The sequence below is a fragment of the Salinicola sp. MIT1003 genome, assembly GCF_001858555.1.
GTDB lineage: Bacteria > Pseudomonadota > Gammaproteobacteria > Pseudomonadales > Halomonadaceae > Salinicola > Salinicola salarius.
Genome location: NZ_MCAP01000010.1, coordinates 55456 through 96818 on the forward strand (window position 1 = coordinate 55456; position 41363 = coordinate 96818).

37 protein-coding genes and 1 tRNA gene (1 of these 38 running past the window's edge) are annotated in these 41363 nt (G+C 63.7%); 25 read left to right on the forward strand and 13 right to left on the reverse strand.

Annotation, left to right across the window (positions count from 1 at the left end; genetic code table 11):
* The 9 genes from crtB to ispB all read right to left on the reverse strand — a co-directional run.
* A protein-coding gene (gene crtB, locus BC443_RS04990; protein ID WP_071230746.1) for a 15-cis-phytoene synthase CrtB crosses the window boundary here: on the reverse strand, window positions 1-530 show its 5' portion. Its footprint begins 397 nt before the window's first position; 530 of the gene's 927 nt are visible here — the first part of the coding sequence; its start codon is at window positions 528-530; its stop codon lies beyond the left edge, outside the window.
* On the reverse strand, window positions 527-2023 hold the full coding sequence (locus BC443_RS04995) for a phytoene desaturase (protein WP_071230780.1): 1497 nt from the start codon (window positions 2021-2023) through the stop codon (window positions 527-529). Before BC443_RS04995 ends, crtB begins: the two co-directional genes overlap by 4 nt.
* Before the next feature lie 19 nt (window positions 2024-2042).
* Window positions 2043-3212, reverse strand: coding sequence for a lycopene beta-cyclase CrtY (crtY, locus tag BC443_RS05000; RefSeq protein WP_071230747.1), 1170 nt, complete (start codon window positions 3210-3212; stop codon window positions 2043-2045).
* The gene (locus tag BC443_RS05005; protein WP_071230748.1) at window positions 3209-4501 is read right to left on the reverse strand and encodes a glycosyltransferase; all 1293 of its coding nucleotides are present in this window, start codon (window positions 4499-4501) and stop codon (window positions 3209-3211) included. Before BC443_RS05005 ends, crtY begins: the two co-directional genes overlap by 4 nt.
* Window positions 4498-5541 (reverse strand): type 2 isopentenyl-diphosphate Delta-isomerase, encoded by a 1044-nt coding sequence (gene fni / locus BC443_RS05010; protein WP_071230749.1) that lies wholly within the window; start codon window positions 5539-5541, stop codon window positions 4498-4500. Before fni ends, BC443_RS05005 begins: the two co-directional genes overlap by 4 nt.
* Before the next feature lie 84 nt (window positions 5542-5625).
* Window positions 5626-6534, reverse strand: coding sequence for a polyprenyl synthetase family protein (locus BC443_RS05015; RefSeq protein ID WP_071230750.1), 909 nt, complete (start codon window positions 6532-6534; stop codon window positions 5626-5628).
* 281 nt (window positions 6535-6815) lie between these two features.
* The gene (locus BC443_RS05020) at window positions 6816-7163 is read right to left on the reverse strand and encodes a hypothetical protein (protein WP_071230751.1); all 348 of its coding nucleotides are present in this window, start codon (window positions 7161-7163) and stop codon (window positions 6816-6818) included.
* Window positions 7164-7438: 275 nt separating this feature from the next.
* Window positions 7439-7515: transfer RNA gene (locus BC443_RS05025), tRNA-Pro, on the reverse strand.
* 93 nt (window positions 7516-7608) lie between these two features.
* Entirely contained in the window at window positions 7609-8601 is a 993-nt protein-coding gene (ispB, locus tag BC443_RS05030) for an octaprenyl diphosphate synthase (RefSeq protein WP_071230752.1), read from the reverse strand.
* Window positions 8602-8896: 295 nt separating this feature from the next.
* Here ispB and rplU point away from each other — a divergent pair, with 295 nt between their 5' ends.
* From rplU to BC443_RS05110, 16 genes are all read left to right on the forward strand, one after another.
* A complete protein-coding gene (gene rplU / locus BC443_RS05035; protein ID WP_071230753.1) occupies window positions 8897-9208 on the forward strand; it encodes a 50S ribosomal protein L21 in 312 nt (103 codons plus the stop codon).
* Window positions 9209-9240: 32 nt separating this feature from the next.
* On the forward strand, window positions 9241-9498 hold the full coding sequence (gene rpmA / locus BC443_RS05040; protein WP_071230754.1) for a 50S ribosomal protein L27: 258 nt from the start codon (window positions 9241-9243) through the stop codon (window positions 9496-9498).
* Window positions 9499-9607: 109 nt separating this feature from the next.
* Complete coding sequence (gene obgE / locus BC443_RS05045) at window positions 9608-10801, forward strand: GTPase ObgE (RefSeq protein ID WP_071230755.1); 1194 nt, start codon at window positions 9608-9610, stop codon at window positions 10799-10801.
* 51 nt (window positions 10802-10852) lie between these two features.
* Window positions 10853-11989 carry a glutamate 5-kinase gene (proB, locus tag BC443_RS05050; protein WP_071230756.1) on the forward strand — a complete coding sequence of 379 codons (1137 nt, stop codon included), beginning with the start codon at window positions 10853-10855 and terminating at the stop codon, window positions 11987-11989.
* 246 nt (window positions 11990-12235) lie between these two features.
* Window positions 12236-12502: a 30S ribosomal protein S20 gene (gene rpsT, locus BC443_RS05055; RefSeq protein WP_071230757.1), complete on the forward strand. Its 267-nt coding sequence runs from the start codon at window positions 12236-12238 to the stop codon at window positions 12500-12502.
* Window positions 12503-12656: 154 nt separating this feature from the next.
* Window positions 12657-14279, forward strand: a complete 1623-nt coding sequence (gene murJ / locus BC443_RS05060) for a murein biosynthesis integral membrane protein MurJ (protein WP_083387223.1) — start codon at window positions 12657-12659, stop codon at window positions 14277-14279.
* 98 nt (window positions 14280-14377) lie between these two features.
* Complete coding sequence (ribF, locus tag BC443_RS05065; protein WP_071230758.1) at window positions 14378-15499, forward strand: bifunctional riboflavin kinase/FAD synthetase; 1122 nt, start codon at window positions 14378-14380, stop codon at window positions 15497-15499.
* Between the two features lie 129 nt (window positions 15500-15628).
* Window positions 15629-18478 carry an isoleucine--tRNA ligase gene (ileS, locus tag BC443_RS05070; protein WP_071230759.1) on the forward strand — a complete coding sequence of 950 codons (2850 nt, stop codon included), beginning with the start codon at window positions 15629-15631 and terminating at the stop codon, window positions 18476-18478.
* A gap of 34 nt (window positions 18479-18512) precedes the next feature.
* Window positions 18513-19076, forward strand: a complete 564-nt coding sequence (gene lspA / locus BC443_RS05075) for a signal peptidase II (RefSeq protein ID WP_083387224.1) — start codon at window positions 18513-18515, stop codon at window positions 19074-19076.
* Window positions 19073-19540 carry an FKBP-type peptidyl-prolyl cis-trans isomerase gene (gene fkpB / locus BC443_RS05080; RefSeq protein ID WP_071230760.1) on the forward strand — a complete coding sequence of 156 codons (468 nt, stop codon included), beginning with the start codon at window positions 19073-19075 and terminating at the stop codon, window positions 19538-19540. Before lspA ends, fkpB begins: the two co-directional genes overlap by 4 nt.
* A gap of 51 nt (window positions 19541-19591) precedes the next feature.
* Window positions 19592-20560: a 4-hydroxy-3-methylbut-2-enyl diphosphate reductase gene (gene ispH, locus BC443_RS05085; protein ID WP_071230761.1), complete on the forward strand. Its 969-nt coding sequence runs from the start codon at window positions 19592-19594 to the stop codon at window positions 20558-20560.
* Between the two features lie 117 nt (window positions 20561-20677).
* Window positions 20678-21133, forward strand: a complete 456-nt coding sequence (locus tag BC443_RS05090) for a type IV pilin protein (RefSeq protein WP_071230762.1) — start codon at window positions 20678-20680, stop codon at window positions 21131-21133.
* Window positions 21123-21584, forward strand: a complete 462-nt coding sequence (locus BC443_RS05095; protein ID WP_071230763.1) for a GspH/FimT family pseudopilin — start codon at window positions 21123-21125, stop codon at window positions 21582-21584. The genes BC443_RS05090 and BC443_RS05095 overlap by 11 nt, the downstream gene beginning before the upstream one ends.
* Complete coding sequence (locus tag BC443_RS05100; RefSeq protein WP_247643226.1) at window positions 21565-22047, forward strand: prepilin-type N-terminal cleavage/methylation domain-containing protein; 483 nt, start codon at window positions 21565-21567, stop codon at window positions 22045-22047. Before BC443_RS05095 ends, BC443_RS05100 begins: the two co-directional genes overlap by 20 nt.
* A gap of 2 nt (window positions 22048-22049) precedes the next feature.
* Entirely contained in the window at window positions 22050-22565 is a 516-nt protein-coding gene (locus BC443_RS05105; RefSeq protein ID WP_170835845.1) for a prepilin-type N-terminal cleavage/methylation domain-containing protein, read from the forward strand.
* 29 nt (window positions 22566-22594) lie between these two features.
* Window positions 22595-24301, forward strand: a complete 1707-nt coding sequence (locus BC443_RS05110) for a PilX N-terminal domain-containing pilus assembly protein (protein WP_170835846.1) — start codon at window positions 22595-22597, stop codon at window positions 24299-24301.
* 108 nt (window positions 24302-24409) lie between these two features.
* On the opposite strand, the gene BC443_RS05115 is transcribed toward BC443_RS05110, so the two are convergent.
* Window positions 24410-24964, reverse strand: a complete 555-nt coding sequence (locus tag BC443_RS05115; protein WP_071230767.1) for a GspH/FimT family pseudopilin — start codon at window positions 24962-24964, stop codon at window positions 24410-24412.
* A 59-nt stretch (window positions 24965-25023) separates the two neighbouring features.
* Between BC443_RS05115 and thiO the strand changes: the two genes are divergently transcribed.
* Both thiO and BC443_RS05125 read left to right on the forward strand, forming a co-directional pair.
* Window positions 25024-26139 carry a glycine oxidase ThiO gene (gene thiO, locus BC443_RS05120; protein WP_071230768.1) on the forward strand — a complete coding sequence of 372 codons (1116 nt, stop codon included), beginning with the start codon at window positions 25024-25026 and terminating at the stop codon, window positions 26137-26139.
* A gap of 182 nt (window positions 26140-26321) precedes the next feature.
* Window positions 26322-27962 (forward strand): NAD+ synthase, encoded by a 1641-nt coding sequence (locus tag BC443_RS05125; protein WP_071230769.1) that lies wholly within the window; start codon window positions 26322-26324, stop codon window positions 27960-27962.
* A gap of 116 nt (window positions 27963-28078) precedes the next feature.
* Here the strand turns inward: BC443_RS05125 and BC443_RS05130 are convergent, their stop codons facing one another.
* On the reverse strand, window positions 28079-28891 hold the full coding sequence (locus tag BC443_RS05130) for an outer membrane protein assembly factor BamD (protein ID WP_071230782.1): 813 nt from the start codon (window positions 28889-28891) through the stop codon (window positions 28079-28081).
* 146 nt (window positions 28892-29037) lie between these two features.
* On the opposite strand from BC443_RS05130, the gene rluD reads away from it, so the two are divergent.
* The 3 genes from rluD (at window position 29038) to clpB (ending at window position 33715) form a co-directional block, all read left to right on the forward strand.
* Complete coding sequence (gene rluD / locus BC443_RS05135) at window positions 29038-29994, forward strand: 23S rRNA pseudouridine(1911/1915/1917) synthase RluD (protein WP_071230770.1); 957 nt, start codon at window positions 29038-29040, stop codon at window positions 29992-29994.
* Window positions 29994-30800 carry a peptidoglycan editing factor PgeF gene (gene pgeF / locus BC443_RS05140; RefSeq protein ID WP_071230771.1) on the forward strand — a complete coding sequence of 269 codons (807 nt, stop codon included), beginning with the start codon at window positions 29994-29996 and terminating at the stop codon, window positions 30798-30800. Before rluD ends, pgeF begins: the two co-directional genes overlap by 1 nt.
* Before the next feature lie 329 nt (window positions 30801-31129).
* On the forward strand, window positions 31130-33715 hold the full coding sequence (gene clpB, locus BC443_RS05145; RefSeq protein WP_071230772.1) for an ATP-dependent chaperone ClpB: 2586 nt from the start codon (window positions 31130-31132) through the stop codon (window positions 33713-33715).
* Window positions 33716-33858: 143 nt separating this feature from the next.
* On the opposite strand, the gene BC443_RS05150 is transcribed toward clpB, so the two are convergent.
* Window positions 33859-35202 carry a sugar porter family MFS transporter gene (locus BC443_RS05150; RefSeq protein ID WP_071230773.1) on the reverse strand — a complete coding sequence of 448 codons (1344 nt, stop codon included), beginning with the start codon at window positions 35200-35202 and terminating at the stop codon, window positions 33859-33861.
* 623 nt (window positions 35203-35825) lie between these two features.
* On the opposite strand from BC443_RS05150, the gene BC443_RS05155 reads away from it, so the two are divergent.
* On the forward strand, window positions 35826-37550 hold the full coding sequence (locus BC443_RS05155; protein ID WP_071230774.1) for an acetolactate synthase 3 large subunit: 1725 nt from the start codon (window positions 35826-35828) through the stop codon (window positions 37548-37550).
* On the forward strand, window positions 37550-38041 hold the full coding sequence (ilvN, locus tag BC443_RS05160) for an acetolactate synthase small subunit (RefSeq protein WP_071230775.1): 492 nt from the start codon (window positions 37550-37552) through the stop codon (window positions 38039-38041). Before BC443_RS05155 ends, ilvN begins: the two co-directional genes overlap by 1 nt.
* A gap of 84 nt (window positions 38042-38125) precedes the next feature.
* Here the strand turns inward: ilvN and ilvY are convergent, their stop codons facing one another.
* Window positions 38126-39010 (reverse strand): HTH-type transcriptional activator IlvY, encoded by an 885-nt coding sequence (gene ilvY / locus BC443_RS05165; protein WP_071230776.1) that lies wholly within the window; start codon window positions 39008-39010, stop codon window positions 38126-38128.
* A gap of 194 nt (window positions 39011-39204) precedes the next feature.
* Between ilvY and ilvC the strand changes: the two genes are divergently transcribed.
* Complete coding sequence (gene ilvC / locus BC443_RS05170; RefSeq protein ID WP_071230777.1) at window positions 39205-40221, forward strand: ketol-acid reductoisomerase; 1017 nt, start codon at window positions 39205-39207, stop codon at window positions 40219-40221.
* 175 nt (window positions 40222-40396) lie between these two features.
* Complete coding sequence (gene pssA / locus BC443_RS05175; RefSeq protein WP_071230778.1) at window positions 40397-41269, forward strand: CDP-diacylglycerol--serine O-phosphatidyltransferase; 873 nt, start codon at window positions 40397-40399, stop codon at window positions 41267-41269.
* The last annotated feature ends 94 nt before the right edge of the window (window positions 41270-41363 follow it).

A 41363-nucleotide genomic window follows, 5' to 3' on the forward strand; every position in this document is an offset into this window, starting at 1 on the left:
ACGATATCCCTGGCGATGTTGGTGAGCTGGAAGGCGAGGCCCAGGTCGCAGGCACGATCCAGCACGGCTTCGTCTCGCACGCCCATGACACGCGCCATCATCAGCCCCACCACGCCCGCGACGTGATAGCAGTAGCGCAGCGTGTCCGACAGATGCGGATAGGTCTCGCCGCGTACGTCCATGGCGTAGCCTTCCAGATGATCGAACGCCTGCGACTGGGGAATCTGGTGGGTCAGCGCGACTTCCTGAAACGCGGCAAAGGCCGGCTCGCTCATGGGGGCGTCGGCGTAGGCGAGCCGAGTCGATTCCCGCAGCCGCTCGAGTCGCGCCTCCGACGTGTCCTGACTCGCCGCGTCCGTCTCGAAGCCCAGCGTCTGACCGTCGATCACGTCATCGCAGTGACGGCACCAGGCGTAGAGCATCAGCGCGGATCGCCGCGTGCGCGGCTCGAAGAGCTTCGAAGCGGTAGCGAAGCTCTTCGAGCCCACCGCCATGGTGCGGGTCGCGTGGTCGAGCAGCGCCTCGCTCATGTTGACGCCTCTCGCTTGCCCAGATCCTCGATCATCAGTCCGGCCGTCGCCTGGGCGGAGCCGATGACGCCGGGAATCCCCGCGCCAGGATGCGTGCCCGCACCGACCAGGTAGAGATTGTCGATCCGGCTGTCGCGATTGTGGGGCCGAAACCAGGCGCTCTGGGTCAGGATCGGCTCGACCGAAAACGCCGAGCCCTGATAGGCATTCAGCGTATCGCGGAAATCGAACGGGGTAATGTGACGGTGGGTCACCAGCTGACTGCGCAGGCCCGGCATGTAGTTCGCTTCCAGATAATCGAAGATCCGCTCGCGCAGCCGAGGGCCTTCGATCTCCCAGTCGAGGTCGGCGGTGCCTAGGTGCGGGACCGGCGCCAGCACGTAGTAGGCGCCGCAGCCCGGCGGGGCGAGCGACGGGTCGGTGACGCAGGGCGCATGCAGATAGAGCGAGAAGTCCTCGGCCAGCGCGTCCTTGTTGAAGATCTCGTCGATCAGCTCGCGATAGCGCGGTCCGAAGCAGACCGTGTGGTGCGCCAGTTGGGTGTGGTTGTGATCGAGTCCGAAATAGAGCACGAACAGTGAATTGCTCATTCGCTTGCGCTTGAGGCTCGCGGTGGCCTTCGCGCCGCGTGGGTGATGGCCGAGCAACGTCTCGTAGGTGTGGACGACATCGGCGTTGGAGGCCACCGCACGCGCCTCGAGCCGACGGCCGTCCGCGAGCGTGACTGCGCTGATGCGATCGCCTTGGGTCTCCAGCCGTTCGACCCTGGCGTCGAGCGCGATCTCGCCGCCGATGTCCTCGAACAGCCTGACCATCGCGTTGACCAGCGCACCGGTGCCGCCGCGGGGAAACCACACGCCCCATTCGCGCTCGAGAGCATGGATCAGGGTATAGATCGACGAGGTCGAGAACGGATTGCCGCCCACCAGCAGCGAGTGGAACGAGAACGCCTGGCGCAGATGCTCGTCCTCGACGAAGCTCGATACCATGCTGTAGACGCTGCGCCACGCCTGCAATCGGGTGAGCTGCGGCGCGGCCTTGAGCATGTCGCGAAACGACAGGAACGGCTTGGCGCCGAGCTTGAGGTAGCCCTCCCGGAACACGTCGCGGGAATAGTCGAGAAAGCGCCGGTAGCCTTCCACGTCGCTCGGGTTGAGCCGGCGAATCTGCGCTTCCAGGTTCGCCTGATCGTTGTCGTAGTCGAACACCTCCCCCGTTTCCCAGCAGAGCCGGTAGAAGGGCGTGACAGGCAACAGCTCCACGTAGTCGGAAAGCGACTTGCCGGCAAGCGTGAACAGCGACTCGATGGCGCTGGGGTCGGTGATCACCGTGGGGCCGGCGTCGAAGGTGAAGCCTTCGTCCTCGTAGACGTAGGCACGCCCGCCGGGCTTGTCGCGGCTCTCCAGCAACAGCGTGGGAATACCCGCCGCCTGCAGGCGAATGGCAAGCGCCAGACCGCCGAAGCCGGCGCCGATCACGATCGTTTTCTTCATTGAAAAGCCCTTGGCCGAATCATCGAAAATCATCCAGGCGCGGCGTCCGTTTCAGCACCGCCCGGGCCGCTTCGACGACCGGGACGGGCGGTTTGCCAACGAGAATTCGCAGCTTGTCGGCACGCTTCAACTGGCCGGCGTAGAAGCGCGCGATCAACCCGGCGTCGAGCCCGTAGAAACGCTGCATGACGCGAAAGCGCTCGTCGGGCCGGCCGGCGAGGAACAGCATGCGATTGAGCATGCGAAAGAAGCGCTGCTGACGCCAATGCGTTGCGGCGAAGCGATGAATCAGCGCGGACAGCGCTGGTGCCCCGAGCGGCATGCGCTCGGCGATGCGATCCGCCAGCGCCGCGGCCGTCGGCAGCGAATAACCGGTGGTGGCATGAAACAGCCCGGCACGCAGGCCGCTGGCCGGCTGGTTCGCCAGCGGCGCCCGGAAAGCCTCGAAGTCGCCGGCCAGCGTGATCGGCAGGCTGCCTTGCTCCTCCCGCACCAGCGCCTGCCGTTGCCAGCCCCGAGCCTCGGCGTAGCGCACGAGATTGGCGCGGGCGCGATCGGCATCGAGGCCGGCGCTATCGACGTAGTGGGTGTCCTCGATCAGGAGTTCGGTCGGCGACAGCGGCAGCGTATAGACGAAGCGATAGCCGCCCTGCTGGTCGACGGTGGCATCCATCAGGGTCGGTCTGACGAGACCATGCGGCGTGGCGAGCCGCCACTGCTGGCCGACGAAGGCCTGGAAACCGATGGTCAGATGCGGTGAAGGGCGATAGCCGCGGCCGTCGATCACGGCGTGCGCCTCGAGTCGCTCCCCGTCGGCAAGCGTGACGCTGCACGGCGAGACGTCGTCGACCGGGGCGTGGGTGCGCAGATCGTCGCCGAGGGTGTCCGTCAGCGCCGCGGCGAAGCGTTCCGACGTGATGCTGAGATAATCGCCGGGGAGCGTTCGCGTGAGCTCGGGGAAGCGCACGTCGTAACCGGACCAGCGGTGCGCCACCAGCGGGGCGAGCCAATCACGCTGAACTGACGTGAGGTCGGTGCCGTGAAACGACCAGGTGTGATTGCCGCCGGCGTGTGACCCCGCTTCCAGCATCAGAATCGCGAGGTCCGGCTGGCGCTGCTTCAGCCGCCATGCGATCAGGCCGTTGGCAAGCCCAGCCCCCACCAGAATGAGATCCCATGGTCGACTCATGACGCTACCTTCATCGGTACCGGTCCGAGCGCCAGCTCGACGATGTCGGCCGCCCGTTCGGCGCCGTCGGCCGACCGCAGCGAAATGGCCGCGTCGGTAAGGCGCTGACGGCAGGCGTCATCCGTCAGCAGCGCCTCGAGCGCTCGCGCCAGACGGCCACTGCCGCTCCGGCGGGAAATCCGTTGACCCAGCCCGTGCCAGGCCAGCCTGGCGGCGACGCCGGGCTGATCGAAGGCGATCGGCATGACGAGCATCGGGGTCGAGGTCGCGATTGCATCGACGACGGTATTCAGGCCGCCGTGGGTGATCACCGCCTGGGCCTGGCGCAGCGTCGCGCGCTGATCGGCAAAATCGGTGACGAAGGTGGCACCGTGGGCTTTCAGCGCCTCCGCCCGGGCAGGAGGCAAACCGCCGCAGTGCGCGATCGCCAACTGGACGTCGAGACGGCGGCAGGCGCGGGCGATGGTTTTGAACAGGCCGTAGCGGTGACCTTGCAGCGTACCCAGCGAGGCAAAGACGAACGGGCGTTCGGGGTCGATCGGCCAGGCGTCTCGTGTTGCTTCCGTATCGCCTTTCGTCCGGCGCAGCGGGCCGACGGCATGGAAGTTTGTCGGCAGCCGGTAGCGGGGGAAGTCCAGCGTTGCCGGTGTCTGACTGATCTGGGCCAGTGGCGACAGACATTCATGCAGCCCGGTGCGATGCGACAGGCCGAAGGTGCTTGCATGATGCGCGATCACGCGAGCGTGGGGGCACATCAATCGGTCGTAGATCGCCTCGCTGGTCGCGTACATTTTCCGGGCGCGCTCGTCGGTGGCGTAGCAAAACGGCATCACCGGCAGCGGCAGCGCCGGCTCGCGATTGATCGGCAACGCACAGGCCACCGACACGAACGGCAGCGACATCGCCTCGGCGACGAGGCCGCCGGCCGCCTCCATCTGATCGGCGATGATCCCGTCCACGCCGAGGCGTTCGAGCGCGTCCGGCAGCTCCCGGCAGAGCATGTCGGTCGTCGCGGCCATGTCGGCGATGAGGCGGCGGATCGAAAGCCCGGAAGAACTCACCCCGGTCGGATTGGCGGCCAACCGATGACTGCGCGCCAGGCTGCCGGCGGGATGCGTGTGCAAGCCGACCGGCTCGAAGTCGATGCGAGCATCACAGACGAGCGTGCGGGCTTCCTGCTGGTGGATGAAGGTGACGCGATGGCCGCGATCGATCAACACGCCCGCCAGCGCCTGCAGCGCCTGGAAATGGCTATAGAGGGCGGGCGCGATGACGGCGTAGTGACTCAATCCCGCCCCTCCCGCTCGAGAAGCGGCGCGCGCTTGAGCGCGGCGAGATCGGCACTGCCGGTGCAGAAGCTGGCGATGCGCAACTGATCGATGACGATGCGGAAGTGACGAATGACGGCCTCGCTGGAATCGGTGGCGCCGGCAAGTGTCGCGGCCGCCTGGCCGACGAGATCGGCGCCCAGCGCCAACGCCTTGGCCGCATCAATGCCGTCGGCGATGCCGCCGGAGGCAATCAGCGGCGTCGTCGGCAGGGCCCGGCGAATGTCGCGAACGGCCTCGGCGGTGGGAATGCCCCAGTCCGCGAACGCCATCGCCACGGCGCGCTGGTGCGGTTCCGTGGCACGCTCGCCCTCGACCGCTGCCCAGGAGGTACCGCCGGCGCCTGCGACGTCGAGCATCGCCACGCCGGCATCTATCAGTCGGCGAGCCACGCCGACGGACAGCCCGGCGCCGACTTCCTTGGCGATCAGCGGGACGTCCAGCGTGCCGGCGATCTGCTCGATGGCGTCGAGCACGCCGCGCCAGTCCCGATCACCACCATTCTGGACCGCCTCCTGAAGCGGGTTGAGGTGAACGATCAAGGCGTCGGCGTCGATCATCTCCACCGCGCGGCGAGCATAGTCGCGCCCGCGCCGTCCCTTGAGCTGAGCGGCGCCAAGATTGGCCAGCAGCGGAACGTTCGGGGCGATCTCGCGCAGGGCATGATCGAGCCCCACGTTGGCGTCGCTCTCGATGGCGATGCGCTGGGAGCCCACGCCCATCGCCAGGCCCAGGGTCTGCGCCGCCTGTGCCAGATGGCGGTTGATGGTCAGCGCGCGTTCGGCGCCGCCGGTCATGGAACTGATCAGCAGCGGCGCTTTCAGCGGTTTGCCGAAGAGCGTGGTGCCGAGGTCGATGCGATCGAGATCGAGCTCGGGCAGGGCGCAGTGTTCGAAGCGAAAGCGCTCGAATCCGGCCCGGGTTCGGGATCTGGCTCGCTCCGGATCGAGGACGATATCCAGATGATCGTTCTTGCGTTGCAGCAGTTCCGCGTCCTTCATGAATTCTCCATGGCCCTGATGGATACGCCGTAAGGCATTGCCGATCTTCTGCAGCGCTGGCGGGGCGCGAGAGCGGGACGGGAACTACTGGAAATCCGCCAGCTGCCGTTCGAACCAGGCGTGCATGAAACGACGCGTCGAACCCTGCTGACCGCAGGCATGAGTGAAGTGGTCTTCGGCGCTGTGCAGGTGATCGCGCAAGCGCTGTCGCACTGCCTCGGCACCGAGTGTCGCCACGAGCGTCGATTTGCCGAGATCCTTGCCGGCGTCCTTACCGGTGTTGTCGTGGCCATCGGCCAGATCGTCGAGCAGTTGGAACGCCTGGCCCAGATCCTGCGCGAAGCAGCGCAGCCGTTGCCGCACCATGGGGGCGGCATCCGCGGCGATGGCGGCCAACTGGAGCGTGGCGCCGAACAGCATGCTGGTCTTGAGTTCGTTGGTGGCGACGATGTCGTCTGCCCCGCGGGGAAGGTTGCCCTCTTGCAGGTCGAGGAACTGGCCTTGAACCAGTCCCTGCAGGCCCACGGCAGCGGAGAGCTCGGAAACCGCCTGGTTGCGCGATTCGCTCGAAAGCCCCTCGACCGAGGCCACGACGCCGAAGGCGTTACTGAGCAGCGCCACGGCGGCGAGAATGGCGACATGCTCGCCGAACTGGCGATGGATCGTCGGCCGGCCGCGTCGCAGCATGGCGTTGTCCATGCAGGGGATGTCGTCGAGCATCAACGAGGCGGCATGAATCATCTCCACCGCGCAGGCCAGGTCGAGCAGGCCCGGGTGATGCGCATCGCAGCCCAGGTCGCGGGCGGTGAGAATCAGCAGTAGCGGCCGGATGCGCTTTCCCGGCGTCAGCGTACCCTCGCGCATCGCGGCGCTGACGAGATCGCGTTGACTGCCGGCGGGCAGGAGTTGTTCGAGACGCCGCTGCAGCGTCTCCTTGAGCAACGCCAGCTCCTCGTCCGGGGGCGGGGTCTTTTCTGCGGTGTGAGCGGTCATGGTCACTTCCCTGCTGTCGCCATGTTGCGGTGCGCGTCGATACGGGCGGTATCGGCCCGGACATCCCTGTCCCGGCGGTGAGGCGGCGCTACGAACTCGCGCATGAACGCGATGTTTCGGTAAGCGTGCGTAAATCCTACATTACCCTGTCCGAGTCCGCCTCGTCGCCGCCGGGAGGTTCGCTTCGCTGTGCCCGGTAGTCCGTGTCGGTAGAAAGTGGCGCCCGTCCGACATCTACGCATGCCTGGCGTGTATGGATGCAGGGCCGCTGCAGGCCGGGCCTATTGCGACTCCAGGACCGCCGAACACTGATCGAGCGTCTTGTCGAGCTCGGGCGGTCGGCTGTCGTTCTCGTCGCTCGGATCGTACTCTCGCTGCATCTTGCGCACCTCGGCCTCGCTGAAGCGTGCCTGCAGCGCTTCCGTCACGCACTCGCAATAGCGTTCGACCTTGGGGCCTTCGATGCCGCTGGCGGTGATGTTGGCCCGGCATTGGGCCCGGGAAGCCTCGATGGCCTTCGCCGACCACGGCGGCGGTGGCGTCTCTTCATCCTGCGTCTGTGCATGAGCCGCCACGGCGAAGGCGCAGCAGAGTGCCGCACTGGAAGTGAGGCGAAGCCATAGGGACATGATGGGTTCTCCTGAAGGGCAGCTCTCGGGAGGCTTTTCGAGGGGGACTCCGGCAAGCGCTTGCCAAGACGAGTGGAGACGGCCGAAACGAGTACCGCTGCCTTTTACTCTAGAGATTTCACGGCTGGCTGCCATTAATCATAGGTGTGGCCGGTTGACCGGTTGATGAGGGAAGTGGCCGGTATGAGCCCCCGCCACGTAAACCCTGCCACGCCATGATCCCTGAAATGCAAAACGCCCGTCAGGCAGGGCCTGAACGGGCGTTTCGAAATTCTTGGTCGGAATAGCAGGATTCGAACCTACGACCTCTGCCTCCCGAAGGCAGCGCTCTACCAAGCTGAGCTATATTCCGATGTCCTTGCCGGGCCGTTGCCACTCAGGCTAGCTCGACGGGGGTGAATTATACTCATCCGAAGGCGCGGTGCAACCCTGATCTTGCACCCTTTTAGACGTCGCGTTCGACGGCCACTCGTGTCAGCGCTTCCATGCTGTCGCGATAGGGGCTGGGCGCGAGGATTTCGAGCTGAGCACGGGCCAGGCTCGCCATCTCTTCGGCACGCTGCTGGGTATATTCGAGGGCGCCCGTTTCACGCACGATGGCGAGCACCTCGTCCAGGCGTTCCAGGCCGCCATCGGTAATCGCCTGCCGGATCAGCGCGGCCTGTTCGGGCGAGCCCGTGCGCATCGCATGGATCAGCGGCAGCGTCGGTTTGCCTTCGGCAAGATCGTCTCCCACGTTCTTGCCCATGGTCTCGGCGTCGCCCTGGTAATCGAGCAGGTCGTCGATCAGTTGGAAGGCGAGCCCCAGGTAGCGGCCGTAGAGCTGCAGCGCCTGTTCCTGCTCGGCGTCGGCGCCGGCGAGGATGGCGCCGCTATGAGAGGCTGCTTCGAACAGCATCGCGGTCTTGCCCTGGATGGTGTCGAAGTAGTCCGACTCTTCGATATCGGCGTTGCCGATGTTGGTCAACTGCTGGACTTCGCCCTCGGCAATGATGCAGGTAGCGCCTGATAGCACCTGCATGATCCGCATCGAGCCGACCTCGACCATCATCTGGAACGAGCGCGAGTAGAGGAAGTCGCCGACCAGTACCGAAGGGGCGTTGCCCCAAGTGTCGTTGGCGGTGGCCTTGCCGCGGCGCCGGCTCGACTCATCGACGACATCGTCATGCAGCAGCGTGGAGGTGTGCATGAACTCGATCAGCGTCGCCAGGATGATGTGCTTGTCGCCGGGGACGCTCTCGTCTCTGGGATAGCCCAGCGCCCGCGCCGCCAGCAGCACCAGCAGCGGGCGCAGACGCTTGCCACCGCTTTCGATGATGTACTGGCCGATGGTTTCGACCAGTGGAATTCGCGACGCCAGTTGATCGAGGATCGTACGATTGACGGCGGCGAAGTCCTCAGCCACCGATGCATGGATGGATGCAGCGTTGGATTGCATGGTCGGCTTGTCAATGAATCGGGTGGGGTCGTTCGGCTTCTCGGGCCGGGAGACGACGTGTGGGGGTATGCTAGGTGGCCCCCTCAGGTGCGTCAACCGACGTGGCGCTCGGCGGTTGCCCATCCGCCGGAACGCGCGCGGGCCGGGCGCGCAAGAAGGTTGCCTGGCATGGCGTGAGCCGTTATAATCCGCCGCCCAACTCATCATGCTCCCTGTCAGATGGTTGCCGGAAGGGGCACCACTCGCCGCAGGTCGATGAAAGAGCGCCAACCCCGATGAGTGTTTGGAGAATCTTATGTACGCTGTTATCAAGAGTGGCGGTAAGCAGTACCGCGTGCAGGAAGGTCAGACACTGAAGCTCGAGAAGCTGGAAGTGCCGACCGGTGAAACCCTGGAATTCGACCAGGTTCTGCTGGTTGCCGACGGCGACGACATCAAGGTCGGCGCTCCGCTGGTCGGCGGCGCCAAGGTGTCTGCCGAGATCGTTTCGCACGGTCGTGGCGACAAGGTGCAGATCATCAAGTTCCGTCGTCGCAAGCATCACATGAAGCGTCAGGGCCACCGTCAGTGGTTCACTGAAGTCAAGATCACTGGAATCTCCGCTTAAGCGGAACATTCCCCCAGAAAGAGGTATTCGCCATGGCTCATAAGAAGGCCGCCGGTAGTACGCGTAACGGTCGCGATTCCGAATCCAAACGCCTGGGTGTCAAGCTGTACGGTGGACAGAAGGCTACGGCCGGTAACATCATCGTTCGCCAGCGCGGCACCAAGTTCCATGCGGGAACCGGTGTGGGTATCGGCAAGGACCACACGCTGTTCGCTCTGAATGACGGCGTCATCAAGTTCGAGCAGAAAGGCCCGAGAAACCGCAAGTTCGTGAGCGTGGTCTCCGCCTGAGACGTCACGAACCTTGTATGAAAAGCCCCGCCCAGGCGGGGCTTTTTTGTTTTTGCCGTATTATTCTTGCAGCATCCACGCGTGCGGCACCTGCCGCCGGGAGAGTGACATGCAGTTCGTCGATGAAACCTCGATCACCGTCGAAGCCGGCAGAGGCGGCAATGGCTGTCTCAGCTTCCGGCGTGAAAAGTTCGTGCCCAAGGGTGGCCCTGACGGTGGCGATGGCGGCCACGGCGGCAATGTCTATCTGATCGGCGACGAGTCGCTGAACACATTGATCGACTTCAAGTTCCAGCGCTTCTACAAGGCGCAGAGCGGTCAGCAGGGGCAGGGGCGTCAGATGAGCGGCAAGGCCGGCGACGACCTGCACGTCAAGGTGCCGGTGGGCACGACGGTGATCGACGAGGATACCCTCGAGGTGATCGCCGATGTCACGGCGGAAGGTCAGGTGGTGCTGGTGGCACAGGGTGGGCGCCGGGGGCTCGGCAATATCCACTTCAAGTCCTCGACCAACCGCGCGCCGCGACGAACCACGCCGGGCACCGAAGGCGAACGGCGCAAGCTGCGCCTGGAAATGAAGGTGATGGCCGATGTCGGCTTGCTGGGGCTGCCCAATGCCGGCAAGTCGACGCTGATCCGGGCGGTCTCCGCCGCCAAGCCGAAAGTGGCCAACTATCCGTTCACCACGCTGGTGCCCAACCTGGGCGTGGTCAAGCTCGGTACTCACGAGCACTTCGTGATGGCAGACGTGCCCGGGCTGATCGAAGGGGCCTCCGATGGCGCCGGACTGGGACTGCGCTTTCTCAAGCACCTGACGCGCACGCGGCTGCTGCTGCACGTGGTCGATGCGGCGCCGTTCGACGAGTCCGATCCGGTCGCGGCGGTCGAGGCGATCGCCCGGGAACTGGAGCAGTTCTCGCAGACGCTGGCGGAGTTGCCGCGCTGGCTGGTGATCAACAAGCTCGACCTGCTGCCGGCGGAAGATCGCGAGGCGCGCGTGGCGGACATCGTCTCCCGGCTCGGCTGGCAGGGTCCAGTATTCCGGATTTCGGCGATCTCCAGCGACGGCACCGGGGAGCTGGTGCAGGCCGCGCATCGCTGGCTGACCGAGCAGCGCCAGCTGGAGAACGACGACGAGGAGGCCGCCGAGCGCGAGCGCGAGATGCGACGGCGCATGGAGGCCGAGTCGGTGGCGCGGGTGGAGGCGCACCAGACCCGCCTGCGCGTCAAGCGTGGTGAAGCCGTCGAGGAGTTCGACGATGACGACGACGATCACGACGTCGAGGTGGAATACGTTCGTTGAGGGTAACCGTGATTCGGGTCATGACAGGCGGGCAGTCGGGCGGAGAATGAGATGGCGACGGAAGAGCGAGCAGGGCGCGGCGTACTCGAGGGCGCGAAGCGTGTCGTGGTCAAGATCGGCAGCGCCCTGCTGACCAACGATGGCCGTGGCCTCGACGCGGCGGCGATCGGCGGCTGGGTCGATCAGATGGCCGAGCTGCACCGCCGGGGTGTGGAAGTCGTGCTGGTGTCGTCCGGCTCTATTGCCGAGGGCATGGTGCGCCTGGGCTGGCATACGCGCCCGACCGCCGTGCACGAGCTTCAGGCGGCCGCCGCCGTGGGGCAGAGCGGGCTCTCCCAGTGTTACGAAACGCATTTTGCCCGCCACGGCTTGCGCAGCGCCCAGGTGTTGCTGACCCACGACGATCTCTCCAATCGCAAGCGCTACCTGAACGCGCGTTCCGCGCTACGCACCTTGGTTCAGCTCGATGTGGTCCCGGTGATCAACGAGAACGATACCGTGGTCACCGACGAGATCCGCTTCGGCGACAACGACACCCTGGGGGCGCTGGTCGCCAACCTGCTCGAGGCCGATGCGCTGCTGATCCTGACCGATCAGGAAGGTCTGTTCGATGCCGACCCGCGTCACGATCCCGACGCCCGGCTGATCAGCGAAGGCCAGGCCGACGATCCCGAGCTGGATGCCGTTGCCGGCGGAGGTGGCGTGCTGGGTCGCGGCGGCATGGCGACCAAGCTGCGCGCCGCCCGGCTGGCGGCACGTTCCGGCGCGGTCACCGCGATCGCCAGCGGGCGCCAGCCGGCGGTGCTGACCCGGCTGCTCGAGGGCGAGTCGCTGGGAACGCTGCTGCATCCCGATCATGCACCGCTGGCGGCACGCAAGCGCTGGCTCGCCGGTCAACTGCAGGTGCGTGGCACGCTGACGCTGGATGACGGCGCGGTCAACGTCCTGCGTTCCCAGGGGTCGAGCCTGCTGCCGGTGGGCGTCAAGCAGGTGCAGGGCACCTTTCGGCGCGGCGACATGGTGGTCTGCGTCGACGAGCAGGGCGGGCGCGTTGCCAAGGGGCTGATCAACTATTCAAGCGTCGACGCGGCCCGGCTGCTGGGGCAGCCCAGTCAGCGCATCGCCGACATTCTCGGCTACATGGAAGCGCCGGAGCTGATCCATCGGGACAATCTGGTGGTGATCTGAGGGCGGCAGGCCGCGCCAGTTGGCGCTGGTATCGTGCTTGGGCCTTGTGATAGAATCCCGCATCCTCTCAGACATGGCCCGTTGAAGACTGCGAAAATGGCAGTCGAAGTGGCTCCCGAAGCATGATGAATTCGGGCGTCATTGAACATTCGGCCGAATCATTCAGGGTTGCCTGAAGCGGTTTCGAGGCTGGCCTGGGTGATTTAACTTACAGAATTGACTGTCAACATCTCCAAGGAGTCGACGGTGGCGAATACCAAGCAGGCGCGCAAGCGCGCACGTCAGGCGGAAGACCGCCGCAAGCTCAACGCTAGTCAGCGTTCCATGGTTCGTACCTACATCAAGCGTGTGATCAAGGCCATCCAGGCTGGCGATCAGGCGCAGGCGAACAGCGAATTCAAGGCCGCTCAGCCGGTCATCGATCGCATCGCCGACAAGGACGCCATGTCCAAGAAGAAGGCTGCACGCATCAAGAGCCGCTTGAACAAGCGAATTAAGGCGCTGGCTGCCTGAGCCGGACGCGCTTGATGAAAAACCGGCTTCGGCCGGTTTTTTTGTGGCTGCCTTCCGTGGCCCTTTCCGTGGCCCTCGTATCGAGAACATCGCATCGAGGTCGCCGTATGGGCGGCGAAGCATGCGAATCCCTTGGAGCGAGTGACGGCGCGTCATGAACGAACAGCACGGCCCTGTGGATAAGACGCCAGACGATACGCCGGCAGACGTGGCGGCCGCGGAGACGGCTACCCCGGTCGCGCGTCGCGGGCTGCTGCGTTCCGGCATGGTGGTCAGCACGATGACGCTGCTGTCGCGTGTGCTCGGTCTGGCGCGGGACGTCGTGATCGCCGCGTTGCTGGGTGCCGGCAGCGGTGCCGATGCGTTCTTCGTGGCGTTCAAGATCCCCAACTTCATGCGACGGCTGTTCGCCGAAGGGGCATTCAACCAGGCGTTCGTGCCGGTGCTGTCGGAATACGCCACGCAGCGTACGCGCGCGGAAGTTCGCGAGCTGCTCGACGCGGTCTCCGGCAGTCTCAGCGTCGTGCTGGCGCTGATCACCGCGCTGGCCATCGCTGCCGCGCCGTGGCTCGTGTGGCTGTTCGCGCCGGGCTTCCAGGCCGACCCCGGCAAGCTGGCGCTGACGGCGGAGATGCTGCGGCTGACCTTTCCGTACCTGTTGCTGATCTCGTTGACGGCGTTCGCCGGCAGCGTGCTCAACACCTGGGAGCGGTTCGCGATACCCGCCTTCACGCCAGTGCTGCTCAATGTCTGCCTGATCGGCGCCGCGCTGTGGCTGACCCCGTTGATGAGCGACCCGGCGCTGGGACTGGCCTGGGGCGTCCTGATTGCCGGTGCGGCGCAGCTGCTGTTTCAGCTGCCGTTCCTGGCCCGTCTGGGACTGATGCCGCGTCCGAAGGCACGGTTCAGGCACCCTGGCGTCCGGCGCATTCTGCGCCTGATGGCCCCGGCGCTGTTCGGGGTGTCGGTCTCGCAGATCAATCTGTTGCTGGATACGGTGCTGGCCTCGTTTCTGGTCTCGGGCAGCGTCTCCTGGCTCTACTATTCCGATCGCCTGGTGGAGCTGCCGCTGGGCGTGTTCGGGATCGCGATTGCCACTGTGATCCTGCCGGCGCTCTCCAAGCGCCATGCGGACCAGTCCCGGGATCACTTCGCGCGCATGCTGGACTGGGCGCTGCGCATGGTGCTGCTGATCGGGCTGCCGGCAGCGCTGGCGTTGATCCTGCTGGCCGAGCCGCTACTGGTCAGCCTGTTTCACTACGGGGCGATGACCGACCACGACGTGATCATGGCCGCGCGCAGCCTGAGGGCCTATGCACTGGGGCTGTTGGCGTTCATGCTGATCAAGGTGCTGGCGCCGGGCTACTTCGCGCGCCAGGACACCAAGACGCCGGTCAAGATCGGCATCGTGGCGATGTTCGCCAACATGGCCATGAACCTGGCGCTCATCGTGCCGCTGGCTCACGCCGGCCTGGCGCTGGCCACCGCACTGTCGGCGTTTCTCAACGCGGGGTTGCTGGGCCTGGGGCTGCGCCGGCAGGGCGTGCTGCGCTTCCAGCCCGGCTGGGGCCGCTATGCCGTGCAGGTCGTCGGCGGTTGTCTGGTGATGGGCGTGGGCTTGTGGTGGTGCTCGCCGGACTGGCATGCCTGGGTCACCTGGGGCGCGCTGCACCGGGCCGGGGTGCTGGCCGCGCTGGTGGTCGGTGGCGCCGCCCTCTATTTTGGCTGGCTGGCACTCAGCGGCGTCCGGTTGAGAGACTTTCGCCTGCAGGGCTGAGAGGTCCAGGCCGCTTTTGATTACGGGGCAAGCCCTTTGGTTATAATGACGCCCTTTTATGCAGAAATGCGGTTCGCGCTGAAACGGGAACAGACCCCATGGAACTGATCCGAGGCTTGCACAATTTGCCGTCCGCCAACGATGCCGCGCAAGGTGCGGCCGCGCGTGGCTGTGTGGCGACCATCGGCAACTTCGATGGGGTGCATCTGGGCCACCAGGCCATTCTCGAGCAGTTGCAGACGCTGTCCCGGGCACAGAGGCTGCCGGTCACGGTGGTGATCTTCGAGCCGCAGCCACGCGAATATTTCGCCGGCGATCAGGCACCGCCGCGGCTGACACGGCTGCGCGACAAGGTCGCGTTGCTCAAGGCCCACGGCGCCGATCGGATCCTGTGCCTGCCGTTCAACGATGCGCTGCGCAGTCTGACCGCGCAGCAGTTCGTCGAACGGGTGTTGATCGAAGGCCTGCAGGTCAGGCACCTGGTCGTCGGCGACGATTTCCGCTTCGGCTGCGACCGCGCCGGGGATTTCGCGCTGCTGCAGGCGGTGGGACGCGAACGGGGCTTTGCCGTCGAGCACACGCGGACCTTCGCTCTCGACGACGAGCGCGTTTCGAGCACGCGGGTACGGACGCTGCTGGCCAGCGGCAACTTCTTCCAGGCCGCACGCATGCTGGGCCGGCCCTACGGCTATCAGGGGCGAGTCGTCCGTGATCGCCAGCTGGGACGCACCATCGGCGTGCCCACTGCCAACATTCCGTTGACCCGACGACCCATGGCGCTGCGCGGCGTGTTCGCTTGTGCCACGCGCTTGCCGAGCGGTGAGTGGGTCGCCGGCGTCGCCAACATCGGTTGGCGCCCGACGGTGGGTGCCGACCGGCCGATCCTCGAGGTACATCTGCTGGATCGCGAGGTCGAGCTGTACGGCCAGACCCTGACCGTCGTGCCCTGCGCCCGGCTGCGCGGCGAAACCAAATTCGACGACTTCGGCGCGCTGGTTACCCAGATTCATCGGGATATCGACAACGCCCGCCGCTATTTCGGGCAGCGCGATCCTCATGTTCCCGAAGCGGCCCGCGCCGATGTGAACCACGCCATCGAAGAGATCTGCGCCGCCACCTTGCCCCAGGCGCAGTTTCCGCTGGCATCGGCGCCGCTGTCCGAGAATTCGCATGGCGGTACGCATGCGGGGCCGGCACCGCATGAATCCCGAGACGACTGAACAGCCTGAGCGATCTGACAAATAGCCCTGAACGACCCGAGACAGCCTTGAGCGATCTGACAAATAGCCCTGAGCGACCCGAGACAGCCCTGAGCGACCTGAAAACAGCCCTGAGCGGACCCAAAAGCCATGAGCGACTATAAGCACACGCTGAATCTGCCATCGACCGACTTCCCCATGCGCGGCAATCTGCCGGCTCGGGAGCCGAGCCGAATTGCGCAGTGGAACGACATGAACCTCTACGCCAAGCTGCGTGAGGCGCGTCGGGGGCGCGAGCGGTTCGTGCTTCACGATGGCCCGCCGTACGCCAACGGCAGCATTCACATCGGGCACGCGGTCAACAAGCTGCTCAAGGACTTCATCGTCAAGTCGAAGAGTCTGGCCGGCTTTGACGCGCCCTACGTCCCGGGCTGGGATTGCCACGGCCTGCCGATCGAGCACAAGGTCGAGACCACCCACGGCAAGCATCTGCCGGCGGATGAAGCGCGTGCGCTGTGTCGCGAGTACGCTGCCGCCCAGGTCGAGGTGCAGAAGGAAGGTTTCGTGCGGCTGGGCGTCCAGGGTGACTGGGACAACCCGTACCTGACCATGAACTTCGCCAACGAAGCGGGCGAAATCCGCGCGCTGGCCGAGATGGTCAAGGGCGGCTACGTGTTCAAGGGGCTCAAGCCGGTCAACTGGTGCTTCGATTGCGGCTCGGCACTGGCCGAGGCCGAGGTCGAATACCAGGACAAGCAGTCCGATGCCATCGATGTCGCCTTCCCCAGCGTCGACGATGCCGGGCTGGCGGCCGCGTTCGGGCTGGTGTCGCTGGCCAAGCCGGCGGCGGCCGTGATCTGGACCACTACGCCCTGGACCATCCCGGCCAACCAGGCGATGAACGTGCATCCCGACTTCGTTTACGCGCTGGTCGATACCGGCGAGCGCCTGCTGGTTCTCGCCGAAGAGCTGGTCGAGTCGAGCCTGGAACGCTTCGGCCTGACCGGCGAGACCATCGCCACCGCGCCGGGAGCGAGCCTCGAGAACCTCGCCTTCCGCCATCCGCTGGCGACCCTGGATGCAGGCTACGATCGCGTCTCGCCGATCTACGTGGCCGATTACGTCGAGCTGGGTGCCGGCACCGGGATCGTCCACTCGTCACCCGCCTATGGCGAAGACGACTTCTACACCTGCCGCCAATACGGCATGAGCTTCGACGAGATTCGCAATCCGGTACAGAGCAACGGTGTCTATGCCGCCGATCTGCCGCTGTTCGGCGAACAGATGATCTGGAAAGCCAATCCGCATATCGTCGCCAGGCTGGAAGAGGCGGGCGCGCTGATGGCGCACGAGAAGATCACCCACAGCTACATGCACTGCTGGCGCCACAAGACGCCGGTCATCTATCGCGCCACGGCGCAGTGGTTCGTAGGTATGGATCGCGAGGGCAGCGATGGCAAGACGCTGCGTGACAAGGCGCTGGCCGGCGTCGACGCCACCGATTTCATTCCCGGCTGGGGGCAGGCGCGTCTGCACTCGATGATCGCCAACCGCCCTGACTGGTGCATCTCGCGTCAGCGCAACTGGGGCGTGCCGATCCCGTTCTTCCTCGACAAGGCGAGCGGCGAGCTGCATCCGCGCACCGTCGAGCTGATGGAAGCCGTGGCCAAGCGCGTCGAGCAGGAAGGCATCGATGCCTGGTTCAAGCTGGACCCGAGCGAGCTGCTGGGCAACGAGGCGGACCAGTACGAGAAGGTCACCGACACACTCGACGTCTGGTTCGATTCCGGCACCACGCACTGGCACGTGCTGCGCGGGTCGCATCCGTTGGGGCACGAACACGGGCCGCGCGCGGATCTCTACCTCGAGGGCTCGGATCAGCACCGCGGCTGGTTCCATTCGTCGCTGCTGACCGGCTGCGCCATCGATGGCCATCCTCCGTACAAGTCGCTGCTTACCCACGGTTTCACCGTCGATGAGAAGGGCCGCAAGATGTCCAAGTCATTGGGCAACGTGGTCGCGCCGCAGCAGGTGATGGACAAGCTCGGCGCCGATATCCTGCGCCTGTGGGTCGCCTCCACCGACTACTCCGGCGAGATGGCGGTGTCCGACGAGATCCTCAAGCGCACCGCCGATGTCTATCGCCGGATCCGCAACACCTCGCGCTTCCTGCTCGGCAACCTGACCGGCTTCGAGCCCACTCGCGATGCCGTGGCGTTCGACGACATGCTGGCGCTGGATCGCTGGGCCGTGGATCGTGCCGCCGAGCTGCAGGCACGCATTCAGAAGGCCTACACCGACTATCGCTTCCGCGACGTCTACCAGCAGGTGCACGATTTCTGCGCGCGGGACATGGGCGGTTTCTACCTCGACATCATCAAGGATCGTCAGTACACCACCCAGCCCGACTCGCTGGCGCGGCGCAGCTGCCAGACCGCGCTGTATCATATCGTCGAGGCGCTGGCGCGTTGGGTGGCGCCGATCCTGTCGTTCACCGCCGAGGAGATCTACGAGAACATCCCCGGCGAACGCGGCGAGAGCGTGCATCTGGAGACCTACTACGAAGGCCTGAGCCAGCTGCCGGAAGACGCGCCGATGGGTCGCGCGTTCTGGGAGCAGGTGGTCGCCGTCAAGCAGGCGGTCAACAAGCAGCTCGAGGATGCCCGCAACGCCGGCGTCATCAAGGGGGCTCTGGACAGCGAAGTGACGCTCTACGTCGATGACGCGCTGCATGCGCTGCTGTCGCGTTTCGAGGACGAACTGCGCTTCGTGCTGATCACGTCCGAGGCGACGCTCGAGCCGCTGGCGGAAGCGGGCGATGCCAAGGCCACTGAGCTGGATGGCCTCAAGGTCGCGGTTCGCATGAGTCCTTATGAGAAGGACGAGCGCAGTTGGGAGCGTCGCCCGGACGTGGGCACGAATCCAGAGCATCCGACGCTGTCGGCCCGCTCGATCGCCAACCTGCCTGACGGTCCGGGCGAGGTGCGCCGCTTTGCCTGATTCCGCCTCTCACCAACCCGTCGAGCGGGCGCCGATGCGGCGTCCGCTGCGCTGGCTGTGGCTGTCGCTGGCGGTCATCGTGCTCGATCTTGGCATCAAGGCGCTGGCCTCGGCCCATCTCGAGTACGGTCGGCCGCTGGAAGTGCTGCCGATCTTCAACCTGACGCTTCTGCACAACACCGGGGCGGCGTTCAGCTTCCTGGCCGAGCACGCAGGCTGGCAGCGCTGGCTGTTCGCGCTGATCGCCATTGGCGCCAGCATCGGCCTGACGGTTTGGCTCTCTCGTCTCAAGCGCGGCGAGACGCTGGCGGCGGTCTCGCTGGCGCTGGTGATCGGCGGCGCCATCGGCAACCTCTATGATCGCCTGGTTCACGGCTACGTGGTCGACTACCTGTCGTTCCACTGGGGCGATTGGTACTACCCGGCGTTCAACCTCGCCGATACCGCGATCACGCTGGGTGCGATCGGTCTGGTGCTGCAATCGCTGTTCGATTCGCGCAAGCCGAAAGCCTCCCGGGATTCCCGCAAGGGTCCATCTTCTTTGACTGATCAATCTTCTTCGACTGATCAATCTTCTTCGACCAGGGGTGACTCATGAGCGAGAACGGCCATCAAGACGATCACGACTACCGCATCGACGACGGCATGGAAGTCACGCTGCATTTCACGGTGAAGCTCGAGGACGGCGAAGCGGTCGACTCGACTCGCGGCAAGCAGCCGGCCACGTTCCAGCTCGGCGACGGCAATCTGCCGCCGGGCTTCGAGGCGCCACTCAAGGGCATGGCTGCCGGCGATGAAGGGGCGTTCGAGATATCGCCCGAGCACGCCTTTGGCCAGCACAATCCGCAGAACGTGCAGCGGCTCTCTCGCGATGCCTTCGAGGAAGCCGTGGAGCCGGGCACGGTGATGTCGTTCGCCGACGCTGCCGGCGGCGAACTGCCCGGCGTGATCGCCAGCGTCGACGAGCGCCATGTCGAGGTCGACTTCAATCATCCGCTGGCAGGGCGTACCCTGACCTTCGAGGTGGAAATTCTGGACGTGAAGCCAGCCACGACTCATTGAATCCGGACTGCGCCTTCACCACGATATTCGGGCGTACCAAGCGAGGTCGCTATGCCAAAGGTTCCTACGCAAATCAAGCTGGCCAATCCCCGCGGTTTCTGCGCCGGCGTCGATCGTGCCATCGACATCGTCAATCGCGCGCTCGATGTCTTCGGGCCGCCCATCTATGTTCGCCATGAAGTCGTTCACAACCGTTTCGTGGTGGACTCGCTGCGGGAGCGTGGGGCGATCTTCGTCGAAGAGCTCGACGAGGTGCCCGACGACGTCATCGTGATCTTCTCCGCTCACGGCGTTTCCCGCGCCGTACAGGTGGAAGCCGAACGCCGTGGCCTCAAGATCTTCGATGCGACCTGCCCGCTGGTGACCAAGGTGCATATGGAAGTGCTGCGCTACGCCAAGCGCGGCCAGGAGTGCATCCTGATCGGCCATGCCGGCCATCCGGAAGTCGAGGGCACCATGGGGCGTTACGACGACAGCCACGGCGGGTCGATCTATCTCGTCGAAGACGAGGACGACGTCGCCAGGCTGCCGGTACGCGATCCCTCGCGGTTGGCATTCGTCACCCAGACGACGCTCTCGATGGACGATACCGCCAAGGTGATCGACGCGCTGCGCGAGCACTTTCCCGAGATTCAGGGGCCGCGCAAGGATGACATCTGCTACGCCACCCAGAACCGGCAGGATGCGGTGCGCGAACTGGCTGCAGGTTCCCAACTGGTGCTGGTCGTAGGCAGCGTCAACAGCTCCAACTCCAACCGGTTGCGCGAACTCTCCGAGCGAGTCGGCACGCCGGCCTATCTGATCGACGATGCCGAGCAGATCGAGCCGAGCTGGCTCGAAGGCGTCGAGACCATCGGCGTCACCGCCGGCGCCAGCGCCCCGGAAGTGCTGGTCAAGGGCGTGATCGACAGGCTCCAGGCGCTGGGCGCCGAGGCGCCGGAAGAACTCTCCGGGCGCGCCGAGACCATCACGTTTTCGATGCCGCGAGAGCTCAGGGAGCAGGTCATCGTCAGCGACTGACACTTCAACGCCTATTTGACGAAAAGCCGGACCAAGGTCCGGCTTTTTCATATACGATCGTCAGCCACTCCTGTATAGATTGATACAGACTGAAACAAACTATCGAGCAGGTATGTGATGCGAAAGCGTGAGGACGGCTTCACCTTGCTGGAGCTGATGATCGTCATGCTGATCGTGGCGATCCTGGCAAGTATTGCCTACCCCAGTTACACAAGTTACATGCAAAGCTCGCGGCGTACCTATGCCAAAACCGCCTTGATGGACATCGCGAGCCAACTGGAGCGCTGCTACGCCGACCTGGGCGCTTACTTCTCCAGTGCCGGTAACAGTGGCGCTTCGTGCGCGATTGCGGACCCGAGCGCCAGCAGCGTCGATTTGACAGAACGAGCGGAGACAGGCGGCTATTACCGGATTACCGGGAGTTCCGACGACAGCTGGGAAAGCGAGTACAAGCTGGAGGCGAAGCCCATCGGCTCACAGGCGGGAGATACTTGCGGCGTTTTCACGCTGGACCAGCTTGGCCGGCACGGGCTGGAAGACAACACGGATAGCCAAGCCAACTGTGGCTGGTAACCGGGACGTACGACAGGGCGGATTCACGCTGCTGGAGCTGTTGGCAACCCTCGCCATCGTCGCGATTCTGGCGTCAGTGGCCGTGCCGGGCATGCAGTCGCTGTTCACCCATAACCGCATTGCCAGCGACTATAACGACATTGCCGGCGGCTTGCGGCAGGCACGAAGCATGGCGATATCGGAGGGCGAGAGCGTCTCAGTCACGCTGGCGCCGAGAGAAGGCGGCGGCTGGACACTGGTGGTTGATGGTCTGGATGGCCCACCGCTTAGAGAAAGTTTTCGGGGCAGTGGCGTGACGCGAACATGGAACGTTACGTTCAATGAGGTGGGCCGGTTACAGTGCGATTCCGACTCCCTGTGTCCGGAGAAGAAGATAGAGATTGCCGACAAAACACTGTGGATTTCCCCGATTGGCTATATCGGCAAACGAAATGATGACAAGACGCCATGACCGACAGTCGCTGCCTGTTCCCCCGTGTTGGGGCAGCGGCCGCGCCCGGGGCTTCAGCCTGATCGAAGTGCTGGTTGCGGTCGCGGTGCTGGGAATCGGCCTGCTGGCCGTCGGTGGCTTACAGCTCAAATCCCTTCAGGGGGCGCAGGCCGGATACCAGCGCACGCTCGCTTCGCTGGCGGCCCAGGATGCCGTCGAGCGTCTCTGGGCGGCCCAGCTCAAGGCCGGGGCAGGAGGAAGCGAGTGTCCGAAGGGTAGCGAGATCGCGGCCGACTGGTACGACAACTGGCAATCCCACCTTCCTGGCCTTTTGTCCGGAAATGCAGTCAAGCAGAAGACCAAGTCGTCGGCTGACAGCGCATCGGGCGACAGTTGCGATTACACCATCGAGGTGAGATGGGAAAGCGGCGGCGATTCTGTAACGTACAGCTACGAAGTCGGACTGCCCAAGTTAGGAACATGAACGTGAACCTGAACGGGAACGTGGACGCCGAGCGCTATCCGGCCCGCCACCGTGGATTTGGCCTGGTCGAGTTGCTGATCGCCATGGCGATCGGGCTGCTGATAGCGCTGGGGGCCGAAAGGCTCTTCATGATCGGCATACAGAATCAGCAGGCGACGCAGCGGCTAAGTCAGCGCCAGGCCGTCCTGTCCTATTTGGCGGATAGCCTGATCGGTGATATTCGCCGTGCGATCGACGTGACGATCGAGAATGACGATGAAGGCGAAGTCGTCATCCTGACACTGGGAGACGGTGACGAAAGAACCTATCGCTGGAGCGGTGACCCCGATAGCGAGGATGGGCTGAGTCTTTATGTCGACGGGCAGCCCGTTCTCAATGGTTTCTCTCACCTGGACGTGCCGAAAGACAAGTGCGAAACCGCGGCGAGCGAGTTGTGTCCGGTCACCATTACGTTCGAGAACAACAAGGAGATCACCCTTGTCGTCATGAATCGCAATCAGTCCATGGGAGCCTTGTAGATATGCAGAAGGGATATGGAAGGCTTGCCATGAAGAGACAAGGTGGCGCTGCCTTGATCGTGGTGCTTGGCATCGTAGCGATATCGACCATGATTGGCCTGGCTAGCATGCAGTCGTCGCAGATCGACGAGAAAATGGCCGGCAACTATAAACTATCCACCAGAACGGCTCTGTTCACGGAACGTACCGCCATGTCACTGGCTTCCGAAGTGCGCGCTGGTGCCTCCGCCATTACCTTGCCCAGCAGTATCGACATGGATCAGGACGGTTTTCAAAGTTTCGCCGCGAAGACCGAGAATGAAGGCGGCAAGAGCTGTCTGATCGAGGCTGCTGATGATATGACCGCAGCCGCCTGCTATATCGAAGTGCCTGAGGGCGAGGAGTTTCAGGACAGGAAAGCGGGCAACTATATCGTTGCCTGGAGTGCCATATCACGAGGCTCGAAGCCGTTCGTGGGCCAGCCATTGATTATTGAGGTGGATGGCAGCATGGGCGGTAATGACGATGTCTTGAGCGGTTGCGAGGAAGTGACGGTCAGTGGCGGGGGAAAGATCCTCAATGGAGGTATTCGTACGTTTCGGCCGGGCGCTGGGGTGAGGCTTAGCGGTGGCGTCAGTGTCGGTGGCGACGTTACGGCGCTGGGGCCGGTGTACATCGATAGCAGCATCGCAGGTAACATTCTCGCTGATGGCGATGTCACCCTTAATGCTGGGGATAGTTATGGTTATGGTGGTTCTATTGCCGCGACGGGTAGCGTTATATTTACTAATTCGGCGCCTGCCCAAGGTAATGTCTCGGCCAATGGCGACGTTATATTCAACAGTACCGCGACTGTCGCTGGAAATGTTTCGTCGGGTGGTAAGGTGGTTTTTACCAATGATGCTTTTGTTTATGGCAATGTCGAATCGAAATCGGGGATTGTTAACAATTCAGGGGCGGGAAACGAGAAATATGTGGGGGGGACAGTCGAGACCGGCAGCTCTCAGACTGTCTCGGCAGCCAGTAGTGGCGAATGTGATCCCAAGAGTTTTGCTGACGGCAACAACCTGGCTACGGAGATGGCACACCTGCTCGCGGCTGTCCCCACCGATACTGCCGGCGCCAATAAGGATATTACGGTCGGTAGCTATCCTACGGTGAATGCTTCCCTGACCCCCGAAGGCCTTTCGGCATTTGATGAGACTTGGAATGTTCAGAAGGATGTGACCCTAGCGGAGGCGAGCACGGCTGTAGTGCCGACCTTCGATAAACCAGTTTCCGTTATCCGTACGAAGGATTTCACCCAGAGTAATGGCGAACTCAATGTCAGTGGCGGCGACGTTGTATTATTAGTCGATGGAGATCTCACTTTGGGGGCCGGCGGTGGGAAAGGTTTGACCATCGCTCCGGACAGTACACTGACGATCTTTGTGACCGGCGAGACTCACATCAAGAGTTCCACCCAAATGGCGGATGTTCCGGCTACGACCAATGGTCGTCTCACCCTGTCGATTTATTCCACCCATGCGGATAGCAGTTCTTCCAGTAACGGTATGCTGATCGACGGAAGCGCTCAAGCGCTAGCGGGAGTTTATGCGCCGTATGCCAACGTCTCCGTCACGGCTGGCGGCGGTTTGCGTGGCTCGGTGCGCGGCAAGACGGTTACCGTCGATGGTGGGGCTAGCATCGAGCATGTGAAAGGATTGGCTGTGGGCGGAGCGACGAGCGGGGGAGGGATCTCTTTCACCTGGCTGTAAATGAGTGCACTACTCGCTCCGCTCGCCCTTCGGACGTTCTGAATGCGGTTCAGTGAGCTGATTTTACCGCCGTCTGGCCGAGCGCAGGCAATTTCGTACAGAGCCTGATCAGCAGTCGGGCGGTGTCTCTCCGGATGTTCGTATTCTTCCCAGATTGCTCAGAACCACCTGAGCCCCTTCGCCATACCGGCCACAGATCTCGAAAGTACCGTTATGGCCTGTCGACCAGCCCATCGGCTTGAAGCGCACGAGGCGCCCATCGTTCCGGTAGGTGACGGAAACGACCTGGCTGGCGCTCAGCTCCCGGAGAACGATTTCGTCCTCCAGCGTGTCGTCATCGGCGGGGCCCTGCACGATCATCAGGGGTGCCGTCCAGTCTTCGGGGGTGCAAACCTGGCGGTCATGACTGGGGCATATCGTCATGGTCGTATGTCGTGTGATGGCAAGGCTTCTCGCCAACTGCAGGGCATTGCGCAAGCGCAGAACTTCGGTCGAGACGCGCTGCTGTGCCATCAACCTCTGGATACTTGGCGTGACCATCGTGACGAGGATCGTGAGCACGACAAGAACGATCAGCAACTCGATCAGCGTAAAACCTGCTTGTCGCGTCCGCTTTGTGTAACGGCCAGCAGGCGATTGTGAAGGTGTCGCGCGAGAGTCCATTGCGGCGTCCGGGGTCTGAGCAAGTGATAGAATCGCCCTTTTGTCAGGATATCGACAGCATGCAGGATTTCTTGATCGTGGGCGGCGGGGTCATTGGCATGATGACGGCGCTGCAGTTGGCGGATGCGGGTCATTCGGTGGCGCTGGTCGAGCGTGGCCAGTGCGGTAGGGAGGCCTCCTGGGCGGGTGGTGGCATCGTCTCGCCGCTCTATCCGTGGCGTTACTCGAAAGCGATCTCGGCGTTGTCGATCTGGTCCGAAGGGCGCTATCCGGAGCTGGCCGGCCGGCTGCTCGAGGAAACCGGCATCGATCCCGAATATCGCCAGAAAGGCCTGCTCTATCTGCGGGTCGAGGATGTCGATGTCGCGCTCGCCTGGGCGCGGGAGATGGCCAAGCCGCTGAACCGCATCGACGCTGACACGCTCTACGCCAAGGAGCCCAACGCCGCGCCGGGCTTCGATAGTGCATTATGGATGCCGACGCTCGGCAGCATTCGCAACCCGCGGCTGGGCCAGGCGCTGCGTGCACGTCTGTTGCAGATGCCGGGGGTGAGCCTGCACGAGCAGTGCGAGGTCTCGGCGCTGATTCGTGAAGGGGCGGCCATTCGCGGCGTGGCGACGTCGCAGGGTGCGATCCGGGCGGGCCAGACCGTCGTCTGCGCCGGTGCCTGGTCGCAAGAGTTGCTGGCAAGTATCGGCATCGAACTGCCGGTTCGGCCGGTCAAAGGGCAGATGATTCTGTTCAAGGCGCCGCCGGGGCTGGTCGAGCGGGTCGTTCTCAAGGATGGGCGTTATGTCATTCCCCGCGGTGATGGCCGGGTGCTGGCGGGCTCGACGCTGGAGGAGGTCGGCTTCGACAAGCAGACGACCCGTGAGGCCCGCGACTCGCTGCATGCCAGCGCGCTCTCCATCGTGCCCGCGCTGGCCGAGTGTCCGGTGGAGCACCATTGGGCGGGGCTGCGGCCGGGTTCGCCGGACGGAATGCCGATGATCGGTACAGTGCCAACGTTCGAGGGGCTTCACGTCAACGCCGGCCACTATCGCAATGGGCTGGTTCTGGCACCGGCTGCCACGCGGCTGCTGGTCGATCAGTTGATCGGCTGCGAGCCCATCGTCGACCCTTCCCCCTATCTGCCCGGCTCGCGCCTCCTCGGCTCCGATGTGTCGGTTCGTTGAGCATGGGCGGGTTTTGCCTCCGTGGATGGCATGCGCGAAAATGGCGGAAAGCGCTGTCGTGGCAACGGTTTTCTGTTCGATAGCGATCCGAGCGCCAGGCGCGCCGTCACTCGTCGGAGGGCTCTCGATCGGGAGACGTCTTCGATATCGAGAATCCCATCTGTTTGGAGAAATGTAGACCGATGCAAGATCTGACCCTGGTGATGGCGCAGCTGGACCCGCTGGTGGGCGATATCGCCGGCAATACCGCGGCAGCCATCGAAGCGGTACGCGAGGCGCGACTCGAGCACGGCGCGGATGTGGTCGTGTTCAGCGAGCTGTTCCTGACCGGTTACCCGCCGGAGGATCTACTGCTGCGCGAGGCGATGGAATCGCGCCTGCAGGAGGCGTTGGCGGAGATGGCCCGCAAGATCGACAGGATCGCGCCGGAGACGCTGGTCATCATCGGCTATCCGGGCATGCGCCAGGGCGCGCGCCGCAATCTGGCCGGCGTATTGCTGGGTGGCCAGTGGCGCGGCGAGTATGCCAAGCAGGCGCTGCCCAACTATCAGGTTTTCGACGAAGATCGTTATTTCGAACCCGGAAGCGAGCCGCTGGTGATAGAACATCGGGGCGCCAGACTCGGTATCCTGATCTGTGAGGATCTCTGGGATGGCGCGCCAGTGCGTCGGTCCGCCGAGGCCGGCGCCGACATTCTGGTGACGCTCAACGCGTCGCCGTTCCATCTCGACAAGCCTGCCGAGCGCGAGCGCCTGTTTGCCGAGCGCGCACGGGAAGTCGACAGACCGCTGGTGTACGTCAATGCCATCGGCGGCCAGGACGAGCTGGTGTTCGACGGCGGCTCGCTGGTGCTGGACGCTGCCGGTGACGTCGCCGTGCGCGCGCCATTCTGGCAGGTCGGGCTGATGCCGGTCCGGTTCACCCGGGAGGGCGGCAGCTGGATTCCTCAGGCGGGGGAGCGCGAGCCGCTGCTTGGGGCCGAGGAGAATCTCTACTGCGCGCTGGTCACCGGGCTTCGCGACTACGTCAACAAGAGCGGCTTCAAGGGCGTGGTGATGGGGCTTTCCGGCGGTATCGATTCGTCGCTGTCGCTGGCCATTGCGGTTGATGCGCTGGGGCCGGATCGGGTCCATGCCGTGATGATGCCTTATCACTACACCGCCGAGATCTCCCAGGCCGACGCGGCCGAACAGGCGAAGATGCTGGGTGTCGGTTATGAGGTGATGCCGATTGCGCCGATGGTCGAGGCTTTCAGCGCAACGCTTGCCGAGAGCTTCGAAGGGCTGGCGGCCGATACCACGGAGGAGAATCTGCAGTCTCGCGTGCGCGGTGTGCTGCTGATGGCGATCTCGAACAAGAAGGGGTTGATGGTCCAGACCACCGGCAACAAGAGCGAGATGGCGGTGGGCTACGCCACGCTCTACGGCGACATGGTCGGTGGCTACAACGCGCTCAAGGACGTCTACAAGACCTGGGTCTATCGCCTGGCCAACTGGCGCAACGCCCAGGAGCCGGCGATCCCCGAGCGGGTGATCACGCGGCCGCCCTCCGCCGAGCTGGCGCCGGATCAGCAGGACAGCGACTCGTTGCCCGGTTACGACGTGCTGGATGCAATTCTCGAACGTTACATCGAAGGCGACATGAGCGCCGAGGCGATCATCGAGGCAGGATTCGAGCGCGACGACGTCTATCAGGTGGTCAAGCTGGTCGATCGCAGCGAATACAAGCGACGACAGGCGCCGGTAGGTGTGAGGGTGACGCTCAGAGGATTCGGACGCGACCGGCGCTATCCCATCGTCAACGGGTGGAAGCCGGGAAACTAGCTACGGGCTACGGTCTATGAAGAAAGCCAGCGACGTTCATCGCTGACTTTCTTCTTTACGGTAAACCGCAATGCTGGTTTTCGCAGCTCGCAGCTCGCAGCTCGCAGCTCGCAGCTTCAGCCCTTGAGCGCCAGCGGCGGATCGACATCGACGTGCTTGGGCACGAAGGTGTCGCCATCGAGCTGGCTGTTGTCGGGGTCGTTCTCGATCAGTGTCTGAAGTACGGTCTGCGCGCGATCCCGCATGTTCAGGCCGAGATAGCCCTCGACCATGACCGCCAGGGCATCGCGGGTGGCTTCGGCTTTCGGATAATGCTCGATGACCCAGCGGCCGCGTTCGACGGCCGCGACGTAGGCACCCTTGCGCAGATAGAAGTCGGCAACCTGCAACTCGTGACGTGCCATGACGTTGCGCAGATAGATGATGCGCTGACGGGCATCCGGCGCGTAGGCGCTGTCGGGGAAGCGGCGTACCAGTTCGCCGAAGTCGACGTAGGCATCGCGGGACGCGCCCAGGTCACGCTTGGAGATATCGATCAGCTCCAGGCTTTCGAGGCTGAAGCGCCCCGCCTGATAGGCACCGAGACCGCGCATGTAGTAGGCGTAGTCGACCTGCGGATGATCGGGATGAAGGCGGATGAATCGGCTGGCAGCGGCCCGGGTCTTCTCCCAGTCCTCGACTTCGTAATAGGCGTAGATCAGTTCCAGCTGGGCCTGCTCGGCATAGCGACCGAACGGGAAGCGGGTATCCAGAGCCTCCAACTGGGTAACGGCGGTGCTGTAACGGCCGGCGTCGAGGGAACTCTGGGCTTGCTGGTACAGTTCCTGCTCCTGCAGGTCGGGGGCCGGCTCGTTGCTGGCACAGCCAGCGAGCAGGGCGCCTGCCACCAACATGGCAGCCAGAGCAGAACATCGCGCAGAAAATCGCATCATCATCCTCGTATCAACCATTCCTTGGCGGCCGTGCTAGAATCCGCCGAATCCGACCCACTATAAAGCAAACCCTTGTACCGACGAAACGCGCCGACGAAACGCAGCGGCGAAACGTACCGGCGAAACGGAACCGATCCCCACGTATGGCCGATATCTTGAAGCGTGACGAGCGCATACCCGAGCATTTGGCCGGGCGACGTCTTGACCAGACCGCAGCGGAAATGTTCCCCGAATTCTCGCGAGAACGCCTCAAGGGGTGGATTCAGCAGGGGGAATTGACAGTCGATGGGCAAAAGGCCAGACCCAAGGATAAGGTGATCGGTGGCGAGCGGCTAGCGCTCGATACCCGGCTCGAAGAGGAAGTCCGGTGGGAGCCTCAGGCGATTCCGCTGTCCATCGTCTTCGAGGATGACGATGTCATGGTCATCGACAAGCCTGCCGGCCTGGTGGTGCACCCCGCTGCCGGCAACCCCGATGGCACGCTGCTCAACGCGCTGCTGTACCACCATGCGCCGCTGGCGGCGATTCCCCGGGCGGGGATCGTCCACCGTCTCGACAAGGACACCACCGGCCTGATGATGGTGGCGAAGACGCTGACGGCGCAGACGGCTCTGGTGGCTCAGTTGCAGGCACGAACCGTCTCGCGGGAATACGATGCCATCGTGGTCGGCGCGATGACCGCGGGCGGCAAGGTGGACGCACCGATCGGCCGTCACCCCAAGGACCGCCAGCGTCAGGCGGTCACGGCCTCGGGCAAGCCGGCGGTCACGCATTATCGGGTCAACGAGCGCTTTCGTGCCCATACCCATGTTCGCTGCCGGCTCGAGACCGGGCGGACGCATCAGATCCGCGTGCATCTGGCGCACGTTCGCTATCCGCTGGTCGGTGATCCGGTATACGGCGGGCGGCTGAAAATGCCGGCCGGTGCCGGTGAATCACTGAAGACGCTGCTGAGGGAGTTTCCGCGCCAGGCGCTGCATGCCCACAAGCTGCGCTTCGAGCATCCGATCAGCGGGGCGCCGATCGAGTGCAAGGCGCCGCTGCCGGACGACATGTTTCTACTGCTGGACGCGCTGCGCGAGGATCAGGAGTCCGATTGATGAGTTCCGAACATGATTCGTCGATACTGGCGAACGAACCCGAGACATCGTCGGTAGACGCGCCGACCCTGCTGCTGCCCGACTGGCCCGCGCCGAGCACGGTCGGGGCTTTCGTCACCACGCGCGAAACCGGCCCCAGCCGGGGCGATTTCGCGGCGTTCAATCCGGCGGCTCACGTTGGCGACGATCCCGATACCGTGGTTCGCTGCCGGGACCGGCTGGTGACCGAGATCGGCGACCAGCGGCCGCTGCTGTGGCTCGATCAGGTGCATGGCGCCCGCGTCGTCCAGCACTATCAGTCGCGTTATCGCCGGCAGCCGCCGCAAGCCGACGCCTCGGTGGCATTCGACCGTCGCCATGCCTGCGTCATTCTCACCGCGGACTGTCTGCCGGTCTTTTTCTGCGATCGGCAGGGAACGCGTGTCGGCTTGGCTCATGCCGGGTGGCGCGGTCTTGCTGGCGGTGTGCTGGAAGCCAGCGTGGCAGCGCTGGGTGTCGACCCCGAAGAGTTGATGGTGTGGATGGGGCCGGCAATCTCCAACGCCCAGTTCGAGGTCGGGCCGGAAGTCTTCGAAGCCTTCGTCGCCATGCAGCCCGATGCCGAGAGTGCTTTCGAGCGCAGCCCCTATCGCCTGAACCATTACATGGCGGATCTCTATCGGCTCGCCCGGCTTCGCCTGGAACGCATCGGCGTTTTCTCGATCAGCGGCGGCCATTTCTGCACGGCGTGCGAATCCCGTTTCTACTCCCATCGCCGCGATGATGGGCATACCGGGCGAATGGCCAGCGTGATCTGGCTGCGCTGACGACCGCTTTGGTGTCTGAGTTCGACTTTTCACCGTCAGCCTGCTTTCCAGCTCCAGCTCCAGCTCCAGCTCCAGCTTTCTACCATTGAATGCTCTTCGCTGAATCCTTCGTGATGTTCAGCGCTGTCCGGCGGCGCAAGTCTGCTACCGCCAGCGACATTTCACGTCTGTGGTCGGCTTCATGAATGCAATTCTCATGCGACAGCCTGCCGCAGCGAATTCTTCATTCGACTCGCTTGAAAAGTCCAAACATACCGCCATCTTATAGTCAACCGATGAAAAACGACGAGCCGCCAAGACCCCTTGCGCCGGCTTCTGGAGGTGACGATATGCGTATGGATCGCATGACAACCAAGCTACAAAACGCGCTGGCCGAGGCACAATCGCTGGCGGTAGGGCGCGGACACAATCAACTCGATCCCGGCCATCTGCTGATGGCCTTGCTCGATATGCGCGACAGCGGCATCAAGGGGCTGGTGCAAAAAGCCGGTGGCGATGTCAGTCGATTGCGAGAAGGGCTGGTCGGCTATCTCGGCAATCTCCCCGAGGTGGGCCAGTTCGATGGCAACGTCAGCATGAGCCAGGATCTGGCGCGGCTGTTCAACCTGGCCGATCGCGAAGCCCAGACCCGTGGCGATCAGTACATCGCCATCGAACTGGTACTGCTTGCCGCGCTGGACATGAAGAACGGGCTTACCAAGGTGCTGGCCCAGGCGGGGCTGGATCGCAAGCGTCTCGCGACTGCGATCGGCGAGCTGCGCGGCGGCGCCAATGTCGATGACGCCAACGCCGAAGAGAAGCGCGAGGCGCTGGAAAAATACACCCTCGACCTGACCGCCCGGGCCACCGAAGGCAAGCTCGATCCGGTGATCGGCCGGGATGATGAGATCCGGCGTACGATTCAGGTGCTGCAGCGCCGTACCAAGAACAACCCGGTCTTGATCGGCGAGCCCGGCGTGGGCAAGACGGCCATCGTCGAAGGGCTGGCGCAGCGCATCGTCAACGGTGAGGTGCCCGAGGGGCTGAAAGAGAAGCGAGTGCTATCGCTCGACATGGGCTCGCTGCTGGCGGGCGCCAAGTTCCGTGGCGAGTTCGAGGAACGGTTGAAATCGGTGCTCAACGAACTGGCGAAGGAAGAAGGGCGCGTCATTCTGTTCATCGACGAGCTGCACACCATGGTCGGCGCCGGCAAGGCCGAAGGTGCGATGGATGCCGGCAACATGCTCAAGCCGGCGCTGGCCCGGGGCGAGTTGCACTGCGTCGGCGCGACCACGCTCGACGAGTATCGCCAGTACATCGAGAAGGATGCGGCGCTGGAACGCCGCTTCCAGAAGGTGCTGGTGGACGAGCCGTCCGAGGAGGACACCATCGCCATTCTGCGGGGGCTCAAGGAACGCTACGAGGTTCACCACGGTGTCGATATCACCGACTCGGCGATCATCGCCGCGGCCAAGCTGTCGACTCGCTACATCACCGATCGTCAACTGCCCGACAAGGCGATCGACCTGATCGACGAAGCCGCTTCGCGGATCCGCATGGAGCTTGACTCCAAGCCGGAAGAGATGGATCGCCTCGACCGGCGTCTCATTCAGCTCAAGATGGAGCGCGAGGCGCTGAAGAAGGAGACCGACGAGGCGTCCAAGAAGCGCCTCGACAATCTCGAGACCCAGATCGGCGAACTCGAGCGCGAATACGCCGACCTCGAGGAGGTGTGGAAGGCCGAGAAAGCGAGTATCCAGGGAGCGGCGCAGTACAAGGCCGATCTCGAGCAGGCGCGCATCGACCTCGAAGCTGCCCGGCGTCAGGGCGATCTGGGACGGATGTCGGAACTGCAGTACGGCGTGATTCCCAGGCTCGAGCAGCAGATTGCCGAGAGCAGCGATAGCGCCAGCGCCGATACTGCGCAACACCAGCTGTTGCGCTCCAACGTGACCGAGGAGGAGATTGCCGAGGTCGTCTCGCGCTGGACCGGGATCCCGGTGGCCAAGATGCTCGAAGGCGAGCGCGACAAGCTGCTGCGCATGGAAGAGGCGCTGCACGAGCGGGTCATCGGCCAGGACGAAGCGGTCAGGGCGGTGGCCAACGCGGTACGCCGTTCCCGCGCCGGGCTGTCGGATCCGAATCGGCCCAACGGCTCGTTCCTGTTCCTCGGCCCGACCGGGGTGGGCAAGACCGAGCTGTGCAAGTCGCTGGCCAACTTCCTGTTCGACACCGAGGAGTCGATGGTGCGAATCGACATGTCCGAGTTCATGGAGAAGCACTCCGTGGCCCGGCTGATCGGCGCGCCTCCCGGCTATGTCGGTTACGAAGAGGGCGGCTATCTGACCGAGGCCGTCCGCCGCAAGCCCTATTCGGTACTGCTGCTCGACGAGGTCGAGAAGGCGCATCCGGATGTGTTCAACATCCTGCTGCAGGTGCTGGAAGACGGCCGCCTGACCGATGGCCAGGGTCGCACGGTGGATTTCCGCAATACCGTGATCGTGATGACCTCCAACCTGGGCTCCGACGTGATCCAGCGCATGGGCGGCGATGATAGCGACTACTCCGCCATGCGGGATGCGGTGATGACGGTAGTGGGCAACCACTTCCGGCCCGAGCTGATCAACCGTATCGACGAGGTCGTGGTGTTCCACGCGCTTGGCCAGGAGCAGATTCAGGCGATTGCCTCGATCCAGCTCGACCGCCTGCGCAGCCGCCTCGCCGAGCGCGACCTCAAGCTCGCTGTCAGCGACGAGGCGATGGCCCAACTGGCGGTGGTCGGCTTCGATCCGGTATTCGGCGCGCGTCCGCTCAAGCGGGCGATCCAGAGCCGGATCGAGAACCCGCTGGCGCAGGATCTGCTGTCGGGCCGATTCCTGCCGGGCGACACGATCCGCGTTCGCGCCGAGGGCGACCATCTGGCCTTCGACAAGTAACGACTCGGCCCGGCGGTGCCGCCGGGCCGATCGGCTCTGTCTTTCCAAGACAAACGGTCTTTGCAAGAGAAACAGTCTTTCCAAGATAAACGGTCGCGTCCTGACCGTCTTCCCGCCCGTGGCGCTCGATGTCACGGGCTTTTTTACGTTCGAGACTCCCCTCTCGGCGATAGCTTCTGCTGCAGTTTCTCCAGCGAGACGCCCTTGGTCTCCGGCATCAGGAACGCGACGAAGACGATCTGCAGCACCATCATGAAAGCGAAGAAGGCGAACACCGGTCCGCCGTTGAACACGCTCAGAACCCACGGCGTGACCAAGGTGATGACGGCGGCGAAGAACCAGTGCGTGAAACTGCCGAGCGACTGCCCGCGGGCCCGTTCGCGGTTGGGGAATATCTCCGAGATGAAGACCCAGATCACCGTGCCCTGGCTGATGCCATGGGCGGCGACGAACAGGCATAGCTGCAGCGGAATCAGCGCGCCGCCCAGGTTATCGGTGAAGAAGGCGTGGGAGATGATCGACAGCGAAATGATGTAGCCCACCGAGCCGATGTACATCAGCGTCCGCCGGCCGAATCGATCGATCAGCGACATGCCGATCATGGTGAAGATCACCATGATCAGGCCGATTCCCGCCGTCGAGAGCAGGGCGGCGTTATCTCCCAACTGGGCGGACTCGAGGATACGAGGCGCGTAGTAGAGCACGAAGTTGATGCCGGTGAACTGGTTGAAGAAGGCGATCAGAAAGGCGAGCACGATGGGCAGGCGATAGCGGCGCGAGAAGAAGCGCGAATGCACCTTGCTGTCTTCGCGATCTGCCGCCTGGATCTCCTCGATCTGAGCCTGGTTGTCGCGGTGCGGATCGATCTGGTCCAGCACCTCGGCGGCAGCGCGGGTGTCGTTGCGGTTGAGGATCAGCCAGCGCGGGCTCTCCGGCACCTTGAGCAGCGCCAGCGTGTAGACCAGTGCAGGGATCGCCTCGATCCCGACCATCCAGCGCCAGGCATCGTCGCCGAGCAGGCTGCCCAGAATGGCGTTGGAGACATAGGCCATGAAGATCCCGAACACCACGTTGAACTGATAGAACGCGACCAGGTTGCCACGCCGTTCGGCGGGCGCGATCTCGGAGATGTAGGCCGGCGCGGCGACCGATGACATCCCCACCCCGAAGCCGCCGATCAGGCGGAAGAACGAAAACCAGAACGGGTCGGTGGCCAGCGCCGACCCCACGGCAGAGACGAAGTAGAGCACGCCGATGATGAAGAGCGTGGTACGGCGGCCCAGGCGATCGGTCGGCCAGTTGCCGAAGATCGCGCCGAGAACGGTGCCCCACAGCGCCATCGACATGATGAACAGCCCGTGCTGGAGATCGCTCAGCCCCCACAGCTCCTGGATGGGTTTGTCGGCGCCGGATATCACGGCGGTATCGAAGCCGAACAGAAAGCCTGCCATGGCCACGAACGCGGACCATTTCACGATGGGGGACATGCGCGTTACTCCCATGAGTCGTTTGCCTGCAAGTCATCGATCGGTATCCGAGCCGATAAGACAGGACTCGATACGGGTCTTCGGTTCAGTACAGCAGCGATGTCTCGTTGGCGCTGCGAAAAGCGAACCGACTTTAGTCGGCGTCATCCGAGAGGTTCGGGACTCGCCGTGTCCGGGGCGTGGTTGGCGGCGCTGAAGGTTGACAGCCTCGGGCCGCTGGTGGAATCTAGGCGGTTCCTGATTGCGGGCGCAGCCAAACTCCGGGTGATCCCCAGCCGCTGCGTGAAGGGTAGGTTCCGAGCGACTCTACCCGCCTGTCGAAGGACATCTTTCTGAGGAAAGAAGGGCGCGGGCCAAACGCCTGTTCCCGCCAACCCCGATGCGGCGATCTGCCGTGTCAGGAGCTGTCGGCGCCGAGGCGCAGGCGGTTCCTATGAGTGCGGGTCCCCACCCCGGGCCCAGGACGCCAGGATATGGCATCAGGCGCTGACGGTTTCGGCTGTCGGCAGCGGCTTACCGCCGTGATTGAGCTTCGTTTCCGTGGATCGCGCCAATCGTTCACGGACCCGGTTTTGTGACCAGAACCGCGAAGCGGCACTCGAACTTCCAGGGGAGACTCACCAGTGGAATTACTTTCCGGCGCCGATATGATCGCCCGCTTTCTGAAAGACGAAGGCGTCGAGCGTATCTATGGCTATCCGGGTGGCGCGGCATTGCACATCTACGATGCCCTGTTCCGCCAGGATAGCGTTCAACACATTCTCGTTCGTCACGAGCAGGCCGCGACCCACGCCGCCGATGGCTACGCCCGCGCTTCCGGCAAGCCCGGCGTGGTGCTGGTCACCTCCGGCCCCGGTGCGACCAATGCCGTCACCGGCATCGCCACTGCCTACATGGATTCGATTCCGATGGTGGTGCTGTGCGGTCAGGTCGCCAGTCACCTGATCGGGGAAGACGCCTTCCAGGAAACCGATATCGTCGGTGTCACCCGGCCGGTAGTGAAGCACAGCTTCTCGATCCGCCATCCCAGCGAGATCCCCGAAGTCCTGAAGAAGGCGTTCTACCTGGCTTCGACCGGCCGCCCCGGCCCGGTGGTGGTGGATATTCCCAAGGACATGACCGCGCCCACCGAGCGCTACGAATACGTCTATCCGAAGAAGGTCAAGATTCGTTCCTACAACCCGGTGACGCGGGGGCATAGCGGCCAGATCAAGAAGGCCGTCGACATGATGCTCAAGGCGCGTCGTCCGGTGTTCTATACCGGCGGCGGCATCGTCACCGGGCGAGCCTCGGAGGCGTTGACCGATCTGGTCCAGCGGCTCGGCTTCCCGATCACCACCACGCTGATGGGCATCGGCGGTTATCCGCAGGGCGACCGCCAGTCGCTGGGGTGGCTGGGGATGCACGGCAGCTATGAAGCCAACATGGCTATGCATCACGCGGATCTGATCGTCGCCATCGGCGCGCGCTTCGACGACCGTGTCACCAACAACACCTCGAAGTTCTGCCCCACGGCCAAGATCGTCCATGTCGACATCGACCCCAGCTCGATCTCCAAGACCGTGCGGGCGGACGTGCCGATCGTCGGTGCGGCGGGCAGCGTCATCAACGAGATGATCAGCCTGGTCCAGGACCGCGAGCCGGCCAATCCCGAGGCGCTGGGCGAATGGTGGAAAAGCATCGATGGCTGGCGGGCCGAGCGCAAGGGCAGGCTCTACGAACCTTCGAAGCCGGGCGAAGCGCTCAAGCCGCAAGAGGTGATCGAGGCGGTCTATCGGGCCACGCGCGGCGAGGCGTTCGTGACTACCGATGTGGGCCAGCATCAGATGTTCGCGGCGCAGTACTACAAGTTCGCCAAGCCCAACCGTTTCATCACCTCTGGCGGCCTCGGCACCATGGGCTTCGGTTTTCCGGCGGCGATGGGCGTCAAGCTCAGCTACCCGCAGGACGACGTGGTCTGCTTCACCGGTGAAGGCAGCTTCCAGATGATGATGCAGGAGCTGTCGACCTGTAAGCAGTTCGATGTCGGCGTCAAGATCGTCAATCTCAACAACCAGTCGCTGGGCATGGTGCGCCAGTGGCAGGACTTGAACTACAAGTCCCGTCACGCTCACTCCTACATGGAGTCGCTGCCGGATTTCGCCAAGCTGATCGAGGCCTACGGCTTCACCGCGATCAAGGTAACGACGCACGAAGAGCTGGCCCCGGCGCTGGAGCGTGCCTTCGCCGATACCAACGAGCTCGTGTTCCTCGATATCTACGTCGACCCATTCGAACACGTCTATCCGATGCAGGTGCCGTTGGGCTCCATGCGTGACATGCTGCTTTCGAAGACGGAGCGGACCTGATGCGCCATATCATCTCGATTCTGCTGGAAAACGAACCGGGCGCTCTGTCCCGCGTGGTGGGGCTGTTCTCCCAGCGCAACTTCAACATCGAAACCCTCAACGTGGCGCCGACGGAAGATCCGTCGCTGTCGCGGCTGACCGTGACCACGGTGGGCGACGACCGGGTGATCGAGCAGATCACCAAGCACCTCAACAAGCTGATCGACGTGGTCAAGCTGGTCGATCTGACCGAGGGCAACCACATCGAGCGCGAGCTGATGCTGGTCAAGGTCAAGGCGCTGGGGGCGGCCCGCGACGAGGTGAAGCGCACGGCGGACATCTTCCGGGCGCAGATCGTCGACGTCACGCCGAGCGTCTACACCGTGCAGATCACCGGCGATGCCGGCAAGCTGGATGCCTTCATCCAGGCGATGGCGCCGATCGGCATTCTGGAAGTGGCACGGACCGGCGTGTCGGGCATTGCTCGCGGAGACAAGCTGCTCACGTTGTAAGTGGCCAGCGGTAGTTCGGCGCCCGGCAGGAGCGATCCTGTCGGGCGTTTTGCGTTTTGCGTTTTGCGTATTTAGCGTCTCGGGTCAGTTCGGCAACTGAGCCCACAGCGCCTCGATCAGCGCGCTCTTCAGGCGCCGCTTGAGCACGCACAGGCCGACGTCGTAGTGGGGGAGTTCCGGCTTGACCGGCAGGATCGTGATCCGGTCCAGCAAGGGGCTGTTGTCGAGCACGATGCGCGGCACGATGCCGACCCCGAATCCCAGTCCGACCATGCTGACGATCGCTTCGTTACCCGCCACCTGCGCATAGATTCGCGGGCTGATGCCCATCGCCCGAAACCAGGTATCGGCATGATCCCGCGACAGGCCGGATTCGGACAAAATCATCGGCACGCCTTTCCACTGCGAGGGCGTCGGCGTTTCCGGCGTGGCGGGCAGCCAGTCGGCGCCGTCACGGGGCGCGATGAACACCAGCGGCGAGGTCGCCAGCGGCTTGAATGCCAGGGCATCCGGCAGGCTGCGCGGGCGCGCGGTGATGGCGATGTCCTCGTTCTCGGCCTGCACGCGGGCAATGGCGTCCGCCGGGTCGCCGGTATGCAGCTTGATCTCGATACGCGGATGGCGCAGGCGGAACTGGCTCAGCAGGCGGTATAGGAAGCTGTAGCTGGCGGTGACCGAGCAGTAGATGCTGATCTCGCCGGCCAGCTCGCGGGTTTCCGCCATCAGCGTGGCCTGCATCGCCTGCCACTGCTCCAGCGTCTCCCTGGCGTAGGAGTGAAACAGCTGTCCTTCTCGCGTCAGCGTGACATGGCGGTTGTCGCGCTCGAACAAGGTGACGCCGAGCGTCTCCTCGAGCTGGCGGATCGAGCGGCTCAGTGTCGACGGGCTGACATGGCAGGCATCGCTGGCCCGGCCGAAGTGCAGATGGTCGGCCAGGGCCAGAAACTGGGTGAGCGGACGGTAATCCATGGGCTTGTTTCGTTTCAGAAAGTGAAATGTCGCGTTGCAAATATAGCGTTTTACGCAACAAGTTGCCTGGCTTATCGTGGCTCCAGGCTAAAACGAAGAGCGCCGCGCCAGACGACGCCAGTGGCCATCAACGCTGACAGATATTGAGTGACGACAGTTCCGGGCCAACGGCCCATCGATTTCCGGAGTACGACATGCACGTTTATTACGACAAGGATTGTGACCTTTCCCTGATCCAGGCCAAGCAGGTCACGATCGTCGGCTATGGCTCACAGGGCCACGCTCACGCCAACAACCTGAAAGAGTCCGGGGTCGACGTGACCGTCGGTCTGCGCAAGGGCTCTTCTTCGGCTGCCAAGGCCGAAAGCGCCGGTCTCAAGGTGGCCAGTGTCGCCGAAGCGTGCAAGACCGCCGATGTCGTCATGATCCTGGCTCCGGACGAGAACCAGAAGGTCATCTACGAGCAGGATATCGAGCCGAACCTGAAAGAGGGCGCCACCATCGCCTTCGCTCACGGCTTCAACATCCACTACAGCCAGGTCGAGCCGCGCGCCGATCTCGACGTCATCATGATCGCGCCCAAGGCGCCGGGTCATACCGTGCGTTCCGAGTTCGTCCGCGGCGGTGGCATCCCGGATCTGATCGCCATTCATCAGAATGCGTCCGGTCAGGCCAAGGAGATCGCGCTCTCCTACGCGGCGGCCATCGGCGGCGGTCGCAGCGGGATCATCGAAACCACCTTCAAGGACGAGACCGAAACCGACCTGTTCGGTGAGCAGGCGGTTCTCTGCGGCGGCGCGGTCGAACTGGTCAAGGCCGGCTTCGAAACGCTGACCGAGGCCGGTTACGCGCCGGAGATGGCCTACTTCGAGTGTCTGCACGAGCTCAAGCTGATCGTCGACCTGATGTACGAAGGCGGCATCGCCAACATGAACTACTCGATCTCCAACAACGCCGAGTACGGCGAGTACGTCACCGGCCGCGAGATCATCAACGACGAGTCGCGTGCCGCCATGCGCAAGGCGCTGCAGCGCATCCAGGACGGCGAGTACGCCAAGATGTTCATCGCCGAGGGCGCCTGCAACTACGCTTCGCTGAACGCACGCCGTCGCCAGACTGCCGAGCACCCGGTCGAGCAGGTTGGAGCCAAGCTGCGCGCGATGATGCCGTGGATCACCGCCAACCAGCTGGTCGACAAGAGCAAGAACTAAGACTCGACCCGCAGGTTTCGACAAGGGCGCGACGATTGTCGCGCCCTTGTTCGTTTGGCCGAACCCATGACGTTTGCCAGGCGCTTTGCGCGAGCATCTGTCGAGATTCCCGCTAGGCTGTAGAATGGGCTGGCTATACATGCCCGAGCGCACTCGCCACTATAGGACTCGCTTCATGACGCAGGATGACCGCCACCACGAGCAAGAGCCCGAGACCATTACCATCGGTGCCACCTCTCCATTGTTCGACGACGAGGATGAAGTCATCGAGGAGACGGTGGAGAACGGCAAGCGGATACGCCGCCGAGGCATCTATCTGCTGCCTAACCTGTTCACGCTCTCGGCGCTGTTCGCTGGCTTCTACTCCATCGTGGCTGCCATCAACGGCGACTACGCCAAGGCCGCCATCGCGATCTTCGTTGCCATGGTGCTCGATGGGCTGGATGGACGCGTGGCGCGATTGACCAATACGCAGAGTGCCTTCGGTGCCGAATTCGACAGTCTGGCCGACATGGTCTCGTTCGGTATGGCTCCGGCGCTGGTTGCGTTCACCTGGATATTGCAGGACATCGGCAAGATCGGCTGGATCGCAGCGTTCATCTTCGTTGCCGGTGCCGCGTTGCGCCTGGCCCGCTTCAACGTCCAGATCGGCAGTATCGACAAGAAATGGTTCGTCGGTTTGCCCAGCCCCTCGGCGGCGGCCATCGTGGCTGCCTGCGTGTGGGTCTTTCACACCTTCGACGCCGAGTCGCTGGGCTTCAAGGTGTTGATGACCGTCGTGGTTGCCGCTGCCGGGGTGCTGATGGTCAGCAACGTGCGCTATCACAGCTTCAAGGAGATCGATTTCAAGGGGCCGGTACCGTTCGTGTTCCTGTTGGCGATCGTGCTGTTGTTCGTGCTGATCTCCATCGAGCCTTCGGTGATGCTGCTGGCTCTGTTTGGCTGCTACGTCATTTCCGGCCCGATTCTGGCGCTGGGACGATTGAACAAGGGGCGTAGGGAGAAGCGCCGTAGCGAAGCCGGCGGTCAGAACTCGCAGGATGACTGAAAGCTGAATGTGGCCTCATGCCGCTGAAACGCCCGCCCCGCGCGGGCGTTGTCGTTTTTGCCGGGCACGGTTTTGACCGAATGCGCAAAAAGTG

Coding starts and splice junctions, on each gene's coding strand:
- BC443_RS04995 (WP_071230780.1), bottom strand. CDS start 2,023: ATGAAGAAAACGATCGTGATCGGCGCCGGCTTCGGCGGTCTGGCGCTT.
- crtY (WP_071230747.1), bottom strand. CDS start 3,212: ATGAGTCGACCATGGGATCTCATTCTGGTGGGGGCTGGGCTTGCCAAC.
- fni (WP_071230749.1), bottom strand. CDS start 5,541: ATGAAGGACGCGGAACTGCTGCAACGCAAGAACGATCATCTGGATATC.
- BC443_RS05015 (WP_071230750.1), bottom strand. CDS start 6,534: ATGACCGCTCACACCGCAGAAAAGACCCCGCCCCCGGACGAGGAGCTG.
- BC443_RS05020 (WP_071230751.1), bottom strand. CDS start 7,163: ATGTCCCTATGGCTTCGCCTCACTTCCAGTGCGGCACTCTGCTGCGCC.
- ispB (WP_071230752.1), bottom strand. CDS start 8,601: ATGCAATCCAACGCTGCATCCATCCATGCATCGGTGGCTGAGGACTTC.
- rplU (WP_071230753.1), top strand. CDS start 8,897: ATGTACGCTGTTATCAAGAGTGGCGGTAAGCAGTACCGCGTGCAGGAA.
- rpmA (WP_071230754.1), top strand. CDS start 9,241: ATGGCTCATAAGAAGGCCGCCGGTAGTACGCGTAACGGTCGCGATTCC.
- obgE (WP_071230755.1), top strand. CDS start 9,608: ATGCAGTTCGTCGATGAAACCTCGATCACCGTCGAAGCCGGCAGAGGC.
- proB (WP_071230756.1), top strand. CDS start 10,853: ATGGCGACGGAAGAGCGAGCAGGGCGCGGCGTACTCGAGGGCGCGAAG.
- murJ (WP_083387223.1), top strand. CDS start 12,657: ATGAACGAACAGCACGGCCCTGTGGATAAGACGCCAGACGATACGCCG.
- ribF (WP_071230758.1), top strand. CDS start 14,378: ATGGAACTGATCCGAGGCTTGCACAATTTGCCGTCCGCCAACGATGCC.
- ileS (WP_071230759.1), top strand. CDS start 15,629: ATGAGCGACTATAAGCACACGCTGAATCTGCCATCGACCGACTTCCCC.
- lspA (WP_083387224.1), top strand. CDS start 18,513: ATGCGGCGTCCGCTGCGCTGGCTGTGGCTGTCGCTGGCGGTCATCGTG.
- fkpB (WP_071230760.1), top strand. CDS start 19,073: ATGAGCGAGAACGGCCATCAAGACGATCACGACTACCGCATCGACGAC.
- ispH (WP_071230761.1), top strand. CDS start 19,592: ATGCCAAAGGTTCCTACGCAAATCAAGCTGGCCAATCCCCGCGGTTTC.
- BC443_RS05090 (WP_071230762.1), top strand. CDS start 20,678: ATGCGAAAGCGTGAGGACGGCTTCACCTTGCTGGAGCTGATGATCGTC.
- BC443_RS05100 (WP_247643226.1), top strand. CDS start 21,565: ATGATGACAAGACGCCATGACCGACAGTCGCTGCCTGTTCCCCCGTGT.
- BC443_RS05110 (WP_170835846.1), top strand. CDS start 22,595: ATGAAGAGACAAGGTGGCGCTGCCTTGATCGTGGTGCTTGGCATCGTA.
- BC443_RS05115 (WP_071230767.1), bottom strand. CDS start 24,964: ATGGACTCTCGCGCGACACCTTCACAATCGCCTGCTGGCCGTTACACA.
- thiO (WP_071230768.1), top strand. CDS start 25,024: ATGCAGGATTTCTTGATCGTGGGCGGCGGGGTCATTGGCATGATGACG.
- BC443_RS05125 (WP_071230769.1), top strand. CDS start 26,322: ATGCAAGATCTGACCCTGGTGATGGCGCAGCTGGACCCGCTGGTGGGC.
- BC443_RS05130 (WP_071230782.1), bottom strand. CDS start 28,891: ATGCGATTTTCTGCGCGATGTTCTGCTCTGGCTGCCATGTTGGTGGCA.
- rluD (WP_071230770.1), top strand. CDS start 29,038: ATGGCCGATATCTTGAAGCGTGACGAGCGCATACCCGAGCATTTGGCC.
- pgeF (WP_071230771.1), top strand. CDS start 29,994: ATGAGTTCCGAACATGATTCGTCGATACTGGCGAACGAACCCGAGACA.
- clpB (WP_071230772.1), top strand. CDS start 31,130: ATGCGTATGGATCGCATGACAACCAAGCTACAAAACGCGCTGGCCGAG.
- BC443_RS05150 (WP_071230773.1), bottom strand. CDS start 35,202: ATGTCCCCCATCGTGAAATGGTCCGCGTTCGTGGCCATGGCAGGCTTT.
- ilvN (WP_071230775.1), top strand. CDS start 37,550: ATGCGCCATATCATCTCGATTCTGCTGGAAAACGAACCGGGCGCTCTG.
- ilvY (WP_071230776.1), bottom strand. CDS start 39,010: ATGGATTACCGTCCGCTCACCCAGTTTCTGGCCCTGGCCGACCATCTG.
- ilvC (WP_071230777.1), top strand. CDS start 39,205: ATGCACGTTTATTACGACAAGGATTGTGACCTTTCCCTGATCCAGGCC.
- pssA (WP_071230778.1), top strand. CDS start 40,397: ATGACGCAGGATGACCGCCACCACGAGCAAGAGCCCGAGACCATTACC.